General features: G+C 60.6%; 60 protein-coding genes (1 of these 60 running past the window's edge). 37 read left to right on the forward strand and 23 right to left on the reverse strand.

Annotated elements, in window-relative coordinates; all coding sequences use genetic code 11:
• A partial coding sequence (locus ACSHXH_RS11005; RefSeq protein ID WP_435671847.1) for a conjugal transfer protein TraD occupies positions 1-377 on the forward strand: 377 nt, incomplete at its 5' end.
• Positions 378-416: 39 nt separating this feature from the next.
• Here ACSHXH_RS11005 and ACSHXH_RS11010 read toward each other — a convergent pair.
• Positions 417-1,565 carry a tyrosine-type recombinase/integrase gene (locus ACSHXH_RS11010; RefSeq protein ID WP_435671848.1) on the reverse strand — a complete coding sequence of 383 codons (1,149 nt, stop codon included), beginning with the start codon at positions 1,563-1,565 and terminating at the stop codon, positions 417-419.
• A gap of 486 nt (positions 1,566-2,051) precedes the next feature.
• Between ACSHXH_RS11010 and ACSHXH_RS11015 the strand changes: the two genes are divergently transcribed.
• Positions 2,052-3,011, forward strand: a complete 960-nt coding sequence (locus ACSHXH_RS11015) for a methyltransferase domain-containing protein (protein ID WP_435671849.1) — start codon at positions 2,052-2,054, stop codon at positions 3,009-3,011.
• Between the two features lie 109 nt (positions 3,012-3,120).
• A complete protein-coding gene (gene tig, locus ACSHXH_RS11020; protein ID WP_435672022.1) occupies positions 3,121-4,452 on the forward strand; it encodes a trigger factor in 1,332 nt (443 codons plus the stop codon).
• A 144-nt stretch (positions 4,453-4,596) separates the two neighbouring features.
• On the opposite strand, the gene ACSHXH_RS11025 is transcribed toward tig, so the two are convergent.
• The 4 genes from ACSHXH_RS11025 to rpsF all read right to left on the reverse strand — a co-directional run bounded on the left by ACSHXH_RS11025 (position 4,597) and on the right by rpsF (position 7,499).
• Positions 4,597-5,739, reverse strand: a complete 1,143-nt coding sequence (locus ACSHXH_RS11025; protein WP_435671850.1) for a mandelate racemase/muconate lactonizing enzyme family protein — start codon at positions 5,737-5,739, stop codon at positions 4,597-4,599.
• A 475-nt stretch (positions 5,740-6,214) separates the two neighbouring features.
• A complete protein-coding gene (gene rplI / locus ACSHXH_RS11030; protein WP_435671851.1) occupies positions 6,215-6,841 on the reverse strand; it encodes a 50S ribosomal protein L9 in 627 nt (208 codons plus the stop codon).
• 12 nt (positions 6,842-6,853) lie between these two features.
• A complete protein-coding gene (gene rpsR / locus ACSHXH_RS11035; protein WP_026756163.1) occupies positions 6,854-7,081 on the reverse strand; it encodes a 30S ribosomal protein S18 in 228 nt (75 codons plus the stop codon).
• 25 nt (positions 7,082-7,106) lie between these two features.
• Positions 7,107-7,499, reverse strand: coding sequence for a 30S ribosomal protein S6 (rpsF, locus tag ACSHXH_RS11040; RefSeq protein ID WP_435671852.1), 393 nt, complete (start codon positions 7,497-7,499; stop codon positions 7,107-7,109).
• Between the two features lie 295 nt (positions 7,500-7,794).
• On the opposite strand from rpsF, the gene ACSHXH_RS11045 reads away from it, so the two are divergent.
• Together ACSHXH_RS11045 and ACSHXH_RS11050 are read left to right on the forward strand one after the other, a co-directional pair.
• Positions 7,795-7,998, forward strand: a complete 204-nt coding sequence (locus ACSHXH_RS11045; protein ID WP_435671853.1) for a hypothetical protein — start codon at positions 7,795-7,797, stop codon at positions 7,996-7,998.
• Between the two features lie 101 nt (positions 7,999-8,099).
• Positions 8,100-8,672 carry a YceI family protein gene (locus ACSHXH_RS11050; RefSeq protein ID WP_435671854.1) on the forward strand — a complete coding sequence of 191 codons (573 nt, stop codon included), beginning with the start codon at positions 8,100-8,102 and terminating at the stop codon, positions 8,670-8,672.
• 71 nt (positions 8,673-8,743) lie between these two features.
• On the opposite strand, the gene ACSHXH_RS11055 is transcribed toward ACSHXH_RS11050, so the two are convergent.
• Positions 8,744-9,952 carry a cytochrome b/b6 domain-containing protein gene (locus ACSHXH_RS11055; protein WP_435671855.1) on the reverse strand — a complete coding sequence of 403 codons (1,209 nt, stop codon included), beginning with the start codon at positions 9,950-9,952 and terminating at the stop codon, positions 8,744-8,746.
• 152 nt (positions 9,953-10,104) lie between these two features.
• Here ACSHXH_RS11055 and fabD point away from each other — a divergent pair, with 152 nt between their 5' ends.
• From fabD to ACSHXH_RS11070, 3 genes are all read left to right on the forward strand, one after another.
• Positions 10,105-11,040, forward strand: coding sequence for an ACP S-malonyltransferase (fabD, locus tag ACSHXH_RS11060; protein WP_435671856.1), 936 nt, complete (start codon positions 10,105-10,107; stop codon positions 11,038-11,040).
• 89 nt (positions 11,041-11,129) lie between these two features.
• Entirely contained in the window at positions 11,130-11,867 is a 738-nt protein-coding gene (gene fabG, locus ACSHXH_RS11065; protein WP_435671857.1) for a 3-oxoacyl-ACP reductase FabG, read from the forward strand.
• Between the two features lie 267 nt (positions 11,868-12,134).
• Positions 12,135-12,368, forward strand: a complete 234-nt coding sequence (locus ACSHXH_RS11070; RefSeq protein ID WP_085631956.1) for an acyl carrier protein — start codon at positions 12,135-12,137, stop codon at positions 12,366-12,368.
• A gap of 39 nt (positions 12,369-12,407) precedes the next feature.
• Here ACSHXH_RS11070 and mazG read toward each other — a convergent pair whose 3' ends face one another.
• A complete protein-coding gene (gene mazG, locus ACSHXH_RS11075; protein WP_435671858.1) occupies positions 12,408-13,229 on the reverse strand; it encodes a nucleoside triphosphate pyrophosphohydrolase in 822 nt (273 codons plus the stop codon).
• A 63-nt stretch (positions 13,230-13,292) separates the two neighbouring features.
• Here mazG and ACSHXH_RS11080 point away from each other — a divergent pair, with 63 nt between their 5' ends.
• The 7 genes from ACSHXH_RS11080 (at position 13,293) to ACSHXH_RS11110 (ending at position 19,728) form a co-directional block, all read left to right on the forward strand.
• Positions 13,293-14,453: a M20 aminoacylase family protein gene (locus ACSHXH_RS11080; RefSeq protein WP_435671859.1), complete on the forward strand. Its 1,161-nt coding sequence runs from the start codon at positions 13,293-13,295 to the stop codon at positions 14,451-14,453.
• Between the two features lie 3 nt (positions 14,454-14,456).
• On the forward strand, positions 14,457-15,419 hold the full coding sequence (gene speB / locus ACSHXH_RS11085; RefSeq protein ID WP_435671860.1) for an agmatinase: 963 nt from the start codon (positions 14,457-14,459) through the stop codon (positions 15,417-15,419).
• A gap of 63 nt (positions 15,420-15,482) precedes the next feature.
• Complete coding sequence (locus ACSHXH_RS11090) at positions 15,483-15,881, forward strand: DUF1499 domain-containing protein (RefSeq protein WP_435672023.1); 399 nt, start codon at positions 15,483-15,485, stop codon at positions 15,879-15,881.
• 85 nt (positions 15,882-15,966) lie between these two features.
• Positions 15,967-16,866 carry an archaetidylserine decarboxylase gene (gene asd, locus ACSHXH_RS11095; RefSeq protein WP_435671861.1) on the forward strand — a complete coding sequence of 300 codons (900 nt, stop codon included), beginning with the start codon at positions 15,967-15,969 and terminating at the stop codon, positions 16,864-16,866.
• Between the two features lie 158 nt (positions 16,867-17,024).
• Positions 17,025-18,074, forward strand: coding sequence for a peptide chain release factor 1 (gene prfA, locus ACSHXH_RS11100; RefSeq protein WP_435671862.1), 1,050 nt, complete (start codon positions 17,025-17,027; stop codon positions 18,072-18,074).
• Complete coding sequence (gene prmC / locus ACSHXH_RS11105) at positions 18,071-18,919, forward strand: peptide chain release factor N(5)-glutamine methyltransferase (protein WP_435671863.1); 849 nt, start codon at positions 18,071-18,073, stop codon at positions 18,917-18,919. The genes prfA and prmC overlap by 4 nt, the downstream gene beginning before the upstream one ends.
• A gap of 206 nt (positions 18,920-19,125) precedes the next feature.
• Positions 19,126-19,728 carry a DUF4167 domain-containing protein gene (locus ACSHXH_RS11110; protein WP_435671864.1) on the forward strand — a complete coding sequence of 201 codons (603 nt, stop codon included), beginning with the start codon at positions 19,126-19,128 and terminating at the stop codon, positions 19,726-19,728.
• A gap of 58 nt (positions 19,729-19,786) precedes the next feature.
• Here ACSHXH_RS11110 and rsmA read toward each other — a convergent pair whose 3' ends face one another.
• The 6 genes from rsmA to lptF all read right to left on the reverse strand — a co-directional run bounded on the left by rsmA (position 19,787) and on the right by lptF (position 27,244).
• Positions 19,787-20,620: a 16S rRNA (adenine(1518)-N(6)/adenine(1519)-N(6))-dimethyltransferase RsmA gene (rsmA, locus tag ACSHXH_RS11115; protein ID WP_435671865.1), complete on the reverse strand. Its 834-nt coding sequence runs from the start codon at positions 20,618-20,620 to the stop codon at positions 19,787-19,789.
• 85 nt (positions 20,621-20,705) lie between these two features.
• On the reverse strand, positions 20,706-21,674 hold the full coding sequence (gene pdxA / locus ACSHXH_RS11120) for a 4-hydroxythreonine-4-phosphate dehydrogenase PdxA (RefSeq protein WP_435671866.1): 969 nt from the start codon (positions 21,672-21,674) through the stop codon (positions 20,706-20,708).
• On the reverse strand, positions 21,671-22,900 hold the full coding sequence (locus ACSHXH_RS11125; protein ID WP_435671867.1) for a peptidylprolyl isomerase: 1,230 nt from the start codon (positions 22,898-22,900) through the stop codon (positions 21,671-21,673). The genes pdxA and ACSHXH_RS11125 overlap by 4 nt, the downstream gene beginning before the upstream one ends.
• Positions 22,888-25,041 carry an LPS-assembly protein LptD gene (locus ACSHXH_RS11130; RefSeq protein ID WP_435671868.1) on the reverse strand — a complete coding sequence of 718 codons (2,154 nt, stop codon included), beginning with the start codon at positions 25,039-25,041 and terminating at the stop codon, positions 22,888-22,890. Before ACSHXH_RS11130 ends, ACSHXH_RS11125 begins: the two co-directional genes overlap by 13 nt.
• Positions 25,041-26,135 carry an LPS export ABC transporter permease LptG gene (gene lptG, locus ACSHXH_RS11135; protein ID WP_435671869.1) on the reverse strand — a complete coding sequence of 365 codons (1,095 nt, stop codon included), beginning with the start codon at positions 26,133-26,135 and terminating at the stop codon, positions 25,041-25,043. The genes ACSHXH_RS11130 and lptG overlap by 1 nt, the downstream gene beginning before the upstream one ends.
• On the reverse strand, positions 26,132-27,244 hold the full coding sequence (gene lptF, locus ACSHXH_RS11140; RefSeq protein WP_435671870.1) for an LPS export ABC transporter permease LptF: 1,113 nt from the start codon (positions 27,242-27,244) through the stop codon (positions 26,132-26,134). Before lptF ends, lptG begins: the two co-directional genes overlap by 4 nt.
• A gap of 152 nt (positions 27,245-27,396) precedes the next feature.
• On the opposite strand from lptF, the gene ACSHXH_RS11145 reads away from it, so the two are divergent.
• From ACSHXH_RS11145 to lpdA, 3 genes are all read left to right on the forward strand, one after another.
• Positions 27,397-28,872, forward strand: a complete 1,476-nt coding sequence (locus ACSHXH_RS11145; RefSeq protein ID WP_435671871.1) for a leucyl aminopeptidase — start codon at positions 27,397-27,399, stop codon at positions 28,870-28,872.
• Between the two features lie 3 nt (positions 28,873-28,875).
• Entirely contained in the window at positions 28,876-29,334 is a 459-nt protein-coding gene (locus tag ACSHXH_RS11150) for a DNA polymerase III subunit chi (protein WP_435671872.1), read from the forward strand.
• 167 nt (positions 29,335-29,501) lie between these two features.
• A complete protein-coding gene (lpdA, locus tag ACSHXH_RS11155; protein ID WP_435671873.1) occupies positions 29,502-30,893 on the forward strand; it encodes a dihydrolipoyl dehydrogenase in 1,392 nt (463 codons plus the stop codon).
• A 52-nt stretch (positions 30,894-30,945) separates the two neighbouring features.
• Here lpdA and ACSHXH_RS11160 read toward each other — a convergent pair whose 3' ends face one another.
• From ACSHXH_RS11160 to ACSHXH_RS11175, 4 genes are read right to left on the reverse strand one after another with little or no spacing between them, the layout of a single operon-like run.
• On the reverse strand, positions 30,946-31,689 hold the full coding sequence (locus ACSHXH_RS11160; RefSeq protein WP_435671874.1) for an SDR family NAD(P)-dependent oxidoreductase: 744 nt from the start codon (positions 31,687-31,689) through the stop codon (positions 30,946-30,948).
• A gap of 48 nt (positions 31,690-31,737) precedes the next feature.
• Complete coding sequence (locus ACSHXH_RS11165) at positions 31,738-32,316, reverse strand: HD domain-containing protein (protein ID WP_435671875.1); 579 nt, start codon at positions 32,314-32,316, stop codon at positions 31,738-31,740.
• Between the two features lie 31 nt (positions 32,317-32,347).
• Positions 32,348-32,584 (reverse strand): hypothetical protein, encoded by a 237-nt coding sequence (locus ACSHXH_RS11170; RefSeq protein WP_435671876.1) that lies wholly within the window; start codon positions 32,582-32,584, stop codon positions 32,348-32,350.
• Positions 32,585-32,596: 12 nt separating this feature from the next.
• Positions 32,597-33,250 carry an alpha/beta hydrolase gene (locus ACSHXH_RS11175; protein WP_435671877.1) on the reverse strand — a complete coding sequence of 218 codons (654 nt, stop codon included), beginning with the start codon at positions 33,248-33,250 and terminating at the stop codon, positions 32,597-32,599.
• Positions 33,251-33,423: 173 nt separating this feature from the next.
• On the opposite strand from ACSHXH_RS11175, the gene ACSHXH_RS11180 reads away from it, so the two are divergent.
• The 14 genes from ACSHXH_RS11180 (at position 33,424) to ACSHXH_RS11245 (ending at position 44,340) form a co-directional block, all read left to right on the forward strand.
• Entirely contained in the window at positions 33,424-33,882 is a 459-nt protein-coding gene (locus tag ACSHXH_RS11180; RefSeq protein WP_435671878.1) for an Rrf2 family transcriptional regulator, read from the forward strand.
• 110 nt (positions 33,883-33,992) lie between these two features.
• A complete protein-coding gene (locus ACSHXH_RS11185) occupies positions 33,993-35,036 on the forward strand; it encodes a cysteine desulfurase family protein (protein WP_435671879.1) in 1,044 nt (347 codons plus the stop codon).
• Between the two features lie 24 nt (positions 35,037-35,060).
• Positions 35,061-36,584: a Fe-S cluster assembly protein SufB gene (sufB, locus tag ACSHXH_RS11190; RefSeq protein WP_435671880.1), complete on the forward strand. Its 1,524-nt coding sequence runs from the start codon at positions 35,061-35,063 to the stop codon at positions 36,582-36,584.
• 164 nt (positions 36,585-36,748) lie between these two features.
• On the forward strand, positions 36,749-36,925 hold the full coding sequence (locus tag ACSHXH_RS11195) for a hypothetical protein (RefSeq protein ID WP_435671881.1): 177 nt from the start codon (positions 36,749-36,751) through the stop codon (positions 36,923-36,925).
• Positions 36,922-37,242 (forward strand): heavy metal-binding domain-containing protein, encoded by a 321-nt coding sequence (locus tag ACSHXH_RS11200; protein WP_435671882.1) that lies wholly within the window; start codon positions 36,922-36,924, stop codon positions 37,240-37,242. The genes ACSHXH_RS11195 and ACSHXH_RS11200 overlap by 4 nt, the downstream gene beginning before the upstream one ends.
• A gap of 11 nt (positions 37,243-37,253) precedes the next feature.
• Entirely contained in the window at positions 37,254-38,120 is an 867-nt protein-coding gene (locus ACSHXH_RS11205; protein WP_435671883.1) for an FkbM family methyltransferase, read from the forward strand.
• Positions 38,121-38,123: 3 nt separating this feature from the next.
• The gene (locus ACSHXH_RS11210; RefSeq protein WP_435671884.1) at positions 38,124-38,735 is read left to right on the forward strand and encodes a hypothetical protein; all 612 of its coding nucleotides are present in this window, start codon (positions 38,124-38,126) and stop codon (positions 38,733-38,735) included.
• Positions 38,736-38,776: 41 nt separating this feature from the next.
• Positions 38,777-39,532, forward strand: a complete 756-nt coding sequence (sufC, locus tag ACSHXH_RS11215) for a Fe-S cluster assembly ATPase SufC (protein WP_435671885.1) — start codon at positions 38,777-38,779, stop codon at positions 39,530-39,532.
• Positions 39,532-40,809 (forward strand): SufB/SufD family protein, encoded by a 1,278-nt coding sequence (locus ACSHXH_RS11220; RefSeq protein ID WP_435671886.1) that lies wholly within the window; start codon positions 39,532-39,534, stop codon positions 40,807-40,809. Before sufC ends, ACSHXH_RS11220 begins: the two co-directional genes overlap by 1 nt.
• A gap of 7 nt (positions 40,810-40,816) precedes the next feature.
• The gene (locus ACSHXH_RS11225) at positions 40,817-41,305 is read left to right on the forward strand and encodes a YIP1 family protein (protein WP_435672024.1); all 489 of its coding nucleotides are present in this window, start codon (positions 40,817-40,819) and stop codon (positions 41,303-41,305) included.
• Positions 41,302-41,892, forward strand: coding sequence for a YIP1 family protein (locus ACSHXH_RS11230; RefSeq protein ID WP_435671887.1), 591 nt, complete (start codon positions 41,302-41,304; stop codon positions 41,890-41,892). Before ACSHXH_RS11225 ends, ACSHXH_RS11230 begins: the two co-directional genes overlap by 4 nt.
• Entirely contained in the window at positions 41,885-43,105 is a 1,221-nt protein-coding gene (locus ACSHXH_RS11235; RefSeq protein ID WP_435671888.1) for a cysteine desulfurase, read from the forward strand. The genes ACSHXH_RS11230 and ACSHXH_RS11235 overlap by 8 nt, the downstream gene beginning before the upstream one ends.
• A gap of 13 nt (positions 43,106-43,118) precedes the next feature.
• On the forward strand, positions 43,119-43,547 hold the full coding sequence (locus tag ACSHXH_RS11240; protein WP_435671889.1) for a GlcG/HbpS family heme-binding protein: 429 nt from the start codon (positions 43,119-43,121) through the stop codon (positions 43,545-43,547).
• A 10-nt stretch (positions 43,548-43,557) separates the two neighbouring features.
• Positions 43,558-44,340 (forward strand): gamma-glutamyl-gamma-aminobutyrate hydrolase family protein, encoded by a 783-nt coding sequence (locus tag ACSHXH_RS11245; RefSeq protein ID WP_435671890.1) that lies wholly within the window; start codon positions 43,558-43,560, stop codon positions 44,338-44,340.
• Between the two features lie 26 nt (positions 44,341-44,366).
• On the opposite strand, the gene kynU is transcribed toward ACSHXH_RS11245, so the two are convergent.
• The 3 genes from kynU to ACSHXH_RS11260 are packed head-to-tail and all read right to left on the reverse strand — an operon-like array spanning position 44,367 to position 47,157.
• Positions 44,367-45,560, reverse strand: coding sequence for a kynureninase (gene kynU / locus ACSHXH_RS11250; RefSeq protein ID WP_435671891.1), 1,194 nt, complete (start codon positions 45,558-45,560; stop codon positions 44,367-44,369).
• An 11-nt stretch (positions 45,561-45,571) separates the two neighbouring features.
• On the reverse strand, positions 45,572-46,405 hold the full coding sequence (gene kynA / locus ACSHXH_RS11255; protein ID WP_435671892.1) for a tryptophan 2,3-dioxygenase: 834 nt from the start codon (positions 46,403-46,405) through the stop codon (positions 45,572-45,574).
• Positions 46,402-47,157, reverse strand: a complete 756-nt coding sequence (locus ACSHXH_RS11260) for an SDR family NAD(P)-dependent oxidoreductase (RefSeq protein WP_435671893.1) — start codon at positions 47,155-47,157, stop codon at positions 46,402-46,404. Before ACSHXH_RS11260 ends, kynA begins: the two co-directional genes overlap by 4 nt.
• A gap of 128 nt (positions 47,158-47,285) precedes the next feature.
• Between ACSHXH_RS11260 and ACSHXH_RS11265 the strand changes: the two genes are divergently transcribed.
• The 4 genes from ACSHXH_RS11265 to ACSHXH_RS11280 all read left to right on the forward strand — a co-directional run bounded on the left by ACSHXH_RS11265 (position 47,286) and on the right by ACSHXH_RS11280 (position 50,987).
• Positions 47,286-48,233: an MBL fold metallo-hydrolase gene (locus ACSHXH_RS11265; protein WP_435671894.1), complete on the forward strand. Its 948-nt coding sequence runs from the start codon at positions 47,286-47,288 to the stop codon at positions 48,231-48,233.
• Between the two features lie 170 nt (positions 48,234-48,403).
• Entirely contained in the window at positions 48,404-49,912 is a 1,509-nt protein-coding gene (betC, locus tag ACSHXH_RS11270) for a choline-sulfatase (protein ID WP_435672025.1), read from the forward strand.
• A gap of 59 nt (positions 49,913-49,971) precedes the next feature.
• Positions 49,972-50,667 carry a thermonuclease family protein gene (locus ACSHXH_RS11275; RefSeq protein WP_435671895.1) on the forward strand — a complete coding sequence of 232 codons (696 nt, stop codon included), beginning with the start codon at positions 49,972-49,974 and terminating at the stop codon, positions 50,665-50,667.
• An 83-nt stretch (positions 50,668-50,750) separates the two neighbouring features.
• Positions 50,751-50,987 (forward strand): YdcH family protein, encoded by a 237-nt coding sequence (locus ACSHXH_RS11280; RefSeq protein WP_435671896.1) that lies wholly within the window; start codon positions 50,751-50,753, stop codon positions 50,985-50,987.
• Here ACSHXH_RS11280 and ACSHXH_RS11285 read toward each other — a convergent pair whose 3' ends face one another.
• On the reverse strand, positions 50,988-51,506 hold the full coding sequence (locus ACSHXH_RS11285; protein WP_435671897.1) for a glutathione peroxidase: 519 nt from the start codon (positions 51,504-51,506) through the stop codon (positions 50,988-50,990).
• Positions 51,507-51,685: 179 nt separating this feature from the next.
• Between ACSHXH_RS11285 and ACSHXH_RS11290 the strand changes: the two genes are divergently transcribed.
• Positions 51,686-51,955 carry a DksA/TraR family C4-type zinc finger protein gene (locus ACSHXH_RS11290; protein WP_435671898.1) on the forward strand — a complete coding sequence of 90 codons (270 nt, stop codon included), beginning with the start codon at positions 51,686-51,688 and terminating at the stop codon, positions 51,953-51,955.
• A gap of 210 nt (positions 51,956-52,165) precedes the next feature.
• On the opposite strand, the gene ACSHXH_RS11295 is transcribed toward ACSHXH_RS11290, so the two are convergent.
• The gene (locus ACSHXH_RS11295) at positions 52,166-53,986 is read right to left on the reverse strand and encodes a M3 family oligoendopeptidase (protein ID WP_435671899.1); all 1,821 of its coding nucleotides are present in this window, start codon (positions 53,984-53,986) and stop codon (positions 52,166-52,168) included.
• A 54-nt stretch (positions 53,987-54,040) separates the two neighbouring features.
• Positions 54,041-54,596: the 3' portion of an amidohydrolase family protein gene (locus tag ACSHXH_RS11300; protein WP_435671900.1), read on the reverse strand. The gene runs 305 nt beyond the window's last position; 556 of the gene's 861 nt are visible here — the last part of the coding sequence; the start codon falls outside the window, past its right edge; it ends in the stop codon at positions 54,041-54,043.

Raw genomic sequence — 54,596 nt, forward strand, 5'->3', positions numbered from 1 at the left:
CCCGTGCCCATAGTTCGTCTCCTTTGCTGCACATTATGCTATCAAAGGAGCGGCACCAAACCGCGACAGGTCCAATCCGGCGCAATCGGGCCGCACGTCACCGCCATCAGGCAACAAAGGCGCGGCATGACATGCGCAACTGGCAGGCCGAGCGCCGCAAACGCACCCGGCATCTGATCGAACTCGGTGGCCTCGTCGTCAAAGCCGGGATCGTGGACCTCACCGGCGACGACCGGACCCTGATCTACGGCGCGCTTCTGTGGATCGCCGCGAAGCATGATAGCGACGAAGGGGACCGTGCGCGGGAAATCTGGAGGAGGATGGGGAAGGCGGGGTTTGAGGCGGACCGGGAAAGTGATGTGCCGTCCGATCAGTAGTGGTCCAGAGGTCAGCGGTTCGTTCCACTTTCGTGGGCCTCAACCGGTGCAGTGCTCTGCCCACCGCTCCATCAATGGCCGCCGCTGATCCATGAAGTCAGTCCGCCTGTAGGTTCTCACAATTTTGCTGTCTGCTGCGTGTGCGAGAACGGTTTCCGCGACTTCATGCGGCGCGGTCGTTTCCTCCGCAAGCCATGTCCGCAGGCTGGTTCTGAACCCATGCGGACGCGCCTCTAATCCTCTGCGCTCCATCATGCGAGACATGGTTGCATCGCTGATGACGCTATTGCGAACAGATGGAAACAGATACCCATCCCGCTCATAGGCGCGCGCAAATTCAATGACGCGCAAAGCCTCATCGCTAAGGGGCACGCGAAAATCCTCTCCAACGCCAACCCGAGCCTTCATGTTCTCTGCAGGGATTGTCCAGATATCGCCGTTGATCTCGTCCAGTCGCGCCAACCGCACAGGGGCAGAGCGCAATCCTGTTAGGATAAGCAAACGAAGCGCCAGATGTGTGACCGTCGGCTCCTCAAGGGACGCGTAAAAGTCCGGAACCTCGCCCCACGGCATACTCGGGATCGACGTCGTTTCATGCCGCTGCCGACCCAAAAGTTGCTTCGCTTTGGCAACTGCTTGCAGGTCGACATCAAGGCCCAAAGCAGCTGCATGATCGAGGACGATCTTCAGGCGGTCTGCAGCCTTCTTGGCCGTTGCGGCCTTCGCGTGCCAGATCGGCTCGAGTGCGTCCCGGACATCGACTTGGGAGACCTCGGTCACCGGCATGCGCCCAAGCTTGGGCAGCACGTGAAGCTGCAACGGGCTGAACCAGCGACCTGCGATCCCATCGCCCTTGAGGTAGGCCTTGCGGCTCTCAAACGCATCCCGCGCGATGTCGCGCAAAAGATGACGGCCCCGTATCGCCGCTTTACGCTCTTTGCGGCGATACTCGATTGGATCAACGCCTTTGGCCACCATCGTCCGGTAGTCACTGGCCATCTCGCGCGCATCCTTCAGGGGGAGGCTGATGAGACCACCCAACCCCATCTCCCGGCGGCGACCCAGGAAGGTATACCGAAACACCCATTGCCCGCCGCCGTCCGCGCGCTTGATCAGGCGCAGGCCGTGACCATCCTCGTACTTGCCGGGCGGAGCGGATTTGATGAACAGGGCTGTTAGGTTTCCCAAGAAAATATCCCCCAAATTATCCCCAAGAAGCTATAGGATCTGCTGAGATTACGCAAGACGCAGGAGGACGCGGGTATAGACTTCATCTAATTTTATCAGATAGTTGTGGGGCGATAGGAGATGCTCTGGGAAGACTGCCCGGTGTTCTTCACCCGCACCATTATTGTTTGGCCTACCGCCTTCGGCTACTTGAGGCCGGTGTGGTTCGAGGTTTGTCCTCTCACCCGCACCACTTCCAGCTCCTATATCGAAATACCGATGCAAACTGGGGTTTGGACGTGCAACCGCACCTTGCTGAGACCCATCCCGAGACGTGTCCCTGCGGTCTCGCCATCACACACCGTGCGCCGGACCCATCAAACCCGTTGACAGACCCGGCGGCAGACCGCTAACGCCCGCGCAGGCACCGGGGGACCGGTGTGGCGTGTTGCCCGTCGCGTGGTCTGGAGTTCCAGGCAAATGAGCGGGCCCTTTGGACAAACGAACATGGCGGCAAAGCTATTTGCGTCCGGCGATCTGCATGTCGACCGGCGTGCGGAATTTGCGGAAACCCTTGCTTATTTGGGCGATCTGGATGCAGCGGTGGAGGTCATGCGCGGCGCGCTTGAAATTGTGCCGGGCTGGGGCGCGGGATGGTTCCGGCTTGGCGAATATCTCGAACGCGCGGGCGATCTGACCGGCGCGGCGCAGGCTTGGGGGCAGGCAGTGGCCGTGGCACCCGACGATCCGTTTGGCGCAGGCTTGCGACGCGATCTGTTGCGCGACGAGCCGCTGAGTGACAGCATGCCCCCGGCCTTTGTCGAAATGTTATTTGACCAATACGCCCCGCGATTTGAGGCGTCCTTGTTGAACGGTCTCGATTATCAGGGGCCGGCCCTTATCGCTGATGGCTTGGCTATAAACGTTCCGGCCCCGGTGGCGCGGGCGCTAGATCTGGGCTGTGGCACCGGATTGATCGGGCCGGTCTTGCGTCCATATTGCGCGCATCTGACAGGCGTGGACCTGTCGCAGCCCATGCTGGACGAGGCGCAGGCCAAGGGGCTTTATGACCACCTTGCCAAAGACGACATACAAAACCTGCCGCTTGAACCCGCTCGCTACGATGTGATCGTGGCGGCCGATGTGTTCAATTACCTCGGGGCGCTTGAACGGATTGTGGGGTGGTGTGTGGCCAGCCTTGCTCCGGGTGGCGTTTTCATTTTCACCGTGGAATCCACGGACCGCTGCGATGTGACGCTGCGCGAGACCCGGCGCTTTGCCCATGGGCGCGGCTATGTGCAGGACTTGATGAACGCCGCCGGGTTTGGTGCGGTTGATCTGCGGGACGTGGCGTTGCGCACGGACCGGGGCGTAGAGGTGCGGGGATTTTGCGTGGTCGCACGCGCGCCCGGCGGGGCCGCGCCACAACAGCGCGACGGTGAGGCCCATCTTCCTGCTGACGCCTGAGGCGGGCCTGCATTTCGCGCTTGCACCGCTGCCACCGCCCCACTAAGACGCGGTGGATTTTGACCGCCGCGGACGCCTCTGCGGCCCCTATGCAATGGACAAGGACGACATGCAGGTCACCGAAACTCTCAATGAAGGCCTCAAGCGCAGCTATTCGATCACCGTTTCGGCGGCCGAACTGGACGCGAAGGTCAATGAAAAGCTTAAAGAAGCGCAGCCCGACATCGAGATGAAGGGTTTCCGCAAAGGCAAGGTGCCGATGCCGCTTTTGAAAAAGCAGTATGGCCAGCGCCTCTTGGGCGAAGCCATGCAGGAAACCATCGACGGCGCGATGGCCAAGCACTTCGAGGACAGCGGCGATCGTCCGGCGCTCCAGCCTGAGGTCAAGATGACCAATGACGACTGGAAAGAGGGTGACGACATTCAGGTCGACATGTCTTATGAAAAGCTGCCCGAGATGCCTGAAGTCGATCTGTCGACGCTGACCCTCGAAAAGATGGTGGTCAAGGCAGGCGACGCGGAAGTCGACGAAGCTTTGGCAAACCTTGCCGAGACGGCGCAGGATTTCAAAGATCGCAAAAAAGGCTCAAAATCCAAGGACGGCGATCAGGTTGTGATCGATTTCCTTGGTAAGGTTGATGGCGAAGCGTTCGAAGGCGGTGCCGCCGAAGATTACCCGCTGGTTCTGGGGTCGGGATCGTTCATCCCCGGTTTTGAAGAGCAGTTGGTCGGCGTGAAGGAAGGCGACGAAAAGAACGTCGAAGTGTCTTTCCCCGAAGAATACGGCGCGGAAAACCTGGCTGGCAAAGCGGCTGTGTTCGAATGCGTGATCAAGGCTGTGAAAGAACCTGTCGCGGCCGAGATCAATGACGAGCTTGCAACCAAGTTCGGTGCCGAGGATCTGGCCGCTCTGAAATCTCAGATCGCCGAGCGTCTGGAGGCCGAGTACACCGGCGCTGCGCGTCAGGTAATGAAGCGCGGGCTGCTGGACCAGTTGGACGTCAAGGTCTCTGTCGATCTGCCGCCATCGCTGGTTGAGGCCGAAGCCAAGCAGATCGCGCATCAGCTGTGGCACGAGGAAAACCCCGAGGTTGAGGGCCATGACCATCCCGAGGTGGAACCCACAGAAGAGCACACAAAGCTTGCCCTGCGCCGCGTGAAGCTGGGTCTGTTGCTGGCCGAGCTGGGTCAGAAAGCCGAGGTCGAAGTGACCGACGCCGAGATGACACAGGCGATCATGAACCAGGCGCGTCAGTATCCCGGTCAGGAACGTGCGTTCTTTGATTTTGTGCGTCAAAACCAGCAGATGCAGCAGCAATTGCGTGCACCTATCTTTGAAGACAAGGTTGTTGACCACGTCGCATCGCTGGCAACCGTGACCGAGACGGAGGTGTCAAAAGACGATCTCCAGAAGGCCGTTGAGGCGCTGGACGAAGAGTAAACTCTTCACACGTTCATCGAGATCAAGAGGCCGCCCTTCGGGGCGGTCTTTTTTGTTTGGGGCTCTGCCTCTTGTCCCGGACAGGGTGCAAGACTCGCCCAGGATATTTTGGAACTGAGACTTTGAGGACCGCGGCGCGATAGCTTAGTGGTGCAGGTCGTGGGTGGTTGTCGTGAAATCCGTGATCTCTGCGGGCAGATCGGTGATTCCAAGGCCGGGGGCGTTGGAGACGGACATATGACCGCGATTTGCAGCGCCCTGCCACGGATCAAACGCATCGCGCAGCGGATTGGGGTTCACGTCGACTTCCAGCACCCCGTCGCCGCCCGCAGCGGCCAGGAGATGCGCAGAGGCAATCAGGCCGATGCCTCCACCCAGGAAATGGGGACAAAAGCGCAAACCGGCTTTGCGGATGGCCTGCGCCACTGGCCAGCTCCCGCTGAACCCACCCCATTTGGCGATGTCGGGTTGCAACACGCCAAAAACGTCCGAGGCGATCGCGTCTCCGAACCCGTCGCTGCCGGTGATGTTTTCACCGCCCGCGAGCGGGATATGCGACATGGCAGCCAACGCGCGCCAATCGGCTTGCGGGGCATCGGCGGGCAGGGGTTCTTCGAGCCAGCCAAGGTGCATGTCGGGACAGGCCGCAAGAAACGCCTGTGCCTCGGCCAACGCCCACGCCTGGTTGGCATCGGCGCACAGGGTCTCGGAAGGGGGCAGGTCGCGGAGGATCTGGGTCAACAGTCCCGTGTCGCGGGTCATGTCAAAGCCGATCTTGACCTTGAAGGTCCGAAACCCGGCATCGCGGCTTTGGGCAATCTGGTCGGCGGCTTGGGCGATGGCGATACCGCTGGCATAGCACGGCACCGAGGTGGCCGCATCGGGCGACAGGAAGCGCGCGACGGAGAGATCAGCGCGGCGTGCCGCAAGATCGGTCATGGCGGTATCCAGCCCGGCAATCACCTGACGGAACGGGCCCCATTCGCCGCATTGCAGGGCGCGGATATGGGTGTTGCGGGTCAGCGTTGCAAAGAGGTCCGGTGCGCTGTCAAAGCTTTGGTCCAAGAGCAGATCGGCCATGTCTTCGACCACCAGCCGCGCGCGGTGCTCGGCCCCGGCGGCGGGCCAGTTGGCGAAAATCTCCCCCCAGCCAAACGTGCCGTCCTGGTCCTCAAGGCGGACAAACACCGCGGGACGGTTCGTCATGACTCCAAAGGACGTGGCCACCGGCGATGTGATGGGAACGCGGTAGGCGGACACGGTGATGCGTGTGAGGGTGATGGTCATGGAACCAGCACAGCAGGACGCGCCCGCTTTTGCAAGCGGGTCTGTGGGTAAGGTCGTGTGATCCTTTTGTCAGAGTCCTTGGGTTTGGCCCGAGGAGGATGGTTTGCGCTGTTTTTGGCCCTGAAAAAGAGGTGACGTCACCTGAGTTGGGTGGACATCCTCTCCCCCGTGCAGAGCGGTTGAACCGCTCCGAACCTGTGCCCCGAGGGGCCTGTGAGATGCATCTCTCATGGTCTGAACGCACACATAGCGTCCGCAGAGAGAGGGTAGTCGCCTGGGGTGTTGCGCCAAAAGGGGCAACGGGTATCGGATCCAATGCTGAGGGGTATCGGGCGGATGGGTTAACGCGCGGCAAACGGAGCGTGCGGTGTCTTGTCTGGCCCGCGTCATGGTGGCGGCAATGGGGGCGGGTATGCGCCAACAAAAAAGCCCCGCCAAACGGGCGGGGCTTTTCGCAGTCCTATTGAATAGGCGCTTAGTCTTCCGACTTGGTCTCGTCGTCGGCGCGCGCTTGTGCGCCACCGTCCTGATCGTCGTCTTCGGATGCGGCTGCACCGATGTCGTCGAACAGTTCCGCGATCTCGAAATCGGCCTGTGCTTCTTCCTCGGCGGCGAGTTCCTGAATGGACTTGCCGGAGGCCTGAAGTTCGGCTTCTTCGGGAGAGCGCGCGACGTTCAGTTCGATGGTGACCATAACCTCGGGGTGCAGGTGCACCTCAACGTCATGCAGGCCAAGAACCTTGATCGGCTTGCGGATGATGACCTGCTTGCGGTCGAGGGTGAAGCCCTCTTCGGTGGCCACGTCAGCCGCGTCACGGGTGGTGACAGAGCCGTAGAGGTTGCCGCCGTCAGACGCCTGACGAATCACGAGGAACTGCTGTCCACCCAGCTTGTCGGCCATCGCTTCGGCTTCTTTGCGGGTCTCAAGGTTCTGTGCTTCGAGCTGGGCTTTGCGGCCCTCGAAGGACGCGATGTTCTCTTTCGAGGCGGTCAGTGCCTTGCCCTGCAACAGCAGGTAGTTGCGCGCGAATCCGGGCTTTACGTCAACGACGTCGCCCATCTGGCCAAGCTTGGCCACGCGTTCCAGAAGGATAACTTGCATGTCAGTCTCTCCTTACTTCACTGCGTAGGGCAGCAGGGCGAGGAAGCGGGCGCGCTTGATCGCACGGGCCAGCTCACGCTGTTTCTTTGCGGACACGGCTGTGATGCGCGACGGCACGATCTTGCCACGCTCAGAGATGTAGCGTTGCAGCAGCTTGGTGTCTTTGTAGTCGATTTTGGGTGCGTTGTCGCCCGAGAAGGGGCACACCTTACGACGGCGGAAAAATGGTTTCGTAGCCATGGTTTAGCGTCCTTTCTTCAGGCGATCAATTGCGACGTTCGCGGCGTTCGCCACGATCACCACGGTCGCCGCGATCACCACGATCTCCGCGCTCGTCGCGTTTCTGCATTTGAACCGAGGGTCCGTCTTCGTGCGCGTCGACCTTGATGGTCAGCAGACGCATCACGTCATCATGCAGGCGCATCAGCCGTTCCATTTCCTGGATCGCCGTCGCCGGTGCATCGGTGCGCAGATAGGCGTAGTGGCCCTTGCGGTTCTTGTTGATCTTGTAGGCCATCGTTTTGACGCCCCAGTACTCATGCTCCAACAGCTTGCCGCCGTTGTCTGCAAGGACTGTGCCGAAATGTTCGATGAGGCCTTCAGCCTGCGCGTTGGACAAATCCTGACGCGAGATAAAAACATGCTCGTATAGCGGCATGTGAACTCCGTTTCTGTTCTGGCGCATTTCAAAGGACAGGGTCCGAGTCCTTTCGCACCTGCCCACGAGAGACTGCGCGGTAAAAATCGATCCGCGAAAGGAAGCGCCCGTATACACGGATTGGTCGGGGGATCAAGCATCGTGGTGCGGGTTTGCGGGCGGCGTCACAATCGTGCCCAGAACTTACCTTGGTGACGCGCGGCGTGTGCCCCGAATTCGGCGGATTGTCTGAACAGACTGTTTCGCAAAGGTAAACAGTCCAAGGCCGCAGCGATCGCGGCCGGAAAGAGGTGAAATGGTTCATTATGATGAGAGCTATACCAAGGACGCACACTCGCTTGGTCGTTTGGTGTGGCGCATTGTCGGCATTGCCTGTCTGATTGCGATACCGGGCATCTGGATCGCGGTGCATGGTGCGGTTGCCGAGGCGCGGATCATGGGGCTGGGCCTGTCTGTCGTGCTGATGGGTTTGGCGGGGTTGTGCTTTGCGCGGCGCTGACTGTTCATTCCGACACAGACTCTGTTGAGTTTCGTCCAATTGAGGTTGCGCGGATTCACGACGATTTAGGGATCATCGGAATTTTCACACAGGACAGACCCATGAAAAAGACACTTCTTGCCGCAGCACTTGTTGCCCTGCCATTCGCCGCACAGGCGGAACCCGAAGCCTATACGCTGGACGCCAGCCACAGCCAGATCCTCTTTTCCTACAACCACCTTGGATATTCGACCACTTGGGGCATGTTCTCGGGGTTTGAGGGCGAAATCGCCTTTGATCAGGCAGACCCCGCCAATTCATCCGTGACCGTGTCTTTCCCGGTGCGGTCGATGTTCACAGGCTGGGAAGGCCGGTTTGAGCACTTTATGTCGGCGGATTTCTTTGGCGCGGCTGAGGATGAAATGGTCACGTTTGCGTCTACCGCGATTGAGGTGACGGGCGAGACAACTGCAAACATCACAGGCGATCTGACATTGAACGGCATCACCAAGCCGGTCATCTTGGCCGCCACCCTGAACCAGGCGAACGATCACCCGATGGAAGCCAAGCCATGGGCTGGATTCGACGCGACGACGACCCTGCTGCGCAGTGATTTCGACGTTGGCAACTTTGCCCCATTCGTCAGTGACGAGGTCGAGGTGCAGATCTCGATCGAGGCGATGAAGGCCAACTGATCTTTCTGATCTGGTCGATGAAAAACCCCGGGCCATGCGCCCGGGGTTTTTTTGTGTCTTGCACGGTGCTGTTACTGCCCGCTGCGGTCTGCTGTCAGGTCAACGTTGATCCCTACCTCAAAAGCCAGCTGGCTTTCGTCGGTCATGCCTGTGCCAATTCCAAAGCGACGGCGGTCCAGAACCGTGCTGCCCTGCATCTGTGCCACATCGCCGTCCAGCATCAGGTCAAAGGGCAGGGTGACCGGCACTGCAACCCCGCGCAGTGTCAGCATGCCGTCTGCCACATGGCCGGTATCTGTGGTGCGGATCTCGGCGCTGAAACGGGCGGTCGGGAAGTCAGCGCTGGCAAAGTAATCTGCGCCCATCGCCTGTTGCGTCACCGATCCAAGCGTCAGGGACGTGATTGCGATCTCGACATCCACAGTCCCGGCGATGCCGTCCGCAATTGTGTCATCAAAGCTGATCGACGCGGTCCAGTCCTCAAAAGACCCCGACACATCCGCGCCCATCTGGCCCACCGTGATGCCCAGCGTACCGCTTTGGACGACCCAATCGCTTTGCACCTGCTCCAAGGCAGGCGCTTGGGCGGCCAGAGCGTTGGATTTGCTGTAGACGCCAAACAGGCTGCCCACGCCAAGCGCTGCGGCCCAGACGACGGTGGCAAATACCGGCGGCAGAAGGCTGTGCGCAGGGCGGGTAGGGGCGGCTGTTGTCACGCGGCCTCGTGGCAGCATGCGGGCGAGCGTGTCGTCCTTGTCGATCACCGCATGTTTGACGGCCCCCGCAATGTGAAGGACCAGCGACACGATCAGCACGCGTTCAAACACGATGTGCATCCCGGCAGCGAATTCTGACAGGATCAGGCTTTCGGGCACCAGCGGCAGGTTTTGCCCGAACGGCCACCAGATCGGTGCAAACCCTTCGGTGGCGGCATGATGCACCCAGCCCGACAGAGGCACCAGCACCAAAGACCCGTAGAGCAGCCAATGCACGATCTCGGCCAGCAGGGTTTCGGCTTTGCGGTCCGGATGTAAGGGTGCGGGTTTGGGTTGACTGATGGCCCATGTGATGCGCGCAAGCGCCACGAAAAACAGGCTGACGCCAATCGTCTTGTGCAGCGAAAACAGCCGCGCCTTGTCGGCAAGCTGTTCTGCGGTGTCGTATGGCATGTCATTTGCAATGATGCCCAATGGGATCACGGCCACGATGCCGAGGGCGGTCAGCCAGTGAAATGTCTTGGTGATGGCACCGTATTGTGTGGGTGCAAGGGTGGCGGGCATGGGAAGGCTCCGAATTCAGATATGTCTGATCCACAGCTATCCCAGCGATGCGCAGGCGCAATCTTCACCAGCGCACAGAAATCGTGCAGCAACATTGCGTCATCTGTGCGCCAGTTGTAATGGCTTGTCCCGACCAAAGGTGGAGACATGTCATGAGCCGAGCTTTTCTATTTCCCGGACAAGGGGCGCAAACCATCGGGATGGGACGCGATCTGGCCGAGACCTATCCCACCGCGCGCGCCGTGTTCGAGGAAGTCGATGACGCTTTGGGCGAAAAGCTCAGCGCGTTGATTTGGGACGGTGACATTGACACGTTGACCCTGACGGCAAACGCGCAGCCTGCGCTGATGGCCACGTCTCTTGCCGCGATGCGCGCATTGGAGGCGGAAGGCGTTGCCGTGACCTCGGCGTCCTATGTGGCTGGCCATTCGCTGGGGGAATATTCCGCGCTGACCGCAGCCGGGGCGCTGTCGGTGTCCGACGCGGCGCGGCTGTTGCGGGCGCGCGGCACGGCCATGCAAGACGCGGTGCCGGTGGGGGTTGGCGCGATGGCGGCGATCCTTGGGCTGGGGCTTGAGGACGTGCGCAAGGTGGCAGATGCGGCGGCGCAGGGGGATGTCTGCGCAGCGGCCAATGACAATGATCCGGGACAAGTCGTTGTTTCGGGGCACAAGGCGGCGGTGGAACGCGCCGTCGATCTGGCCAAAGAGGCCGGTGCGAAACGCGCCGTTCTTTTGCCGGTAAGCGCGCCGTTCCATTGCGCGCTGATGGCCCCGGCTGCCGAGGCGATGCAAGCCGCGCTCGCCGATGTGCAGATCACCGCACCCGTTGTGCCGGTTGTGGCAAATGTGCTGGCCGAGGCGGTGTCGTCGCCTGACCTGATCCGTCGCCTGTTGGCCGAGCAGATCACCGGGGCTGTGCGCTGGCGCGAATCCGTGAACTGGATGGTGGATCAGGGTGTCGGTGAATTCTGGGAAATCGGGGCAGGAAAAGCGCTGATCGGGATGGTGCGCCGCATCGACAGGACCGCTGTCACGCGCGCTGTTGGAACGGCAGAGGATGTGCAGGCGGCGACCCAAGCCGCCTGAGGCACCCAGAATTTTATGACCAGCCCCAAGAATCTTCGTACGAAGATTCTGAGCACCGCTGGTTAAAACGGAATGAAGAGGACCAAGACATGTTCGATCTGACAGGCAAAACCGCGCTGGTAACCGGCGCATCGGGTGGCATTGGCGGCGAGATCGCCCGTGCCCTTCACGCAGCAGGGGCCACGGTTGGTCTGTCTGGTACTCGGACCGAACCGCTCGCCGCTTTGGCGGCCAGCCTCGGCGACCGCGCCCATGTCCTGCCCTGTAACCTGAGCGATCCCGAGGCCGTGACGGCCCTCCCAAAACAGGCCGCAGAGGCGATGGGCGGCTTGGATATCCTCGTGAACAACGCTGGCATCACGCGTGACAACCTGTTCATGCGTATGTCCGACGATGAATGGCAGTCGGTGATTGACGTGAACCTGACCGCCACCTTCAAGCTGTGCAAAGGCGTGCTGCGCGGGATGATGAAAGCGCGTTGGGGGCGGATCGTGAATATTTCGTCCGTCGTCGGGGCCACCGGCAATCCCGGTCAGGGCAACTATGCCGCGGCCAAGGCGGGCATGGTGGGCATGTCCAAATCCTTGGCCTACGAAGTGGCGTCGCGCGGCATCACCGTGAACGCTGTGGCCCCCGGTTTCATCGAAACCGCCATGACCGACAAGCTGACAGAGGATCAGAAATCGGCGATCCTGACACAGATTCCCACTGGTCGCATGGGCACCCCCGAAGAGATCGCGGCCGCCGTGCTTTATCTGTCGAGCGTTGAGGCGGCCTATGTCACCGGCACCACGCTGCACGTCAATGGGGGTATGGCAATGCTCTGATTTCATAGGGGAAAGACATGCTTTGCAGGTGCAGAAACTGCTGAAAACGCGTGTAAATTCCCCGCATGGTCTTTGCATTGAAAGCGTTTGCCATCCCGGTCCCATGTGCTATAGCGGCGCAGGTTTTGGGCCAACCCTTTTCAAGGGAACCTTTGGTCTTCCGCGGCTTTAGCAGGACGCAAACCGCCGCCCGCAAGGGCACGATCCATTCCGCCCGGGCGAGGGCTAACCCGGCCACCGCGCCGACGAAACTGTGAGGAAGAAAACATGAGCGACGTCGCAGATCGCGTTAAGAAGATTGTTGTCGAGCACCTTGGTGTGGAAGAGGACAAAGTTGTTGAGAATGCGTCCTTTATCGACGATCTCGGCGCTGACAGCCTCGACACCGTTGAGCTGGTCATGGCATTCGAAGAAGAGTTCGGCATCGAGATCCCGGATGACGCCGCCGAAACCATCCAGACGTTTGGCGACGCGGTGAAGTTCATCAACGAAGCGCAGTAAGCGCCTCGAACGTCACGTTTTACGAAAACGCGCTCTGGTTCAGGGCGCGTTTTTTGTTTGGGCTTTCTCCACCGCCTTCGCCGCATCCCAAAGCGCGTCCATTTCGGCAAGATCACTGTCGGCGGGCGTTTTGTCCTGTGCCGCAAGCGCCGCCTCGATGCTTTCAAACCGTCGGGTGAACTTCGCATTCGCTGCGCGCAGGGCTGCCTCGGGGTCGATCCCCATGTGACGGGCCAGATTTGTCACCACGAACAGCAGATCCCCGAATTCCTCGAACTGGTGTTCGGGGGTCTTGGCGTCTCGCACCTCTTGTGCTTCTTCGACAATCTTGTCCAGAACCTCGTCCGTGGTTGGCCAGTCAAACCCGACCCGTGCCGCGCGGTTCTGAAGTTTGATCGCGCGGGTCAGGGCGGGCAGGCCCTTGGCAACCCCGTCCAGCACCCCGGTCTCTTGCTTCCCCGCGCGCTCCGACGCCTTGATCTGTTCCCAGTCCAGCACCTGTTGTTCGGCGGATTTGTCCCGGCTTTCGTCGCCAAACACATGCGGGTGCCGCGCCACCATCTTGTCGGAAATGGCGTTGGCCACGTCATCAAAGCTGAACATGCCGGCCTCTTCGGCCATCTGGGTGTGGTAGACCGATTGAAGCAGCAGATCACCCAATTCGCCCTTCAACTCGCCCCAGGCTTCGCGTTCAATTGCGTCGGCGACCTCATAGGCCTCTTCAATCGTGTAGGGCGCGATGGATGCGAAATCCTGTGCAATGTCCCATGGACAGCCCGTGTCCGGGTCGCGCAGGCGGCGCATGATCTCAAGCAGGCGGGGCATGCCGCCTTTGGGGGTGTGGATCAGGTCATCGGACATTGCGGGCCTCTGTGCTTCGGGATTACATGCAGGGATGCGGTATCAGCGCGAGGGAGTCCAGACATGGCCATCATCAACCGGATCGGGGATTACGCAGAGGACATGACCGCGTGGCGGCGGCATTTGCACATGCATCCCGAACTAAGCCTTGATTGTCATGAAACCGCGGCGTTTGTGGTGGCGCGCCTGAGAGAGTTCGGCGTCGACGAGATCCACGAAGGGATCGCGCAATCTGGTGTTGTTGCCCTGATTCACGGGCAGGGCGACGGGCCGGTCACCGGCCTGCGCGCCGATATGGATGCGCTGCCCATCGAAGAGACCACGGGGGTCGACTATGCGTCGACCGTTCCCGGAAAGATGCATGCCTGCGGCCATGACGGCCACACGACGATGCTGCTTGGGGCTGCGCGCTATCTGGCCGAGACGCGGAATTTCAAAGGCATCGTGGCGTTGATCTTTCAACCGGCCGAGGAAACCGTGGGCGGCGCGCGCATCATGGTCGAAGAGGGCATCATGGAACGGTTTGGCATCCAGGAGGTCTATGCCCTGCACACCGATCCGTTCACCGACGCAGGCACGTTCAATACCTGTCCGGGACCGATCATGGCGGCGGTGGATGACTTCGAGATCACCATCACCGGCAAAGGGGGGCATGGCGCGTTCCCGCATACCACACTTGATCCGGTGCCTTGCGGGCTGGCCATCGGGCAGGCGTTGCACACGATCCCGTCGCGCAATGCTGATCCGCGCCTGCCGCTGGTGGTGTCTTTGACCATCGTTCAGACCGGCAGCGCCACCAACGTGATCCCCGAAACCATGCGGCTGGCCGGCACGGTGCGCAGCTTTGACCCCGATCTGCGCGATCTGGTGGAACGCCGCTTTCACGAGATCGTCGCAGGGCAGGCGACCAGCTACGGCGTTGTGGCCAAGCTCGACTATGTGCGCAACTATCCCGCCACCATCAACCACGCCGACCAAACCCGGTTCGCGGTCAAGATCGCCCAAGAGATTGTGGGCACATCCAATGTTGTCGATGACCGCAGCCCTGAAATGGGAGCCGAGGATTTCTCGTATATGCTTGAGGCGCGCCCCGGCAGTTACCTGATGCTGGGCCAGGGGATTGGGCCGTCCTGCCACCATCCGGCGTTCAATTTCAACGATGACGTGGCCACCATTGGCGCGTCATTCTTTGCCCGCCTGATTGAGACCCGACACGGAGTGTAAGCCATGGCCCTTGAAGACGCGAAAACCCAGATCGACCACGCGTTCACCCGCACCGACCTGCGCGGCGGCAGTTTCGAGAATGCCTTTGCCGGGGCGACGTCGTTTTTGCGGCGCAAATATACCAAGGACCTGACAGGGGTGGATGTTGCCATCACCGGCGTGCCTTTCGATCAGGCGGTGACGCACCGCCCCGGCACCCGCTTTGGTCCGCGCGCGATCCGCGAAGCCTCCAGCCTTCAGCCCTATGACATGCCCTATGGCTGGGGGTATAACGTGCTCGAAGAATTTGCGATTGCCGACTACGGCGATCTGGCCTTCGACTATGCCAAGGTGTCTGAATTTCCCGAAACGCTGAAAAACCACATCGCAGCCATTCTGGCGACCGACACCGCGACGGTGACGCTGGGGGGCGATCACTTCATCACCCTGCCGATCCTGGAAGCCTATGCCGAGAAATACGGCCCGCTGTCCTTGTTGCAATTCGACGCCCATACCGACACCTGGGCAGACGATGATATGGAACGGATCGACCACGGGACGTTTTTGTATAAGGCGGTCAAGCTGGGGCTGGTAGACCCGAGCCGGTCGGTGCAGGTGGGTATTCGCACCGACAACCCCGACACGTTGGGGTTCAACATCATCGATGCGCGCGAGATGCACCGCATCGGACCCGAGGCCGTGGCAGACCAAATCTGTGAAATCCTAAAGGATTACCCGACCTACCTGACCTTTGACATTGATTGTCTGGACCCGGCCTTTGCACCCGGCACCGGCACCCCTGTCTGGGGTGGGCCGTCCAGCGCCGACATGGCGGTGATCTTGCGAAATATCGCCGGGATCGAATTGATGGGCGGCGACGTGGTTGAAGTCAGCCCGCCATTCGATACTACGGGGGCAACAGCGATTGCAGGCGCGCATGTGGCGACAGAGATTCTGTCGCTTTGGGGTTGGACCCGCCGCGCCTGATGTTCAGTACGCGTGACCGATGGGCAAGGTGCTCCTTGAAACAAGGATAAGGGCGTCGTGAAAATGATTTTCTGGGCTTTGGTGTTGATCGTGGTCGGGGGATTGGCGTGGGTGCGTCTGGCCCCGTCAGATCCGACCGTGTGGCATGTCGATCCCAAAGTGACCGCAGAACAAGACCTTGCCGGCGGCGTGCGGCGGCGCATCCCGGCCCAGGACGGCACCTTTGCCGCGCTGGAACGCATCATTCTTGCGACCCCGCGCACCGAGGTGCTTGCGGGAAGCGTCGAAGAGGGCAAGGTCACCTACATCACCCGGTCGCAGTGGATGGGCTTTCCCGATTACACCACTGTCATGCGCAACGACAGCGTGCTGGAATTGCACGCGCGTCTGCGCTTTGGCCAATCCGACATGGGCGTGAACAAGGCACGTGTGGATGGCTGGCTGGCGCGGTTGGGCGGCTGAGGCGGCGTGCTGGACCGGGCCCCAAGCCGTGATCAGATCGAGGCGGCAAAGGGCTAGGTCAGTAAGGTTGGGTATAGGGGACAGAATGGCTGATACCGCGCCGATCCGTGTCGTCGACAGGGACACGGGAACCGAATTCGAAGAAGTTATCCTGGGTGAGAAATACATCCGATGGGCGTATCAGGATTCGACCTCCAACGTCCTCGAACGCCTCTTGTTCAGATCGACCATCGTCAGCAAAATCATGGGGCTTTGGTACGATTCCGCGCTGTCGAGGGGCAAGATTGCGCCCGCGATCAAAGACCTCGGGATCGACGAAACCGAATTTCTTGAGACCACAGACTCCTTCAAGTCTTTCAATGACTTCTTTATCCGCCACCTAAAGCCCGAATCCCGCCCCTTTAGCACCGACGATAATGATATCGTCTCGCCTGCTGATGGCCGCGTGCTTGTTTTTCCAAGCTTGCAACAGGATATTTTTGTCCCGGTCAAAGGGTCTCGGTTTTCCATACACAAGATGCTTCCCGATGTATCGGACAGGTACGTCAACGGCGCGCTTGCGATTGTCCGGCTATGTCCAGCGGATTACCATCGCTACCACTTTCCCTGCGCGGGCAGGATCACGGACAGCAAAGACATCAGCGGTGCACTTCATTCCGTGAATCCAATCGCTCTGGGCAGCGGACCCGATGTTTTTGGCGAAAACAAACGCAGCTACACCCTGATGGACACCGAAAACGCAGGCACGGTCTGCTTTGTCGAAGTTGGGGCTTTTGGCGTGGGCAGTATCGTTAACACCCAGTCGTCCGGCGAGGTCGGGAAGATGGACGAGAAAGGATACTTCAAATTTGGGGGGTCCACCATCGTTCTGGTCTTCGAAGCGGGCAAGGTGAATTTCAGTCAGGATCTGATCGACAACAGTGCCGCGGGCAAGGAAACGCTTGTGAAGGTCGGGCAAACCATTGCCAGAATATCGGGCGCCTGATGTCTGTTTTGACACAGCGGCTGTAAAGATGGGGATGGCGCATACACTGCCGAGACACGCGCAGGACATCTGCGTCCATCCGCCCGTGCCGCGCGCCAAATCCGCTGTAAACTGTAACATCCTATTGACGGTCCGCTTGTGATGTCCGACAGAACCGCATGATCCCCGAAGACCGCCTGCATCAGATCACATCGCGTTTTGAATATCTTGAGGCCCAGATGGCCGCAGGGTCCGGCGATATTGCGACTTTGCGCAAGGAATATTCCGACCTGCGGCCCGTGGTGGAACAGATCGCCGAATGGAAACAGGTCCGCGCCGACATCCGTGATGCCGAAGCGATGCTGGATGATCCCGAAATGCGCGAACTGGCGCAGGACGAATTGCCCGGTCTCAAGTCGCGCCTGCCCGAGGTGGAACGCATGCTGCAACTCGCACTTCTGCCGCGCGACAAGGCGGATGCCCGGCCTGCGATGCTGGAAATCCGTCCCGGCACCGGCGGCGAAGAGGCAGCGCTGTTTGCGGGTGACCTCTTACGCATGTACCAGCGCTACTCCGAGGCGCGGGGCTGGCGGTTCGAGATCATCGAAGAACAATCCACCGAGATCGGTGGCATCAAGGAAGTTGTGGCCCATATCACCGGATCAGGCGTGTTTGCCCGGCTCAAATACGAATCCGGTGTGCACCGCGTGCAGCGTGTCCCCGAAACGGAATCCGGTGGGCGCATCCACACCTCTGCCGCCACCGTGGCCGTTCTGCCCGAGGCCGAGGATGTGGACATCCAGATCAACGCCAACGACCTGCGCATCGACACCATGCGCAGTTCCGGCGCGGGCGGACAGCACGTCAACACCACCGATTCGGCGGTGCGGATCACCCATATTCCCAGCGGCATCGTCGTCACCAGTTCCGAGAAATCCCAACACCGCAACCGCGAGATCGCGATGCAGGTGTTGCGCACGCGTCTGTTCGATATGGAGCGGCAAAAGGCCGATGACGAACGCTCGGCCAACCGCAAGTCACAGGTTGGGACGGGCGACCGATCCGAACGCATCCGCACCTATAACTTCCCGCAAGGCCGCCTGACCGACCACCGCATTGGCTTTACGCTCTACAAGCTGGATGCCGTGATGGCGGGCGATCTGGACGATATCATCGACGCGCTCACCGCCGATGCGCAGGCCACCATGCTGGCCGAGATGGGGGCATGACGGGCACTCAGGCGTTGACCCAAGCGGTGGCCCGTCTGCGTGCCGCAGGGATCGACGATCCGGCCCGCGATGCAAGACGGCTTTTGGCGCATGCATTGGCCCTGCCTGCCGGTCGGCTGACGCTGGTGCTGCCTGATCCGATCACCGACGATCAAGCAACCGCCTTTGCCGCGCTGATCAGCCGTCGCGCCGCACGTGTGCCGGTGTCGCACCTGATTGGCACACGGGCGTTCTATGGCCGTGATTTTACCGTGACCGGCGATGTGCTCGATCCCCGACCCGAGACCGAGATCCTGATCCAAGAGGCGCTCAAACCTCCGTTTTCGCGGGTGCTTGACCTTGGCACCGGGTCAGGATGCATCGCACTGACACTTCTGGCTGAACGCCCCGAAACCACTGCGCTGGCCACTGACCTGAGCGCGGATGCGGTGCGCGTGGCCCGTCAGAACGCGGCGCTGCTGGGGCTTGAGAGCCGGGTGCAGTTTGCCCAGGGCGCGTGGTTCAACGCAGTGCCGCAGGGCGCAACATTTGATCTGATCGTGTCCAACCCGCCCTATATCGCGCTGCCCGAAATGGCTGGGCTGTCACCCGAATTGACGCACGAGCCGCGCATGGCGCTGACCGACGAAGGCGACGGGCTGGGCGCCTACCGGGCCATCACCCGCGATGTGACGGAGCACCTTGCACCGCAGGGGCATTTGATGGTGGAAATCGGCCCGACACAAGCACAGGCGGTCGCAGCGCTGTTTGTCGCCGCAGGTCTGTCGGATGTGACCACGCAACCCGACCTTGACGGGCGCGATCGGGTTGTCATCGGCGTGTTGACGCAACACACCAAACGCTGAACTGTAAAATCCGAAACATATTGGGCAATTTAGACTTGTCAGCAGCGGGTGGACATGGTTACTCAGACATATTGCAGCGGTCGAGGCAGGTTCACACCCCTCTCGCGCGATCGTAAGCCCACACATGGATGCCATTGCACAAGTCCCGCGCACAAAGCGCACACAGCAATCGCAGTAACAGCTGAAAGAAGGCTGGAAAGTTACAAATGCGTTCTTCAAACAAACGTTCGCGGAATAAGAACAACCGCAGCCGCCCGAATACTGTCGGAAATGTCGTCAACCGTGTGTTCGACAGCTCTGGCCCCGAAGGCAAGGTGCGCGGAACTCCGCAACAGATCATCGACAAATACAACCAGCTTGCGCGCGATGCTCAGCTGAGCAATGACCGCGTGAATGCGGAAAACTTCCAGCAGCACGCAGAACATTACATGCGCCTGCTCAGTGAAGCGCAGCGCGAACAAGATGCCCGCCGCGAACAGCAGGAGCGGGAAAACCGTGATCGCCAGCAGCAGCGGGATTCGGATCGGGGCAACCGGCCTGATCAGGATCAGCAGCCGTCACAGGCATCGCACAATCACAATCAGAACAACAATCAGAACCAGCCCCAGTCCGACCCGGCCCATGCGCCGCAGCCGGATATTCTGGAAACGGCAGGCGATGATGGTGGTGATAGCGGCCTTGTTGAAACACCCGAGGCCAAGGCCGAAGAAAAGCCTAAGAAACCGCGCGCGCCGCGCAAACCTCGGAAAAAGCCGGAACCTCAGGCCGAGACCCAGCCCGAGCAGAAAACACCGGACGCTGCCGAGTAGGCATGCGTCACCGCGTAGGGTGGGCAATGTCATGCCCACCACCCATGCCCCAAAATCGCTAGGCCAATTGCCGCGCCAAGGCGCAGAACCCTTCGACCGATACCCGCTCTGCGCGTTCGGTGGGCGCGATACCGACGGCGTTGAGGTGATCTTCGATTTCGGGCGACAGCCCCTTGAGCGACGCTCGCAACATCTTGCGGCGCTGGTTGAAGGCGGCGGCGACCACCCGTTCCAGCACTTTCGGATCGGCCTCGAACCGGGGCGCGGGCAGGGCGCGCAGATGCACCACAGCAGAGCTGACCTTTGGCGGCGGTGTGAAGGCTTCGGGCGGCAAATGCATGGCGATATGCGCATCACAGCGCCATTGCGCCAGCACCGCCAATCGCCCGTACGGTTTGTCCCCCGGTTTCGCCACGATCCGCTCTGCAACTTCTTTTTGGAACATCAGGGTCAGTGTGTCCCAGACCGGCGGCCATGTCGGCGGCGTCAGCCAGCGCACCAGCAACTCGGTTCCGACATTGTAGGGCAGGTTGGCACAGATCGCGATGGGCGGCGTTAATCGCGCCAGCGCATCGACCGACAGCGCGTCGCCCTCGACGACCTCCAACCGGCCCGGATAGGCGTCGGCAATCTCGGCCAAGGCAGGCAGGCAGCGGGGGTCTTTCTCAACCGCAAGCACCCTGCGCGCGCCTTCGGCCAACAGACCGCGCGTCAGACCGCCGGGGCCGGGGCCGACCTCAAGCACATCCGTGCCTGTCAAATCGCCCGCCTGCCGCGCGATCTTGGACGTCAGATTCAGGTCCAGAAGAAAATTCTGGCCCAACGCTTTGCGCGCGCTGAGCCCGTGTGTCGCGATCACATCGCGCAGGGGGGGAAGGGTATCAATTGCCAAGGTCACACCTTTCGGAAACCGCGCGCGGTTCCTGCTTCTTCTGGTTCCAAATACTCAAAATCTGCCTGAGCCGCTGATACTAGTGTCACCGCCCGCGCTGCGCCAGCCGCCACGCCATGCGCAACGCCTCGATGGTGGATGTCGGATGCGCCTGACCCGTGCCTGCGATGTCAAACGCAGTGCCATGATCGGGCGAGGTGCGGATGATCGGCAGGCCCAGCGTGACATTCACCCCCCGGTCGAAATCCAGCGTCTTGATCGGGATCAGGGCTTGGTCGTGATACATGCAAATCGCAGAATCATAGCCCTTGCGCGCAGCGGCGTGGAACATCGTGTCCGCCGACAACGGCCCACTGATCTGCATCCCTTCGGCGCGCAACCGGTCCAGCACCGGCGCGATCACGTCGATCTCTTCACGGCCCATCCGCCCGCCTTCGCCCGCATGCGGGTTCAGACCGGCCACGGCAAGCCGGGGCGCGGCAATGCCGAACTGGTCGATCAGTGCTGCATGGGTAATGCGGATGCGGGTTTCCAGCAGGTCAGGCGTCAGCGCCAGCTTCACCTCGTCCAACGGAATGTGAATCGTCACGGGAACGACACGCAGGTCGGGGCCTGCCAGCATCATCACCACATCGGGTGTGTCGCACAGATGGGCCAGAAACTCGGTATGGCCGGGAAAGGCGAACCCAGCGCCCTCTTGCAGGGCTTGCTTGTGGATGGGCAGGGTGCAGATGCCGCCCGCCTTGCCACTGGCGGCCAAGGCCACGGCGCGTTCGATCACCGCGATCACCCCTTTGGCCTGCGCGGGCTGTGCCTGACCGGGGGTGCGGGCGCCGTCAAAACGGTGTGGCAGAACGGGAAGGGCGGTGCCACCCACCGACACCTCATCGGGCGCGGCAATCTCAACCCAATTGGTGCCAGCGGGCAAATGCGCCGGGTCTCCGATCAGAAAGAACGGCACCTCATCGCGCAGCGCGTCCCATGCCAGCCCGGCCAGTTCGGGGCCAATTCCGGCGGGATCCCCGATGGTCAGGGCAATCGGCGCTGCGGTCATTGCGAAACGATACGGGCGTCAGCACGCAGTTGCGAAAGATAGCTTTCGGCCAGTGATTGCAGGCGTTGATTGCGCAGACCGATCGCAAATTGGTTGCGGTCCACGTCCTCGTTGATCTCGGCGGTGCGACCACACAGCATGAGAACCATCAACGTCTGACCGTTTGACCGGGTCAGAGCGGTAGACACTTCGCCGGGGTCCAGCTTGGACAGTTCCAGGGCAATATCCGTAGGGATGTCTGCGGGCGGCAGGGTCTGGCGGTCCAGCACTTCGGCGGGTTGGCCTTGGGCAATACCGTAAAGGTCATCGCAGCGGTCCACCTTGCTGGCCAATACACGAGCCTGCGCCAGCGTCGCGTCAGACCGGCCTCCGGGCAGGTAATAGGCGGCGTATTCAATCGCGGAATAGGTCGGTGCGCTGTAGCTTGTCTCTTCAATACCGCGCAGCTGGAACAGGGCGACCGCGTTCGGAATGGGCAGCGGGGCGGTCACTTCGCCGGGCGCAAGCGCAAGCACGAGCGGACGCAGGACCGGCGGCAGATCGTCAAGGTTCTGCCATGGAAGGCGTCCACCGGCCTGCCGTGTGGCCGTGGCGGAATAGCGGCGCGCCTCCTGCGAGAACGCGGCCTCAGAGGTGATCTGGCTGATCCGTTCGGCGCGTGCGCGCACGGCCTCGGCCTGTGGTGGCGGGGCAGGCATGATGATTTCCGACAAGAGCACCCGCACCGACGATCCCCCAGAGGCCCCCAGCGCGCGGTCCACTTCGGCCTCGGACAGGTTCACCCGCCCGGTAAAGCGTGCCTGCACCAGCAGCCGCCAGCTAAGTCCGGCGCGCACAAAATCGCGGAATGTCTCGGCGGACACGCCATCGGCTTCGAGCGCTTGAATGAACTCTTCGCGGCTCAGGTTCGCACGGCTGGCGAATTCCGCCATCCCGTCCAGCACCTCTTCGGGCGAGGGCACGATGCCTGCTGCCTCGGCGGCCTGAATGCGCAGTCGGTCGTCGATCATCTGCTGGCGGGCCAGTTCCTGCGGATTGCCGGGGGCGCGGAGCACCGTCAGCATGCGCGCGCGCTGGTCCAGCTCATAGGCGGTGACCACGCTGTCATTGACGCGGATCACGGGGGCAAACAGGTTCTGCGCCTGTGTCGGCACTGGGCCAAAGGCCAATGATGCCACAAGCGCAAGCGCGCCAAGTTTGCGAATGGACGTGTTCAATAGCTGCATGAACGTCGGTACTCCTTGCCGCTGCCGCCTGTGCTGAACCCGGTCAGCGCGACGGTCAGGCCGAAATCGGTAGATGGTTCAAGATTAGTGGAAGAGGCAAAGCTGCGCGAGACCGAAAAGTCGACCGCGACACATTCATTGCGGTATTCCGCCCCCACACCCGCAGTCAGGAACTGCCCCTCGGCAATATCGTAGCGCGAACTGCCCGTGGCAGTCCAGTTGCGGTCGACATTATAGCGCCCGTTGACGCGCCATTGCGATTGGGCATCGTCGCGGTCTTCCAGCGGATCGGTGGTGAGCAGGATATAGGATGCGCCAAGCGCATAGCGGTCGCGGGTGACATTGGCGCGCATCTCTGCCTTGGTGAACCGGGTCTGGTCGCTGTCATAAAGTCCGCGTGCGAGGATCTGCATCCCGGTCTTGTGTTCGAACTGCCCCGCGATCAGCCAGTCTGACGCAGCGCTGTCCTGCCCGGACGAGCGCGAGAAATCGCTGTCCTGCTCTGCGCGCCAAACCCGGCCAAGGGTGAGCGCGGCGCGCCAGCCTTCGGGGTCTTGCCGCATCCAACGCAGGCCAGCCGCCCCGACGAGCCCGCGTTCGCGGCGGTCGGCGGCAGGAAAGCGCGACAACGTCAACAGGTTGCCTTCGTCGAATTCGACCCGTGTGCTTTCGTCATTGGGCACGCCGGACCTGTCGCCGCCAACCCAGCCCACCTGGGCAATCGGTTCAAACAAAATGCGCGCGCCTGTGGCTGTTCGTTTGACCAGGGGCAGGCGCAGCTCCACCGAGGCCGCCGGCGTCACTTCGGTGTAAGACCCTTCGGCAGCGGCGTCCTGACCCACCTCGAAATGGTCGACCCAGACCTGCGTCACTGCACCTGCGCGCACACCGGCGGGCAAGGTCCAGCGGTCGCGCCAGCTCAGATCAAGATTGGCGCGTGCCACGTCACGCCCGTCAACCACAAGATCGTCGTCCGAACCGTCTGTGTCGTCGTCCGAGTAGCGGAAATGCGAATGGGTCTGAAACCCAAGCCGCAACTCTCCGCCAAGGCGGGTTGGGAAAAACCGGCGATTGTAGCGCAGATCACCGATGATGGTCGGCTGGGTGGCGTTGTTTTCGCCGTCTGTGAGGCTTTCGTAATGGATCAGGCTCGTAGAGAAGAAACTGTCGCGCGTGGTGCGGGACAGGGTCAGCGCGCTGTCCAGACGGTCTTTCTTAAACGTGCTGTTATAGTCATTGAGATAGGCATCATCCGACACCGCTTCGATGTCGAACGACAGCCGGTAGGCGCGGGGCAGGCGGAACGCGCCTTCGGCAAAGAACAGGCCGCGCAGGTCTCCGCTTTCCAGCGTGTCGCGGCTTATGGCCCCGTTTACCGTGATGTCGCCGGTGCGAAACGCCTGCCGGTAGCGCATGTCCAGGGTGCGGGTGATGGGGGACAGATAGGGCGTCAGCGTCAGGTCGGCATGATCGCCAATCGGAATGAAATAGGGCAGGCGGATGCCGAACCCCAAAAGCGATGAGGTCTTGAGTTCCGGGATCATAAAGCCGCGCGCCCGCGTGAGCGTCGGGTCCGGCAGGCGCATGCGTGGGATGTAGAACACCGGCACGCCAAGAATGCGCAACTGCGCGTCGTCGAAATAGATTTGCCGTTCCTCGGCATCATGCACGACGCGGCTGGCACGAATGGCCCAAAGCGGAGGGCCATCGGTGCCGCAAACCTGACACGAGGTGGCGGCAACCTGGCTCATCGCGGTGTAGCGTCCCTGCACCCGTGCGGCCCGCGCCGACGCGATCTGCAACTGTTCGTCCAGCACAAAGCGCGCGCTTTCCAGCAGACCGTTTTCAAAGCCCTGATCCAGTTCCGCCTGCGTTGCGGTCAGAACATCGCCATTGGGTTGGGTGATGCGGATGGGGCCCTGAATGTCCAGCGTGTTGTTGGCGCGGTCATAGATGATGCGTGTCGCGGTCAGCCGGGTGCCATTGTGCAACGCCTCGACATTTCCGGTCGCCACCAGCGTGTCGCCGCCTTCCTGAACCAGCACCTGATCGGCCAGCAGCATGATATCGCCGGATTGCGCCCGCAGATCGCCGGTGGTGACGATCAGCGCCAGAAGTCCCGCAAGAATGGACCGCAACATCACCCGTCCTCCCGGTGCAGGATCAATCCCAAGGCCAGAAACACCGACGCAAGCGGCGGCACCCAAGCCGCGGCCATCGCGTTCAACTGACCGTTTTCGCCCAGAATTTGCGCGAAGTTGCGCACATAATACAAGGAAAACCCAAGCAGAACCGCCGAAAGTACGGCAATGCCTGTTCCGCCCATCCGGCTGTGGCGCATGGTAAAGGCTGCACCAATCAACACCATCGAGATCAGGAACACCGGCCGCGCCAGTTCCATCTGCAACCAGACCGCATGACGGCGGGCAGAAAAGCCTGCCTCTTCAAGATCGGTGATGAAGCCCTGCAATTCCCAGACCGAGATCGCCGAAGGCCGCCCAAACCGGTCCTTGATGCTGTCTTCAGTCAGGGTGGAGGGTACAGAAAGTTCATCATGCAACACTGCGTTGGTTTCGGGGTTCACCCCCGCCAAAAGCGGCCAGACCTTGGCCTCGCGCAACAGCCACGCACCATTGGCCAGTTCGGCCTCTGCCGCCTCGATCCGGCGCACCGGGCCACCGTTTTCGGCATAGGCCACGAACATCACATCATAAAGCACCGTGCCGTTCGGATTGGCCCGCGCCGCACGGATCACGGTTTGCCCGCGCGGATCGGATTGGCGCAGCCACAGCCCTTCGGCTCCGATGGACAAGGCGGATGTACCGCCATTGCGGTAGGTCTCGCGCAGGTCGGAATAGGCCTTTGAGGTTGCCGCCACGATCGGATTGCCCATCGCCACGGTCAGCCCGCCAATGATCGCCGCCACAACCAGCGGCCCGACCAAGGCTGCCAGTCCTGACCGTCCGGCAGCGCGGGCCACCACCAGTTCCGACGACCGCGCCAGCGCCACAAACAGCGCGATGGACGACAGGATCATCACCAGCGGCAGGATTTGGTACATGCCTTCGGGGGTGTTGAGCAGCGTCAGGCGCATGACCTCGCCAAAGCTGACCGAACTGTCAAAGCGGCGGATCTGTTCCACCAGATCCAACAGCACCTGGAACAGAAAGAACACGGCGAAAATACCCAGAAAGGTCCACAGGAACCGGCGTGCAAAGTACACATGCAAGGTCATGCCGTCACCTCGGTCCGGGGCGCACGCGGGCGTCGTCGAAACGGCCGCGCGGCAAGGTGCAGCACAGCCGTCGCAATCGCCAACCCAACCGCAGAGGGCAGATAGATCAGCGGCCAAAGCTGCGCATTGTTGCGGGTGGGATCGGCGACCGCGCTTTCCACCAGCTTGATCAGCACCAGCAAAAAGATCGCCACCACGATCTGACGCCCCACGCCAAAGCGGCTGAAACTTCCGGTGAGCAGGGTGGCAAACCCGATCAAGGGCGCGACCAAGGCCAGCAACGCTTGCTGAAACCGGCCATGCAATTCTTCGTTGATCCGCGACAACGGCACATCTGTAAGCACCGCCATCGCTTCGGGCTGGGTCAGCATCGCCCAGGTCGACAAGTGCCTGGGCCGCAGGCTTAGGTTCTGATTCTGTACGATGAGGGTGCTGATATCATAGGTGAAATCCCGAAAGATCGTGGTCGAGAGTGTGCGCGTTTCGGGGCGCAGCGTTTGGGCAAGCCCGCTGACCATCACAAGGCGCGGCCCGTTTTCGGCCTGCACCACATAGGCACGTTCGGCGGTATAGGTCACCTCGCGGTCATCCTGACGGCGGTCCGACAGATAGACATCGCGCAACTCACCCTCGGGGGTGATGTCGCGGATGAAGAATGTCACACCCGGTCCGGGATGCAGAAACGCCCCTTCCCGCAGCAGCCGCGCGCTGATCGACCCCGAAATCTCGACCTCGCGTTCCTTGAGCTGCGCCATGGACGTGGGCACCAGAACATGCGTCAACGCCGACATCATCAGCGCCACGATCACCCCGAACAACAACACAGGCCGGGCCAGCCGCCACGGGCTGTAGCCGGTTGCCTGCACCACGGTCAGCTCGGAATCGCTCATCAGCCGGTTGGTCACGTACACGGCCGCCGCAAAAGAGGCCATCGGCAGCACCAGCGCAATCACGCCGGGCAGGCTCAGCGCAGTGAATTCAAAGAACACGCCGGCGGAGTGGCCATCTGCGATCAGACGGTCAAACAGCACAACTGCGCGGTTCACCCAGTAGACCGCGACCAGAACCAATGCGAAGAACCCAAAAAGGACCATGAGTTGCGACAGCATGTATCTGTCGAATCTTGGCACAACGACCCCTTAATACGACATAGAGTGGGCCACCTTGGACCCGTCCCCTAGGGTTTGCGGGAAAACCCGCCTCTGGTCAACAGCGTGCGCGGGCGCTACCCCTATAGCCAACACAGCAAATGGAGCAGAAAATGGCGGAACTTCGCGCACTATCCTTCCTGCCGGTCGATACCGACGCATTGACCACCGTGCCGGGACGGATTGCCGTCTTCATCACCCCCGATCTGAAACTCAGCGCCGGGGCACGACGGTTGAACCGTTTGACCAAGGGCGCATTGGCCCGCGCCACCGCATCCGAGGCATGGGACAAGCTGGCCGAAGGCAAGGTGATGTCGCTCAATTGGCCCGCGGGGCTTGAGGCCGACGCGGTCGATCTGGTCAAGTTGTCCCGCCGCCCGTCGCACAGTTTGGCGCGCAAGGTGGGGGCGGCATTGGCGGTGGCGGCAGGCGCGTCGGCGATGACCGTGCTGGTCGAAGGCACCAACCGCGCCGAAGAGATCGCGCTCGGCGTGGCCCTGCGCGGCTACGGCTTTGACGATCACAAGACCACCAAGGCCGATGCCTTTGGGCCTGCAACGTTTATGTGTGCCAAGCCCGAAGAGGCCGCCGCCGCTGCGGCACCACGCATCGCGGTGGCCGAAGGCGTGCATTTCACCCGTGATCTGGTCAACGAACCTGCCAATGTGCTGACCACCACGGAATTCGTCACACGTCTTGAGGCGCTGCGCGATCTGGGCGTCGAGGTTGACGTGCTCGAAGAAGCCGCGCTGGCCAAGCTGGGCATGGGGGCGCTGTTGTGTGTCGGACAGGGGTCTGACAGCCCGTCCAAAGTGGTCATCATGCGCTGGACCGGGGGGGCCAAAGGCGATGCGCCGCTGGCGCTTATTGGCAAGGGTGTGGTGTTCGATACCGGTGGAATTTCCCTCAAACCTGCCGCTGGCATGGAAGACATGACCATGGATATGGGCGGTGCGGGTGTGGTTGCCGGTGTGATGCACGCCCTGGCCAAACGCAACGCCAAGGCCAATGTGGTCGGCATGGTGGGGCTTGTCGAAAACATGCCCTCGGGCAACGCGGTGCGTCCCGGTGATGTGGTCACCTCGATGAAGGGGGACACCATCGAAGTGGTGAACACCGACGCCGAGGGCCGTTTGGTTCTGTGTGACGTGATGTGGCACGCCCAAGAGGCCGAGAAACCCGCCGCGATGATTGATCTGGCCACCCTGACCGGGGCCTGCATCATCGCCTTGGGCCATGAAAACGCCGCTGTCTTTTCCAACAATGATCCCCTGGTCGGCGCGTTCCTCAAGGCAGCCGAGGCCGAAGACGAAGGCGCGTGGCGCATGCCCTTGGGACAGGCCTATGACGACATGCTCAAATCCCCCGTGGCCGATATGAAAAACGTCGGCGGGCGCCCCGCCGGGTCGATCACCGCGGCACAGTTCCTCAAGCGGTTCGTCAAGGACGACATGCCGTGGATTCACCTCGACATTGCCGGGGTGGCCCATGTCAAAAGCGATCTGGACCTGTCGCCCAAAGGGGCCACAGGCTGGGGCGTGCGGGCGCTGGACCGTCTGGTCGCGGATATGTTCGAAAAGTCCGAGTGACCCATGGGGGCTGCGTATTTCTACCACCTGACCCAAAAGCCGCTCGAGGCGACCTTGCCCATGTTGTTGGGCAAGGCGCGTGGCGCGGGCTGGCGGGTTGCGGTGCGCGGGACAGATGCGGCCCGGCTGGACTGGCTCGATCAAAAGCTGTGGCTGGGGGCCGAGGACGGTTTCCTGCCACACGGGTTGGCTGGCGGTCCGCATGACGCGGCGCAGCCGGTGCTTCTGACACTGACGAAAGAGGCGGCAAACGCGCCGCAATGCCTGATGACCGTGGACGGCGCAGAGGTGGCACCCGACGAGGTGCACGCGCTTGAGCGGGTTTGCGTGCTGTTTGACGGCAACGATCCGGCAGCGGTGGATGTGGCACGCGGCCAATGGCGCACCCTGACAAGTGCTGGGTGTTCGGCGCAATATTGGTCCGAGGAATCGGGGCGCTGGGAAAAGAAGGCTGAGGCCTGATTTCGGACGTATTAACAATTGGTTAAATGGTCAGTGCCCATGACCCATTGTTTCGCACGCGAAACACTGGGTCCGCTTCGGACCTATCGTGCCAGACCCCATTGTGAGCCCTTTCCCTTTGCCCTAGGCTTTGTTCCAAACCTGACCTTGAGGGAGGAAAGCAGGCCATGAGCAAGAGCTTCGACATGATCGTGATCGGTGCGGGCCCCGGTGGCTATGTCGCCGCCATCCGTGGCGCGCAGCTTGGGTTGAATGTTGCGATTGTCGAACGCGAACATCTGGGCGGTATTTGCCTCAACTGGGGCTGTATCCCGACCAAAGCCATGCTGCGCACCTCTGAAGTCTTCCACCTCATGCACCGCGCCGCCGAATTCGGGCTCAAGGCCGAAGGCATCGGCTATGATCTGGAAGCGGTCGTCAAACGCTCTCGCGGGATAGCCAAACAGCTTAATTCCGGCGTTGGCCATTTGCTCAAGAAAAACAAAGTCACCGTCGTGATGGGCGAGGCCACGATCCCCTCCAAGGGCAGTGTGAAGGTCAAAACCGACACCGGCACCGAAGACCTGACGTCCAAGAACATCATTCTCGCCACCGGCGCGCGTGCCCGCGAATTGCCGGGGCTTGAGGCCGACGGCGATCTGGTGTGGACCTACAAACACGCGCTGGTGCCAAAGCGGATGCCGAAGAAGCTTCTGGTCATCGGATCGGGCGCGATTGGCATTGAATTTGCCAGTTTCTACAACGCCTTGGGCGCCGAAACGACAGTGGTCGAGGTGATGGACCGCATCCTGCCTGTCGAGGATTCCGAAATCAGCGGTTTCGCAAAGAAACAGTTCGAAAAGCAGGGCATGATGATCCGCGAAAAGGCGCTGGTCAAACAACTGGATCGCGGTAAGGGCATGGTGACCGCCCATATCGAACAGGGTGGCAAAACCACCAAGGAAGACTTCGACACGGTGATCTCTGCCGTTGGTATTGTTGGCAACACCGAAGGGCTGGGGCTTGAGGCTTTGGGCGTCAAGGTGGACCGCACCCATGTTGTGACCGACCCGATGTGCCGCACCGGGGTCGAGGGTGTCTATGCCATCGGCGATATCGCAGGCGCGCCGTGGTTGGCGCATAAAGCCAGCCACGAAGGTGTGATGGTGGCCGAACTGATCGCTGGCGGGCATCCCCACCCGGTGTCACCGGACAGCATCGCGGGCTGCACCTATTGTCAGCCACAGGTCGCAAGCGTGGGTCTGACCGAGGCGCAGGCCAAGGAGCAAGGCTTCGATGTGAAGGTCGGTCGCTTCCCGTTTATTGGCAATGGCAAGGCGATCGCCTTGGGAGAGCCTGAAGGGCTGGTCAAAACCGTCTTTGATGCGCAAACAGGTGCGCTGTTGGGGGCGCATATGGTGGGGGCCGAGGTGACAGAGCTCATTCAGGGCTATGTCATTGGGCGGCAGTTGGAGACCACGGAGGCAGACCTGATGCAAACAGTCTTCCCGCATCCGACCTTGTCCGAGATGATGCACGAGAGCGTGTTAGATGCCTGGGGGCGGGCGATTCACTACTGATTTGCCGTTTCCGGTGACTGAAACGGACCCTGCGGTGACGCAGGGTGGCTGATCACACGTGCTGACCGCCATTCACCTCGATTTCGGTGCCCGTGACGTAGCTGCTTTGATCCGAGCATAGGAAATAGATCACATCCGCCACTTCCTGAGGCTGGCCCAGGCGTCGCATCGGGAGCTTCTCGACGATCTTGTCGGTGCCTTCGCTCAGGATGCTGGTTTCAACCTCGCCCGGTGCAATGGCATTCACGCGCACGCCTAAGGGCCCGAAATCATGCGCCATTTCGCGGGTCAGGGCGGCCAGTGCCGCCTTGGACGTGGCATAGGCCGCGCCGGCAAACGGATGCACCCGCGCGCCTGCAATGGAGGTGACGTTCACAATCGCGCCTTGCGCACGCGCCAGTTCATCTTTCAGGCCGCGCCCGAGCACCACGGAGGCAAAGAAGTTGACGTGAAACACCTTGCCCCAGTCGCGCAGATCGGTGTCCAGCGTGCTCAGCCGTTCGCCGTTTGGCCCTTTGGGGGAAATCCCCGCATTATTGACCAGCGCATCGAGCCGTCCGCCGTCTAGCCGTTCCTTGACCGTGCGGACCGCCTCCATCGTTTGCTGCGGATCGGCAAGATCGACCTGAATGTGGTTGCGCTCTCCGCCGGGCCAGGGGCAATTCGGCGAAAACGCCTGCCGCGAACAGCTGATCACGCGCCAGCCTTCGGCGGCGAACTTCTTGACGGTGGCATGGCCGATCCCCCGGCTTGCGCCGGTAAGCAGCAGGGTACGTTGGTGCGGTGTGTCTGACATGCGGTCACCCTAGGGGATGTTGGACTGCGGCGCGAGGACCAAAGCGTGTCAGTCGCGGTTGGCAAAGAAGGTGGCGATTTTTGGCTGAAGCCACGCCCAGATTTTCGGCGCACCATGGTTGATCTTGGGGCCGATCTGGGTGGCAAACCGGTCATAGCTGACGTTGTAGTCGATCCATGATCCACCGCCCGAGGCAAGGTTCTGCATCGGTGGTTGCATCCGGTCGATGGATTTGGCGAACTGGGCTTCGGGTGTCAGGTTGGCCTCGAACTCATCCCAGATCGCGCGGAACGCCTGCGCCTGATCATCGGGGAGCAGACCAAAGATGCGGTCAGCCGCGGCCTGTTCCCGCTTGGCCAAGTCATCGGCATCATGAGTGCCAAAGACCGGCGCGTCGCCCGCGTCGATCTCGACCAGGTCATGCAAGAGCAGCATTTTGAGGATCTTGGCTGTGTCGAGCGGCGCTTCGGCGTGTTCGGTCAGGACCAGCGCATAGAGCGCGATGTGCCACGAATGTTCGGCGCTGTTTTCCATCCGCGAGCCGTCACACAGGGTGGTGGCGCGCAGGATGGATTTCAGGCGATCCGCTTCGTTCAGGAACGCCATCTGTTGGTCGAGACGGGACATGCGACCTCTGGTGTTTCGGGAAAGCTGCGGGTCAGCGCCCGAAGTTTTCATCTTTCTTCTGGCCTTCGATCCGCGCCCGGATAAAGGCGCGGGCCTTGCGTTCGGCAAGCCGCACACGGATCGCGGTCAGGAAGGCTTCTTCCAAGGTGGTGGAGGCGGCGCCAAGTTCGGCCGCGACCTCCATGAAGAAGCGGTCATCGTCGAGATGCTTCATCGCCTTGAGCGTATCGTCGGCGAGCTTTTCAGCAAGGTCTTGAACCATCGACATGCGGAGATTTCCTTAGCGGGTGTTTTCGGTGAGGCGGCGCTTTACATAGGTGCTGACCGTGTCGATCATCGTGTCCATATGCGGCTCCTTGAAGAAGTGGTCCGCGCCTTCGACTTGGGTATGGGTGACGGTGATGCCCTTTTGTTCAGACAGTTTGCCCACCAGCGATGTGGTGTCAGCAGGCGGGGCCACGCGGTCTGATGTGCCGTTGATGATCAAACCCGAGGACGGGCAGGGTGCGAGGAACGAAAAGTCGTACATGTTCGCAGGCGGGCTGACCGAGATGAAGCCGGTGATTTCCGGACGGCGCATCAAAAGCTGCATGCCGATCCACGCGCCAAAGCTGAAACCGGCGACCCAGCAATGCTTGGAATTGTTGTTCATGGATTGCAGGTAATCCAGCGCGGAGGCCGCGTCTGACAATTCGCCAATGCCCTGATCATATTCGCCCTGGCTGCGCCCGACACCGCGGAAATTGAACCGCAACACTGTGAAGCCCATGTTGTAGAAGGCGTAGTGCAGATTATAGACCACCTTGTTGTTCATCGTGCCGCCAAACTGCGGATGCGGGTGCAGAATGATGGCGATGGGTGCGTCGCTTTCTTTCTGGGGATGGTAGCGGCCTTCGAGGCGGCCTTCTGGTCCTGGAAAAATCACCTCGGGCATGGGTGCTGGTGGCTCCTGATTGGGTACCGGTGTTGTGATGCGTTAATCTTGACAGCTTCACTCGGGCTTCTTAGAATGGTTCTAAATCGGGATATTCCCCGAAACAGTTATCCGCACATAGGCAATTGCCCCTGCAAGGTCAATTGTGTCGCACGGACGTTTGGGAGACGGCCATGAAACTGAGCACCAAGGGGCGGTATGCGATGGTTGCGTTGGCGGATATCGCAATGCAGCCCGATGGCACGCTTGTCACGCTTGGCGATATCGCCACGCGGCAGGATGTGTCCTTGCCGTATCTTGAGCAGTTGTTCGTCAAGCTGCGCCGCAGTGGGCTGGTCACATCGGTGCGCGGTCCGGGGGGCGGATACCGATTGGCGCGTCCCGCCAGCGAGATTCGCGTCGTGGAGGTGTTTGCGGCTGTGGACGAGACCGTGGACGCCATGCACAAAGGGGCAGGCGCGTCCGGGGGGCTTTCGGGCAGCCGGGCGCAATCCATGACCAACCGGCTGTGGGAAGGCCTGTCGGCGCATGTCTATGTGTTTTTGCACCAGACGCGGTTGTCGGATGTGGTGGACAATTCACTGGCCCCTTGTCCTGCGGTGCCAAACCTGTTCGCCGTGGTGGACGAGTGATGGTGTCGCATTGGCTGCGCCAATCCGACAGAATGGGGGCTCTGCCCCCTGCGCGCTGTGCGCGCCTCCCCCGAGGTATTTGGGGCCCAAAGAAACCGGGAGCGGTTTGAGTGGCCCGGGTGTTTCTGGATTATAACGCCACGGCCCCTTTGCGGTCAGAGGCGCGCGCGGCGATGATTGCGGCGATGGATGTCGTGGGCAATCCGTCGTCGGTCCATTCCGAGGGACGTACGGCCAAGGCGTTGGTCGAACGGGCGCGGGCACAGGTTGCTGCGGCCTTTGGAGCGGATGGTGCGGATATTGTGTTTGTGTCCGGCGCGACCGAGGCTGCCGCTTTGGCCTGTGCCGGGCGCGGGTTGCTGGGGGCCGAGGTCGAGCATGACGCGGTGCGGGCGTGGATTGACCCGGTTTTGCCTGTGGATGCGACGGGGCAGGTGCATCTGAGCGCACCTGCGCGGTCAGCGGTGCAATTGGCGAATTCGGAAACCGGCGTGGTGCAGGAGCTGCCGCAGGGATTGGCCGTGGTGGATGCGACGCAGGCCTTTGGCAAGATCCCCTTGGCGTTCAATTGGCTTGGGTGCCAGATGGCGTTGATCTCGGCGCACAAGCTGGGCGGGCCCAAGGGCATTGGCGCGCTTGTGATGACGCGGGGCACAGAGCTGGCTGCGCAGATCCGCGGGGGCGGGCAGGAGATGGGCCGCCGGTCAGGGACTGAAAACCTGGTTGGGATCGCCGGGTTTGGCGCCGCGGCAGAGGCGGCGGCGCGGGATTTGGATGCCGGCGTCTGGGATCGGGTGGAAAAACTTAGAAACATTCTAGATTCTTCTCTTGAGGCTGGCGCAAAAGAGACTATTTTTGTCGGGAAAGGCGTTCGGCGGTTGCCGAACACCACCTGCCTTGTGACGCCGGGCTGGAAGGGCGAGACCCAAGTGATGCAGATGGACCTTGCGGGCTTTGCGATCAGCGCGGGGTCGGCCTGTTCCAGCGGCAAGGTCAAGGCCAGCGCGGTTCTGACTGCGATGGGGTTTGATACGGTCTCGGCCAGCTGCGCCATTCGGGTGTCGCTTGGCCCTGGGACAACAGAAGACGATGTTATGCGGTTTGCCGAAACATGGCTGACCAAATGGAAGAAACACCGCGCGCGCGCCGCGTGAGACAACCGGAAAGAGGTACGAAGCATGGCTGCTCTGGACAATACGACCGTCAAGGAAGGCGTCGATCAGGAAACCGTCGATGCCGTACGCGAAGTGGGTGGGGCCTATAAGCATGGCTGGAACACCGATATCGAGATGGAGTATGCGCCCAAGGGGCTGAACACCGATATCGTTCGCCTGATCTCGGAAAAGAACGGCGAGCCGGAATGGATGCTCGACTGGCGTCTGGCGGCCTATGATCGCTGGCTTCAGAAGGACGAGCCCAAATGGGCGATGGTCGATTACCCCGAGATCGACTTTCAGGACCAGTACTATTATGCGCGCCCCAAAAGCATGGAGGTGAAGCCGAAATCCTTGGATGAGGTCGATCCGAAACTGCTGGCGACGTATGAAAAGCTTGGTATCCCGCTTAAGGAGCAGTTGATCCTTGCCGGGGTTGAGGGGGCTGAAGACATGCCTGCCGAGGGCCGCAAGGTGGCTGTGGATGCGGTGTTTGATTCCGTGTCCGTGGGCACGACCTTCCAAAAAGAACTGCGCGAGGCGGGCGTAATTTTCTGCTCGATCTCGGAGGCGATCCAAGAACATCCCGAGCTGGTGAAGAAATACCTCGGGTCCGTGGTGCCGGTGTCTGACAACTACTATGCGACGCTCAATTCTGCGGTGTTCTCGGACGGGTCATTTGTTTACGTGCCGCCGGGTGTGCGCTGCCCAATGGAGCTGAGCACCTATTTCCGGATCAATGCCGAAAACACGGGCCAGTTTGAACGGACATTGATCATTGCCGACAAGGGCTCTTACGTGTCCTACCTCGAAGGCTGTACAGCGCCGCAGCGCGATATCTCGCAGCTGCATGCGGCGGTTGTCGAAATCATCATCGAAGAAGATGCAGAGGTGAAGTATTCCACCGTTCAGAACTGGTATCCCGGCGATGAGAACGGCAAGGGCGGCATCTATAACTTTGTGACCAAACGTGCCGACTGCCGGGGCGACCGGGCCAAGGTGATGTGGACGCAGGTGGAAACCGGGTCTGCGGTGACGTGGAAATACCCGTCCTGCATCCTGCGCGGCGATGACAGCCAGGGCGAGTTCTATTCCATCGCCATCGCCAACAATTACCAGCAGGCCGATACCGGGACCAAGATGATCCATCTGGGCAAGAATACAAAGAGCCGGATCGTGTCCAAGGGCATCAGCGCGGGTCATGCGCAGAACACCTATCGGGGCCTTGTGTCGATGCACCCGAAGGCCAAGAACAGCCGCAATTATACCCAGTGTGACAGCCTGCTGATTGGCAGCCTGTGTGGCGCGCATACGGTGCCGTATATCGAGGTGAAGAACAATTCCAGCCGGGTCGAGCACGAGGCAACCACGTCGAAGGTGGATGATGACCAGCTGTTCTATTGCCGCCAGCGCGGTATGGACGAGGAAGAGGCCGTGGCGCTGGTCGTCAACGGGTTCTGCCGCGACGTCTTGCAGGCCCTGCCGATGGAATTTGCCATGGAAGCGCAGCAGCTTGTGGCGATCTCGCTTGAAGGGTCGGTGGGGTGAAAAAGCTGGCGATCGGCCTGCTTTTGACCGCTGCCGTTTTGCCAATGGCGGGTGGATTGGTGTCACTGCCTGGGGCCAGCCAGAAATTGCCTGCGGGGGTGAATATGTGGGGGATTGCGCCAAACGGCGCGGCGCCCCTGGATATGATGAGATAAGGCTGATCCATGTTGCGCGCTGTTCTTATGACCTCGGTGATCACGGGTGTGTTTTGCGCGGTGTTTGCCGCGTTCGTTGATGTGATTACCGACGCCTTGGATATGTGGGTGGTGATTGCACTGGCGTTTTTATCAGGCTTCACCGGGTCGCTGTTTGCGCAAGTTGTTTTAAAGAGGACGACATGATTATTACGACAACAAACTCTATCGAGGGCCAGAAAATCCTTGAATACAAGGGCATTGTGGTGGGAGAGGCGATCATGGGGGCCAATGTGGTCCGGGATATGTTTGCGTCGATCACGGACATCGTCGGTGGCCGCTCTGGGGCGTATGAGGCCAAGTTGCAGGATGCGCGTGACGTCGCCATGCGTGAGTTGGAGCAGCGCGCGGTGGCGCTTGGGGCCAACTCGGTGGTCGGCGTCGATCTGGATTACGAAGTTGTTGGCAATTCGATGCTTATGGTGTCGGCCAGCGGCACAGCCGTGTTGACGGATCGCGGATAAGGACGGCTGAGGTGGAACGCCCGAACATTATACGCTTGCGCACGCTGCACGATCTGCTGTCGCCCGAACGGCTGACCGAGATCGTGGACGTGGGTGCCAATCCGGTCAATGCGCCGGATTATGAGGACATGTTTGCCTCTGGTCTGGTGCGTGTGACGGGGTTCGAGCCACAGGAGGAGGCGTATCTTGAGCTTGCTGCACAGGAAAATGACCGCGCGCGGTTCTTTCCTTACGCGGTGGGCGATGGCGGCACGCATGATTTGCGGGTCTGCAAAAGTTCAGGCTTCACGTCGCTTCTGGAGCCACGGGTCAAAACCTATGATTTCCTTGGACGGTTCCACAAGCAGGGCCGTGTGTTGGAGCGGGTGCCGGTCCCCACGCGCCGCTTGGACGATATTTCCGAGATCGCAGAGGTCGATTTCCTGAAGATCGACATTCAGGGCGGTGAGGTTGACGTGTTCGAGAACGCGCGCGAGACGTTGAAATCCTGCGTTGCGATCATGACCGAAGTGGCGTTTGTGCCGCTTTATGAAGACCAGCCTTTGCTGGATGCGCAGATGGCGGTTTTGCGCGGGCAGGGGTTCCATCTGCACAAGTTCATGTTTGCGAAATCCATGCCGATGCCGTCCTCGCTCAAGGTTAAGTTGCGGCGGCAGACCAGCCGGAATCAGTTGATTGACGGCGATGCGGTGTTCATCCGCGATCTGCTGGATCTTGAGACCGTTTCGGACGAGCGGCTCAAGCATTTGGCGCTGTTGGCGGACGGGTGTTTCGGCAGTTTCGATCTGGTTGTCCGGTGCCTGTCACACCTGGTGGATCGTGGGACCGTGACCGAGGCGGATTGCCAAGCCTATTTCGCGCATTTGGATACGGCCTAGATTATGGAAAAGCCTGTCCCTGATACGCCGGTCATTGACCGCCCCGTCCTGACCTTTCCCGAAGAGGTGAGCGATTGGGTGCGCGAGTTGTATGCGCGGGCGGATGTGATTCTTGAATATGGCAGCGGTGGGTCCACCGTTCTGGCCTCTGAGATGGCTGGCAAGACGGTCTATTCGGTGGAATCCGATCCCGATTGGTGCCAGATGATGCAGGTTTATTTCGATCACGCGGGGACCACATCGGATGTGACCTTGCATTACGCCAATGTCGGGCCAGTCGGAAAATGGGGACGTCCCAAGACCGATGCGAAATGGGCGCGCTATCATCGCTATCCCAATTCGGTTTGGGATTTGGACGGGTTCAAAGCTCCGGATTTGGTGCTGGTGGACGGGCGGTTTCGCACTGCCTGTGTGCTGACCGCGATGCTGCGGACGGAAAAGCCGGTGACGGTGCTGTTCGACGATTATATCGGCCGCAGCCAGTATCAGCGGATCGAACGTTTTGTGAAGCCGGTTGAGATGCGTGGGCGGATGGCGCGGTTCGAGATTGAACCGACCGACCTGCCCAAGCGCGATCTGACGGAAATTCTGACACTTTACACGAAATCATTCTGACGCAGGCGCGTTGGGCACGGAAACACGAGAGAGGGAAAGAAATGCTGGAAATCAAAAACTTGCACGTTCAACTTGAGGAAGAAGACAAGCAGATCCTCAAGGGTGTGAACCTGACGGTCGAGGCGGGCAAGGTCCATGCGATCATGGGTCCGAACGGGTCGGGCAAATCGACCCTGTCCTATGTGTTGTCCGGCAAAGGTGGCTACGAGGTGACCGAAGGGTCTGCAACGCTGGACGGCGAAGACATTCTGGACATGGAGCCGGAAGAGCGCGCCGCCGCTGGCGTTTTCCTTGCATTCCAGTATCCCGTCGAGATTCCCGGTGTGGGCAACATGACCTTTTTGCGCACCGCGGTGAATTCCCAGCGCAAGGCGCGCGGACAAGACGAAATGTCTGCGACAGAGTTTCTCAAGGTGATCCGCGCCAAGGCCAAAGATTTGCAGATCGACGCAGACATGCTCAAGCGTCCGGTCAATGTGGGCTTTTCGGGTGGCGAGAAAAAGCGCAACGAAATCCTTCAGATGGCGATGCTTGAGCCAAAGATGTGCATTCTTGACGAGACCGATTCCGGTCTTGATGTGGACGCGATGAAGCTGGTTGCGGATGGCGTGAATGCGCTGCGCGACGAGGGCCGTGGGTTCCTTGTCATCACGCATTACCAGCGTCTTTTGGACCATATCAAACCGGATGTGGTGCACATCATGGCGGATGGCCGGATCATCAAGACCGGTGGACCCGAGCTGGCGCTTGAGGTCGAAAACAACGGCTATGCGGATATTTTGGCGGAGGTGGCGTAATGGCCTTGCCGCAGATCAAACAGGATGCCACCGACGCGCGGTTGGCGGCGCTTGACCTGCCCGCGGGCGGGTGGTCCGACGCGGCGCGCGCCGATGCGCTGAGCCGGGTCAAAGCAATGGGCCTGCCCAGCGGGCGGGACGAGTATTGGAAATACACCAAGCCCGACACTTTGGTGCAGGCCGAAGCGCCCAAGGCGGCAGTGCTCAAGACTGATGAAGGCCCGGTCTTTGGTGAGGTGGAGCGCCTCAAGATCGTGTTCGTGGACGGGGTGTTCGACCCGGACGCCTCTGATGATCTGGCGATGGCGCATGTGAGCATCGACCGTCTGGCCGACGCGCCGGATATTCATTGGGCCAAAGACCTGTACGGTGTTTTGGAAACACGGGGTCAGACCCCGGTGCACCGCCCCTTGGCGGCGCTGAACACGGCGTTTGCAGCGGATGGTGTGCTGATCCATGTGACGGGCAAGGCACCCAAGCCGATCAGCCTGATTTATCGCCATGTGTCAGAGGCTTCTGATGCGATCCTCCACCATGTTGTGAAGATTGACTCAGGTGCGGAACTGACCTTGCTTGAGAACGGCCCAGCAGCGGCGCGGTTCAACAAATGCATGGAAGTCGAGATCGCCGACGGCGGCGTCTTTCACCATGTGCGGGCTCAAGGCAGGGACCACGAACGCCGTGCGGCCACCGCGATTTTCACCCGTTTGGGCGAGGAATCAGTGTTCAAGTCGTTCACGCTGACGGCAAACGGGGTGCTGACGCGCAATGAATGTGTGATCGAACTGACCGGCGACAATGCCACCGCGCATATTGCCGGGTGCTGCGTTGGAGATGGCGATTTCCACCACGACGACACGGTGTTCATCACCCATGACGCGGTGAATTGCGAAAGCCGTCAGGTGTTCAAGAAGGTCTTGCGCAATGGGGCGACGGGCGTGTTCCAGGGCAAGATCCTGGTGAAGGCAGGCGCGCAGAAGACCGATGGCTACCAGATCAGCCAGTCGCTTTTGCTTGACGAGGACAGCCAGTTTCTTGCCAAGCCGGAACTTGAGATCTACGCCGATGACGTGGCCTGTTCGCATGGGTCTACGTCCGGTGCGATCGATGAAGAGGGTCTGTTCTACCTGCGGTCTCGGGGGATCGAAGAGGGACCGGCGACCAACCTGTTGACCATCGCGTTCCTTGCCGAAGCGGTCATGGAGATCGAGGACCAAGCGCTTCAGGATGAAATCAACAGCCGCATTGACGCGTGGCTGTCGCGGCGCAACGGCTGATCGTCCGGTGCCGTTTACACAGGATATCGCGGCCACGTATCGGGGGCCGGGCAAGGTTGTGCGCCGTCTGCTAGACGCCGGACAGCGCGAAGACCGCGCCCTGGCCATCCTGATGGGGGCCTGCGTGATCCTGTTCGTGGCGCGCTGGCCTGCGCTGGCGCGTCAGGCACATCTTGAGGGACAAGAGCTGAATATGCTCTTGGGTGGCACGTTGATGGCGACGGTGTTCTTTGCACCGCTCATCTTTTACGCGCTTGCCTTGCTGGCGCATCTGATAGCGCGCGCAGTGGGAGGCACAGGCCCGGCTTACAACGCACGGCTGGCGTTGTTCTGGAGCTTGCTGGCATCTTCGCCGCTGATCCTGTTGAACGGGCTGGTGGCGGGCTATATCGGAGCTGGTATCCAGTTGACGATCGTTGGTCTGATCTGGTTTTGCGTGTTCATGTGGTTCTGGATTGCGAGCATGTTGGCAGTTTATCGCGGGGTCCAAGCGTGACAATTGACGGCTTTCTGAGACTTGCTCTCAACACGGTGACTGCACCGCGCGATGTTGCGCGGTTGTTGATGGCGATGAACCTGCCGTCGCAGGCCGTGTGGTTGGCCTTTGCGCTGGTGATCGTGCTGAACACGATGATGTTTTCGGTATCGCTCATGGTCACACCAGCGGATGAGCTGTTTGGCCCGATCCTTGGCAGTCCGGTGGTCTTTGCGTTGATGCTGGCGCTGTCCGTGGGCGCATTGATTGTGGCTGTGACTTTGTGTGGGCGGCCTTTGGGGGGTGTGGCAACGCTTGATCAGGTTGCGGTTCTCGTGATCTGGTTGCAGGCGTTGCGGGTGTTGATGCAGGCGGTTGTTGTGGTTCTTGGCCCGATCAGCCTGTTTTTATCGGGGGTCGTGATCAGCGCCGCATCGGTGCTGGGCATTTGGATCTTCTTGAATTTCATTGATGTGGCCCACGAGATCGGAAGCCTGCTGCGTGCAGGACTGATTTTGCTGTTGGCCGTGGTGGGCATGATGCTGGGCCTGAGCCTGATCTTCAGCCTGCTTGGCATCTCGACCGGAGGGATTCCTGGATATGTATGACGTCACCGAAATCCGTCGTGATTTCCCGATCCTGTCGCGCGAGGTGAACGGCAAGCCGCTGGTGTATCTCGACAACGGGGCAAGTGCGCAAAAGCCGAAGGTGGTGATTGACGCGATCACGCGGGCCTATTCCGAGGAATATGCCAACGTGCATCGAGGGCTTCATTACCTGTCGAACCTCGCAACCGAAAAATACGAAAGCACGCGCGGCGTGATTGCGAAATTCCTTGGTGTGAAGGACGAAGACGAGATCGTCATGAACACCGGCACCACTATGGGCATCAACACGGTTGCCTATGGCTGGGCGATGCCGAACCTGACGGCAGGCGACGAGATCATCCTGTCGGTGATGGAGCATCACGCCAACATCGTGCCCTGGCATTTCCTGCGCGAACGGCAGGGGGTGGTCATCAAATGGGTGGATGTGGATAGCACCGGTTATCTTGATCCGCAGGCGGTGATTGACGCGATGGGCCCCAAGACCAAGCTGGTCGCGGTCACGCATCTGTCCAACGTGCTGGGCACGGTTGTGGATGTCAAAACCATCTGCGACGCGGCACGCGAACGGGGCATTGCGACGCTGATCGACGGATCTCAGGCGGCGGTGCATATGCCGGTCAACGTGGATGACATCGGCTGCGATTTTTATGCCATCACTGGGCACAAGCTTTACGGTCCATCCGGGTCCGGTGCGACCTTCATGAAAAAGGCCCGCATGGCCGAGATGCAGCCCTTTCTGGGGGGCGGTGACATGATCCGCGAGGTCCACAAGGACGAGGTGACTTGGAACGACGCGCCCATGACGTTCGAGGCAGGCACCCCCGGTATCGTGCAGCAGATCGGGCTGGGCGTGGCGCTGGATTACATGATGGGTTTGGGGATGGACAATATCGCCGCCCATGAAGCCCGTTTGCGTGACTATGCCCGCACAAGGCTGGACGGCCTCAATTGGCTGCAAGTGCAGGGGACAACGCCGAATAAAGCAGCCATCTTTAGCTTTACGCTGGACGGGGCCGCGCATGCGCATGACATTTCGACCATCCTTGACAAAAAGGGTGTCGCGGTGCGGGCGGGACAGCATTGCACAGGCCCGCTGATGGACCATCTTGGTCTGACGGCCACCTGTCGGGCGTCGTTCGGATTGTACAACACAGAAGAAGAAGTGGACAAACTGGTCGATGCGCTTGAATTGGCGCATGATCTGTTTGCTTGAATTGGGAAAGAAAATGGCAACCATATCCTTGCGCCGTGCGCGCACCATCATCCGCAAAACGCTTGAGGCGGGCCGCGCAGCCGAAATGAAGCCGCTTTCGGTGATTGTTCTTGATGCCGGTGGCAATGTGCAGGCGTTCGAGCGCGAAGACGGGGCCAGCCCGGGCCGGTTCCAGATCGCCCATGGCAAAGCGTACGGCGCGGTTATGCTGGGCATGGCGGGCACGGCACAGATGCAGCGCGCCGAGGCGCAGGCGTATTTCATCGCCGCTGCGAACGGGGCGCTTGGTGGTCAGTTGATCCCGGTGCCCGGTGGCGTGTTGGTGCGCGACGCAAAGGGTGCGGTGCTGGGCTCTGTCGGGGTGACAGGTGATACGTCGGACAATGATGCCATTGCCGCGACGGCTGGGATCGAAGCGGTTGGATTGACAGCCGAGATATAGGGAACATCACATGGCGCGGCCTGTCGTCGGAATCATCGGTAACCAGTACCTCATTAACGATCAGTACCCGGCCCATGCGGGCGGTTCGATTAATTCCGAGGCGGTTGCGCAAGTGGCGGGCTGCATCCCGCTGGTTGTTCCGGCTGATCCGCGCTTTGTGACGGTTGAGGAACTGCTGTCGGTTTGTGACGGGTTCCTGCTGACGGGCGGTCGTCCGAATGTTCATCCCGAAGAGTACGGAGAGGCCGAAACCGAGGCGCACGGTGCGTTTGACCGTGCGCGTGATGCGATCACCTTGCCGTTGGTGCGGGCCTGCGTTGAGCGCGGCCAGCCTTTTCTGGGCATCTGCCGGGGTTTCCAAGAGGTGAACGTGGCCATGGGCGGCACGCTCTACCCCGAGATCCGCGATCTGCCCGGGCGGATGAACCACCGCATGCCGCCCGATGGCACGCTTGAGGAAAAGTTCGCCCTGCGCCACGTTGTGACGGTGCAGGAGGGCGGCGTGTTCCACCGGCTGTTTGGCGCAACCGAGGTGATGACCAACACGCTGCACGGTCAGGGGATCAAGACCCCCGGCGCGCGTATCGTGATCGAGGGCCACGCGACGGATGGCACCCCAGAGGCGACGTATGTGAAGGACGCGCCGGGCTTCACCCTGTCGGTGCAATGGCACCCGGAATGGGACGCGGCCAACGATCCGGTTTCGCGGCCGTTATTTCAGGCGTTCGGCGACGCGGTCCGGGCCTGGAGGCAAGGTGAAATCGTCGGCGGAGACCGCGTCACTGCGGTATAATCCTCCTTGGATCGAGATTGTCCTGCTCAGGTCACAGCTTTGCGCTGTTTGAACTCAGGTGTGTCCCAAAGCCGGTCACGCATGATCCGGGCGAGAATTTCAACGGCCACATCCACATCGCCTTCGCTGATGTAAAGCGGCGTGAACCCGAACCGCATGATATCCGGCGCGCGGAAATCCCCGATGACCTTATGTGCGATCAGCGCCTGCATGGCGGCGTAGCCATCGGCAAAGTGAAAGCTGACCTGCGATCCGCGCTGCACGGGATCTCGCGGGCTGGCCAGTTCCAGATCGGGACAGGTGGCCTCAACCCCGGCGATAAAGCGTTCGGACAGCGCGATGGAGCGTGCGCGCAGGTCTTGCAGGTCGACTTCGTCCCAAACGTCCAGTGCCGCCTCGAGCGCGGCCATCTGCACAATCGGCGGCGTGCCGACGCGCATCCGGGCTATCCCTGCACCTGCCTTGTAGCCAAGATCAAAGGCAAACGGGCTGTCATGACCCAGCCAGCCTGACAAGGCGGGCAGGGCCGTGTCAGCATGGCGCGGCGCGACATAGATGAAAGCGGGCGCGCCGGGGCCACCGTTGAGGTATTTGTAGGTACAACCGATGGCGAAATCCGCCCCGGACCCGGCGAGATCTACTGGGAATGCGCCTGCGGAATGGGCCAGATCCCAAACCGTGACCACGCCATGCGCGTGCGCCTTTGCGGTGAGGGCCGCCATGTCGTGCTTGCGCCCGGTGCGGTAATCCACCTCGGTGATGAGCGTCACGGCAATCTCGTCGGTGATCGCCGCCTCGACCTCTTCGGGGGCGACAAGGCGCAGTTCGTATTCCGGACCCAGCAGGGAAATCAGCCCCTCGGCCATGTAGAGGTCAGACGGGAAATTGCCGGTGTCCGACAGGATCACCCGGCGCTCCGGGGTGAGCTTGATCGCGGCGGCAAGCGCCTGGAACACCTTGATCGACAACGTGTCACCAACCACCACATGCCCCGGCTCTGTGCCGATCAGACGGCCAATCCTGTCTCCCATGCGTGCGGGCATCTCCATCCAGCCACAGCCGTTCCAGCCGGTGATGAGGTGTTCGCCCCATTCCGCCGTGACGGTCTGCGCCACGCGGGCGGCAGCGGCCTTTGGCAAGGGGCCAAGGGAATTGCCGTCGAGATAGATCATCCCCTCGGGCAGGTGAAACGCGTCACGGGTGGCGGTGAAATCGGTCATGCTCAGAACTTTCAAAGACTGGTGCGCAGGTGCCAGAGATCGGGGAAAAGCTCAACCTCCAGCATGCGTTTGAGATAAGATACGCCGCCCGTGCCCCCGGTGCCGCGTTTCAGGCCGATGACCCGTTCGACGGTGGTGACGTGGTTGAACCGCCAGCGGCGGAAATAATCTTCTAGATCGACCAGCTTTTCTGCCAATTCATACAGATCCCAATAGCGCGCTGGGTCGCGGTAGACCTCGGCCCAGGCCGCTTGCAGGGTGTCGTCGGGTTGGTGCGGTTTGGTTCGATCTCGATGCAACGCAGCCTCGGGTAGGGGCATTGCCTGCGCCAGCCGCTTAAGCGCGCAATCATAGAGCGATGGCTTGCCCAACTCGGCATGCAGGCGGGCTTCGAGGTCTGGCCGGTGGGCATGTGGTTTGATCATTGCGGGGTTGCGGTTGCCCAACAGGAATTCGATCTCGCGGTACTGCGACGATTGAAACCCCGAGCTTTGGCCCAAGGTTTCGCGGAACGTGGTGTAATCGCTGGGTGTCATGGTGCGCAGCACATCCCACGCTGAATTGAGCTGTTCAAAGATGCGCGTCACCCGCGCCAGCAGCTTGAATGCGGGGCGGATGTCATCGGCGGACAAGGTCTCGCGCGCGGCGTGCAGTTCGTGCAGGGCCAGCCGCATCCAAAGTTCGGAGGTCTGGTGCTGGATGATGAACAGCATTTCGTCATGCGCGGTGCTGAGCGGGTGCTGCGCGTCAAGCACGGCATCCAGACCAAGGTAATCGGTGTAGGACATGCGCCGGTCAAACGACATCTGCGCGCCGTCACGGGCCGGATCGTAGGGATCGGTCAAAACTCGCCCCCCGCGATCTGGATCGCCTGGCCGTTCACACTCCCTGAATGGGCACCGCAAAGCCAAAGTGCTGTATCGGCCACTTCTTCGGGTGTGATCAGGCGGCCATGTGGGTTCGCCCCAACCATGACGTTCCTCGCATCAGCCTCGCTCATGCCCGTGCGGGCCATGATGCGGTCGATGTTCTGCGGGACGATTTCGGTGTCCACATACGCAGGACAGATGGCGTTGAAGGTGTAGGGCTTGCCTAGGTAATCCGCAGCCAGCCCCCGGATGAGGCCAATCATCGCATGTTTCGACGCGGTATAGCAGGGCGCGCCCTTCAGGCCCCTGAGCCCGGCGATAGAGCTGATGGCGATCACGCGGCCCCACTCGGTCTCGTGCATCGACTTCAGGCTTTCGCGGATCGTCAGGAATGTGCCGTCAATATTGGTCGCCATCATGTTGCGCCAGAACGCCATATCCATCTTGTGCAGAGCACGTCCCTCGGCGATCCCGGCATTGGGCACACAGATCTGAATTGCACCACGGGATGCGACCGCATGGGCGATCCCGTCCACCACAGACGCTTCGTCCTGCACATCCATCACTAGGGGGTGCAGATCATGCGCTTTGGCCGCCGTATCCAACACCTCGGTCCGGCGTCCGGTGATCGTGACAACCGCGCCTGCGCCGCGCAAAGCCACCGCAATGGCCAGACCAATGCCCGTACCGCCCCCGGTGACCAGCGCATGTTTGCCGCCCAATGTCATGGTGTTCTCCCCGTTCCCGTTTCTGCGACCGTACCGGTCTGGGGCGCGGTGGCAAGGCACACCAGAGGAAAGGGATTGCATTTCTCATTCGATTTCGTGAATGTGTCCGAATTAGGAGGAGACCATTCATGCGCCTGACACTTATCATTGCCGCCAGCGTCTTGGCTGCCGCAGCCCAAGCCAGCGAAGACATTGCCGACAAATATCCGCAATCCGAGCTGTATAACAAACCGGTGGAGGTGATCCCGCATGTGTTCTCGGCCATCGGGGCCACTGCGCCGCCCACCTATGAAAACGCGGGCCATAACAACAACCTGAGCTTTGTTGTGACGGGTGACGGCGTTGTGGTGATCAATGGCGGCGCATCAGCGCGGCTGGCCGCGGCGCTGCACGACGAGATCAAGGCCGTGACCGACCAGCCGGTCAAGTTGGTGATCAATGAAAACGCGCAAGGCCATGCAATGCTGGGCAATTCCTATTGGGCCGCACAGGGCGTGGATATCCTTGCCCATGCCGATGCCATTGCCGTGGTCGAAGCGGATGGCGATTTCATTCTGCAAGGCATGCAAGGCTACAACCGCGACAGGGCCGAAGGCACCGAAGTTGTCGCCGCCAATATCAGCTTTGACGATGAATATGTGATAGAGATGGGCGATGTGACGCTGCATGCATTGCATCTGGGCCCGGCGCATGATCCGGGTGATGTGCAGGTGTGGATTCCGCAATGGGACATCGTCATCGCGGGCGATATCGCCTTTCACGAACGCATGCCGCCGATCTTTGCAGAAACCGACACGGATGCCTGGATCGAGACCTTTGATGGCCCTTTCACCGCGCTCGGGGCGACATATGTAATCCCCGGACACGGCCACCCGACCAACATGGCGCAAGTAACGCGCTATACCTCCGACTACATCAAAGATCTGCGCGCCAAGATCGCTGTGCATATCGAAGAGGGGGGCGATCTGGCGGGTGCCTATTACGTGGACCAGTCGCAATGGGTACATCTGGACACGTTCGAGGAACTGGCGACACGCAACGCGGGCCGGGTGTTTGAAGAGATGGAATGGGAATAGACGCATTGCCCTGATCTTCTTCTTTTTGCCAAATGAGCATTGGAGGCCTTGCCCCCCAAGCGTTCTCGTCAACGGAAACGCGGAGATGCGTCAACGCATCTTCGTTCGCCCCGGATTGACGTTGCATCCTGATCTGACCAGTGTCGCGCAGCACAACGCACAAGGGGCAAATCATGCAGCCGAACATCCTGATTCTGATGGTGGATCAACTCAACGGGACTCTGTTTCCCGATGGTCCGGCCGATTGGCTGCATGCGCCCAACCTCAAGAAACTCGCGGCCCGGTCCACCCGGTTCCAGAACGCCTATACCGCAAGCCCGCTTTGCGCGCCGGGGCGGGCGGCGTTCATGTCGGGGCAGCTTCCGTCGGCCACGGGAGTCTATGACAATGCCGCCGAATTTCCATCCTCCATTCCCACCTACGCACATCACCTGCGCCGCGCGGGCTATTACACTGCGCTGTCGGGCAAGATGCATTTCGTGGGGCCGGATCAGCTTCACGGGTTCGAGGCACGGCTGACCACTGACATCTATCCGGCGGACTTCGGCTGGACCCCTGACTACCGCAAGCCGGGCGAACGGATTGACTGGTGGTATCACAATATGGGCTCGGTCACCGGCGCGGGTGTGGCCGAGATCACCAACCAGCTCGAATATGATGACGAGGTCGCCTATCAGACCAAGCTGGCGCTGTATGAGCGCGCGCGCGGCAAGGACGACCGCCCGTGGTGTATCACGACAAGCTTCACCCATCCGCATGACCCCTATGTGGCGCGGCGCAAATACTGGGATTTATACGAAGACTGTGATCATCTGCTGCCCGAGATCCCGGCAATGTCGTATGACGACCATGACCCGCACGCCAAACGCATCTTTGATGCAAATGACTGGCGCAATTTCGACATTTCAGAAGAAGACATCCGCCGGTCCCGCCGCGCGTATTTTGCCAATATCTCGTATCTTGACGACAAGATTGGCGAGATACTGCAAGTGCTTGAAGACACGCGGCAAGAGGCGATCATTCTCTTTGTCTCGGATCACGGGGATATGCTGGGCGAACGTGGCCTGTGGTTCAAGATGTGCTTCTACGAAGGCTCTGCGCGGGTGCCGCTGATGATCTCAGCGCCGGACATGGCGGTTGGGCTTGTGCGCGACCCGGTCTCAACCATTGATGTCTGCCCGACGCTGTGTGCGCTGGCCGGGGTGAGCATGGACGAGGTCATGCCCTGGACCACGGGAGAATCCTTGGTATCGCTGGGTCAGGGGGCTGAGCGGACCAGCCCGGTGGCGATGGAATATGCCGCCGAGGCGTCGAACGCGCCGCTGGTGTCGCTGCGCTATGGCAAGTGGAAGTACAACCGCTGCTCGCTCGATCCCGATCAACTGTTTGATCTGGAGGTCGATCCCCATGAGCTGACCAATCTGGCAGATCACCCGGACCATCAGGGCACTGTGCAGACTTTGCGCGCCAAGTCCGAGGCCCGCTGGGATTTGGCGCGGTTCGATGCGGATGTGCGGGGCAGTCAGGCGAAACGCTGGGTGGTCTACGAGGCGTTGCGGCAGGGGGGATATTACCCTTGGGATTACCAGCCCTTGCGCGATGCCTCCGAGCGGTTCATGCGCAACCATATGGACCTGAACGTGCTTGAGGGAAACCAACGCTTCCCGCGCGGGGAATAAATTAACTTTTCTTAACGGTTGCCATTTCGTGGCCAGATTTTTTGGCCCATATAAACGGAATGTTAAGAATTGCTTTGGTCACAGCGGCTTTGGTTTTGGGCACGATGGCCCATGCCGGACCAAACGGCACCATCCGCGTCGTGGACGGGGATACCATCAAGGTGGGTGACACAACCGTGCGCCTGCATGCCATTGACGCGCCAGAGGTGGATCAAATGTGTGGCGATGCGCAAAGCCCGGCTTGGCTCTGCGGTGCATGGGTGCGCGACAAAACCCGCGAGATGTTCGAGGGCCGCACTGCCCGTTGCACCTCCACGGATACCGACAGATATGGTCGCGTCGTTGCCAAATGCAGCGCCAATGGGCGCGATATCGGCGAAACGCTGGTCAGCGAGGGTTTGGCCTTTGCCTACCGCGATTACGGGATGGATTACGACTTGGCGGAAAAAGGCGCCGCGGTGACTGCGCGCGGATTGCATGGCACTGGTGTCATGTCTCCGGCAGCGTTCCGGTCGGCGCAACGCGATGCTGCGCAAACCGATCAGAGGCAGGCTGCGCGCAACACTGTGCCTGAGGCGATCAACCCGGCCTGTGTGATCAAGGGAAATATCAGCCGGAATGGCGAAAGCCGCATCTACCATCTGCCGGGGCAGAGACATTACGACGACACGCGTATCTCTGAACACAACGGCGAACGGTGGTTTTGCTCTGAGGCCGAGGCACGCGCTGCGGGATGGAGAAAAGCGCGAAAGTGATGCCGGTTTGATCCGGGTCAATGTGGCGCGGCATCCTGTCTGTCAGGCTCGTCTCAAGATCACATCAGGAGAGGAGTGAACCCATGTCGCACACCCCGCATGAATTGGCCGAGGAATTCCCCGAGCACGTTGAAAAGATGAGCGCGCTCAAACAGTCGGACGCGCATTTTGCCAAGCTGTTTGCCAGCTATCATGACATCAACCGCAGTGTTCACCGCGCTGAAACCAATGTTGAACCCATGGACACATTGGCCGAAACCGACCTGCGCAAACAGCGCGGTGCGTTGAAGGACGAAATCTGGAGCTATCTACAGAAGTGATCAGTCCAGCAGGGCGGTGATCGCATCGGTCACCGTTCGGGACAGGGGTCGCACATTCGATCCGAATGTCGCGGCCACGCTGCCATCCGGGGCAATCAGCACCTTGTTAAAGTTCCACTTTGGCGTGAACCCTACCTCTGCCTCAAGCCATGCGTAGAACGGATGCGCCCCGTCCCCCAAGATCGGGGTGATGGTTGTCATGGGAAAGTCGAGGCCAAAATTCACCTCGCAGAATTCCTGCACGTCTTCGTTTGATGCAAGCTCTTGTCGGAAGTCATTGGACGGGATGGCCAACACCACAAGGCCTTGATCGCGGTAGGTGTCATAAAGTGTCTGTAGCCCGTCATATTGCCGTGTATATCCACAGCGCGAGGCGGTGTTCACCACCAGAACCGGCTGCCCGCGCCATTCGGCCAGATCAATCTCGCCGCCATCCATTGACGCGAAGGTAAAGCCCGACATGGCGGCATTGGCCAACGGCGCCAAGCACACGATCAGAGCAGCAAGTAACACACGCATTTCGGGTCTCCTTGCGAAAGTATCTAGGCGGCACCGCCCAAAGGGAAAGCCTCAGGGTCTGCGAAACACCATGACAAGCCCGCGATCCTGCGCGGCGTTTTCGTAGACATTGCGACAAGTGCCTTGCGCGGATGCAGGCATCGGCCGATATTTCCTGGATCAGAGGCAGGGGGCGTGACATGGTCGGCGGATGGGCCCGAGGCGGTGCGGTGCAAGATCAGATCGACGCGTCGATCAATGACGAGCTTGCACGGCTCAAAGCGCGCAAGACCCCTGTGGGCGTCAGCCTGAGCCATTGCGCAGAATGTGAAGAGCCGATCCCAGAAAAGCGTCGCAATGCGTTGCCCGGTGTAAAGCTGTGCATTGCGTGTCAACAAGAGCGCGACAGCGTGTTTCAGGCGCGCGCAGGGATCAATCGACGCGGGTCCAAGGAGTCGCAGCTGAAATAAAGTGGCTGGTTGCCACCAGCGCAGGGTATCTCGCCTGCGGCTTGGGGCCTTTTTGCAAGGTGTCGCGGGTTTCTGCCGCTCCGATTAACGGCCACCTGGGCACTGGCATATTTTTCAAAAAGAAGAAGCAGGGGGATGGCGCGCACCCTCCTGCTTCTTCTTTTTCCAAATATGCACCCATGACATTGCAGGTTGCGCGACGTTGTTGGATCAGCCCTCCATCGCCTCCAGTTCGTCAATGAAGCCCGAGATCATGCTGAGACCCTTGTCCCAGAACTTGGGATCGCTGGCGTCCAGCCCAAACGGGGCAAGCAGGTCTTTGTGGTGTTTCGATCCACCCGCCTTGAGCATGTCGAAATACTTGTCCTGAAAGCCGTCGGGGTTTTCCTGGTACACCGCATACAGCGCATTCACCAAGCCATCCCCGAAGGCATAGGCATAGACATAGAAGGGCGAATGCACGAAATGCGGGATATAGGCCCAGAAGGTTTCGTACCCGTCCATGAATTCAAACTCTGGCCCAAGCGATTCCGCCTGAACAGACATCCACAATGCGTTGATATCATCGGGGGTGAGTTCACCGCCCCGTCGTGCTTCGTGCAGCTTGCATTCGAAATCGTAAAACGCGATCTGGCGCACGACCGTGTTGATCATGTCTTCGACCTTGCCAGCCAGAAGCACTTTCTTTTCGGCATCGTCCTTGGCGTTGTCCAGCATCCTGCGGAAGGTGAGCATTTCGCCGAAGACGGATGCGGTTTCCGCAAGTGTGAGGGGGGTAGAGGACAGCATCTCGCCCTGTTCGGCGGCAAGCACCTGATGCACGCCGTGGCCCAGTTCGTGTGCCAGGGTCATCACGTCGCGCGGTTTGCCCAGGTAATTGAGCATGACGTAAGGATGCACATCCGTCACCGTGGGGTGGGCGAACGCGCCCGGTGCCTTGCCGGGTTTGACGGCGGCATCGATCCAGCCTTTGGTGAAGAACGGCTTGGCGATCTCGCCCATGCGGGGGTCGAAATCGGTATAGGCGGTCATTACGGTCTGTTCGGCTTCGTCCCAGCCGACAATACGGGTTGCCTCCATGGGCAGGGGGGCGTTGCGATCCCAGACCTGCATGACGTCCAGCCCAAGCCATTTGCGCTTGAGCGCATAGTAGCGGTGGCTCAGCTTGGGGTAGGCGGCGACCACGGCGTTGCGCAGCGCCTCGACCACTTCGGGTTCAACATCATTGCTCAGATGGCGTCCGGTCTGGGCGGTGGGCATGCCACGCCAGCGGTCCATGACCTCTTTTTCCTTGGCTTGGGTGTTGTGCACGCGGGCGAAAATCTTGATGTTTTCGGCAAACACAGCGGCCAGTTCCTTGGCGGCGGCTTCGCGGACAGACCGCTCCTGTTCGGTCAAAAGGTTCAGCACGCCCTCGATGGTGAGCGGGTCGCGATCAACCTCGAATTCCAGCCCGGCAATGGTTTCATCGAACAGCCGTTCCCACGCGTCGCCAACCACCCCCATGTCGTGCAGGAATTTCTCCATCTCGTCCGACAGTTGGTAGGGCTTCATCGCGCGGATGCGGCGGATGGCGGGTTTGTAGCGGGCAAGATCGGCATTCGCATCGAACAGCGCGTCCACAACCGCGTCGTCAATGCGGTTCAGTTCCAGTGTGAAGAAGACCAGCGGCGTAGTGTAATTGGTGATCTTTTCCTGATGGTCGGACAGGAATTTCGCGCGCTTTGCGTCTGTGGTAAGCTGGTAGTAGCGCAAACCCGCATAGGACATGATACGGCCCGCGATGTTTTCGATCTTCTCGTGCCGGTGAATTGCCGTTAGGAAGTCTTGTGCGCTTAGGTCTGCCAGTTTGCCTTCGAAATCCGTGGCAAAGCTGCGGCAGGCGTCTTCCAGCCAATCCAGATCGCGCTTGAGCTCTGCCGCGTCATCGGACGGATAGAGGTCGGTCAGGTCCCATTCCGGCAGGTCGCCATAGCTTTTGCCACCGCTCAGGGCATTGGCGTCATAGGTCGGGGAAGGCGTGCGCAGCATCGGGTGTCTCCTGTTCCGTGTTGCCTTGGAACCTGTGCCGTGTCGGCGAAAGGTTCAAGGGGCAAAGCCGTAGAGGCGTGCGGGATTGTCGGTAAAGAGCTTCTGACGGGTCTGTGTGTCCGGGATTGCGTCAAGCAGGTTATTGAGCTGTTGGCCGGCATCGGGCATCCCTACGCCGTTCAGCATGAGATGGGGCCAGTCGCTGCCCCAGAGAATGCGGTCAGGATTGGCTTTGGCGAGGCGCTGGATAAGCGCGTGTGGCTCTGGACTGTGGCGGTATGTGGCGCTCAGCTTGGTCCATGCGTGGCCCTCGGAAAGCAGGCGTTCCAGCGCCTTTTGACCGTCGGTTACACCCAGAGCAGGGTCCGGCCAGGCGCAATGGTCAAAGACGATGTCCACCGGCAACTCGCGTACCTGAGGGGCGAGGGTCTCAAGGTGCAGGTGAGAATGGGCCAGCATTTCGACATGCATCCCGTGATCTGCCAAGATCGGCGCAAGGCGCTTCATGCCGTCCCAGCTTAGCAAACCGCCATGGACATAGTTCAGGCGCACCGCTTTGCAGTTCTGTTCGGCCAGCGCGCGGATCCCGGCCCTGGTTGCGTCGTCCGAG

This window comes from Marivita sp. (assembly GCF_051251565.1).
Classification (GTDB): domain Bacteria; phylum Pseudomonadota; class Alphaproteobacteria; order Rhodobacterales; family Rhodobacteraceae; genus Marivita.

What these genes read in the sequence shown, in the direction of transcription:
- ACSHXH_RS11015 (WP_435671849.1), top strand. Translation starts at nt 2,052, where the DNA reads ATGGCGGCAAAGCTATTTGCGTCCGGCGATCTGCATGTCGACCGGCGT.
- tig (WP_435672022.1), top strand. Translation starts at nt 3,121, where the DNA reads ATGCAGGTCACCGAAACTCTCAATGAAGGCCTCAAGCGCAGCTATTCG.
- ACSHXH_RS11025 (WP_435671850.1), bottom strand. Translation starts at nt 5,739, where the DNA reads ATGACCATCACCCTCACACGCATCACCGTGTCCGCCTACCGCGTTCCC.
- rplI (WP_435671851.1), bottom strand. Translation starts at nt 6,841, where the DNA reads ATGCAAGTTATCCTTCTGGAACGCGTGGCCAAGCTTGGCCAGATGGGC.
- rpsR (WP_026756163.1), bottom strand. Translation starts at nt 7,081, where the DNA reads ATGGCTACGAAACCATTTTTCCGCCGTCGTAAGGTGTGCCCCTTCTCG.
- rpsF (WP_435671852.1), bottom strand. Translation starts at nt 7,499, where the DNA reads ATGCCGCTATACGAGCATGTTTTTATCTCGCGTCAGGATTTGTCCAAC.
- ACSHXH_RS11045 (WP_435671853.1), top strand. Translation starts at nt 7,795, where the DNA reads ATGGTTCATTATGATGAGAGCTATACCAAGGACGCACACTCGCTTGGT.
- ACSHXH_RS11050 (WP_435671854.1), top strand. Translation starts at nt 8,100, where the DNA reads ATGAAAAAGACACTTCTTGCCGCAGCACTTGTTGCCCTGCCATTCGCC.
- ACSHXH_RS11055 (WP_435671855.1), bottom strand. Translation starts at nt 9,952, where the DNA reads ATGCCCGCCACCCTTGCACCCACACAATACGGTGCCATCACCAAGACA.
- fabD (WP_435671856.1), top strand. Translation starts at nt 10,105, where the DNA reads ATGAGCCGAGCTTTTCTATTTCCCGGACAAGGGGCGCAAACCATCGGG.
- fabG (WP_435671857.1), top strand. Translation starts at nt 11,130, where the DNA reads ATGTTCGATCTGACAGGCAAAACCGCGCTGGTAACCGGCGCATCGGGT.
- ACSHXH_RS11070 (WP_085631956.1), top strand. Translation starts at nt 12,135, where the DNA reads ATGAGCGACGTCGCAGATCGCGTTAAGAAGATTGTTGTCGAGCACCTT.
- mazG (WP_435671858.1), bottom strand. Translation starts at nt 13,229, where the DNA reads ATGTCCGATGACCTGATCCACACCCCCAAAGGCGGCATGCCCCGCCTG.
- ACSHXH_RS11080 (WP_435671859.1), top strand. Translation starts at nt 13,293, where the DNA reads ATGGCCATCATCAACCGGATCGGGGATTACGCAGAGGACATGACCGCG.
- speB (WP_435671860.1), top strand. Translation starts at nt 14,457, where the DNA reads ATGGCCCTTGAAGACGCGAAAACCCAGATCGACCACGCGTTCACCCGC.
- ACSHXH_RS11090 (WP_435672023.1), top strand. Translation starts at nt 15,483, where the DNA reads ATGATTTTCTGGGCTTTGGTGTTGATCGTGGTCGGGGGATTGGCGTGG.
- asd (WP_435671861.1), top strand. Translation starts at nt 15,967, where the DNA reads ATGGCTGATACCGCGCCGATCCGTGTCGTCGACAGGGACACGGGAACC.
- prfA (WP_435671862.1), top strand. Translation starts at nt 17,025, where the DNA reads ATGATCCCCGAAGACCGCCTGCATCAGATCACATCGCGTTTTGAATAT.
- prmC (WP_435671863.1), top strand. Translation starts at nt 18,071, where the DNA reads ATGACGGGCACTCAGGCGTTGACCCAAGCGGTGGCCCGTCTGCGTGCC.
- ACSHXH_RS11110 (WP_435671864.1), top strand. Translation starts at nt 19,126, where the DNA reads ATGCGTTCTTCAAACAAACGTTCGCGGAATAAGAACAACCGCAGCCGC.
- pdxA (WP_435671866.1), bottom strand. Translation starts at nt 21,674, where the DNA reads ATGACCGCAGCGCCGATTGCCCTGACCATCGGGGATCCCGCCGGAATT.
- ACSHXH_RS11125 (WP_435671867.1), bottom strand. Translation starts at nt 22,900, where the DNA reads ATGCAGCTATTGAACACGTCCATTCGCAAACTTGGCGCGCTTGCGCTT.
- ACSHXH_RS11130 (WP_435671868.1), bottom strand. Translation starts at nt 25,041, where the DNA reads ATGTTGCGGTCCATTCTTGCGGGACTTCTGGCGCTGATCGTCACCACC.
- lptG (WP_435671869.1), bottom strand. Translation starts at nt 26,135, where the DNA reads ATGACCTTGCATGTGTACTTTGCACGCCGGTTCCTGTGGACCTTTCTG.
- lptF (WP_435671870.1), bottom strand. Translation starts at nt 27,244, where the DNA reads ATGCTGTCGCAACTCATGGTCCTTTTTGGGTTCTTCGCATTGGTTCTG.
- ACSHXH_RS11145 (WP_435671871.1), top strand. Translation starts at nt 27,397, where the DNA reads ATGGCGGAACTTCGCGCACTATCCTTCCTGCCGGTCGATACCGACGCA.
- ACSHXH_RS11150 (WP_435671872.1), top strand. Translation starts at nt 28,876, where the DNA reads ATGGGGGCTGCGTATTTCTACCACCTGACCCAAAAGCCGCTCGAGGCG.
- lpdA (WP_435671873.1), top strand. Translation starts at nt 29,502, where the DNA reads ATGAGCAAGAGCTTCGACATGATCGTGATCGGTGCGGGCCCCGGTGGC.
- ACSHXH_RS11160 (WP_435671874.1), bottom strand. Translation starts at nt 31,689, where the DNA reads ATGTCAGACACACCGCACCAACGTACCCTGCTGCTTACCGGCGCAAGC.
- ACSHXH_RS11165 (WP_435671875.1), bottom strand. Translation starts at nt 32,316, where the DNA reads ATGTCCCGTCTCGACCAACAGATGGCGTTCCTGAACGAAGCGGATCGC.
- ACSHXH_RS11170 (WP_435671876.1), bottom strand. Translation starts at nt 32,584, where the DNA reads ATGTCGATGGTTCAAGACCTTGCTGAAAAGCTCGCCGACGATACGCTC.
- ACSHXH_RS11175 (WP_435671877.1), bottom strand. Translation starts at nt 33,250, where the DNA reads ATGCCCGAGGTGATTTTTCCAGGACCAGAAGGCCGCCTCGAAGGCCGC.
- ACSHXH_RS11180 (WP_435671878.1), top strand. Translation starts at nt 33,424, where the DNA reads ATGAAACTGAGCACCAAGGGGCGGTATGCGATGGTTGCGTTGGCGGAT.
- sufB (WP_435671880.1), top strand. Translation starts at nt 35,061, where the DNA reads ATGGCTGCTCTGGACAATACGACCGTCAAGGAAGGCGTCGATCAGGAA.
- ACSHXH_RS11195 (WP_435671881.1), top strand. Translation starts at nt 36,749, where the DNA reads ATGTTGCGCGCTGTTCTTATGACCTCGGTGATCACGGGTGTGTTTTGC.
- ACSHXH_RS11200 (WP_435671882.1), top strand. Translation starts at nt 36,922, where the DNA reads ATGATTATTACGACAACAAACTCTATCGAGGGCCAGAAAATCCTTGAA.
- ACSHXH_RS11210 (WP_435671884.1), top strand. Translation starts at nt 38,124, where the DNA reads ATGGAAAAGCCTGTCCCTGATACGCCGGTCATTGACCGCCCCGTCCTG.
- sufC (WP_435671885.1), top strand. Translation starts at nt 38,777, where the DNA reads ATGCTGGAAATCAAAAACTTGCACGTTCAACTTGAGGAAGAAGACAAG.
- ACSHXH_RS11220 (WP_435671886.1), top strand. Translation starts at nt 39,532, where the DNA reads ATGGCCTTGCCGCAGATCAAACAGGATGCCACCGACGCGCGGTTGGCG.
- ACSHXH_RS11235 (WP_435671888.1), top strand. Translation starts at nt 41,885, where the DNA reads ATGTATGACGTCACCGAAATCCGTCGTGATTTCCCGATCCTGTCGCGC.
- ACSHXH_RS11240 (WP_435671889.1), top strand. Translation starts at nt 43,119, where the DNA reads ATGGCAACCATATCCTTGCGCCGTGCGCGCACCATCATCCGCAAAACG.
- ACSHXH_RS11245 (WP_435671890.1), top strand. Translation starts at nt 43,558, where the DNA reads ATGGCGCGGCCTGTCGTCGGAATCATCGGTAACCAGTACCTCATTAAC.
- kynU (WP_435671891.1), bottom strand. Translation starts at nt 45,560, where the DNA reads ATGACCGATTTCACCGCCACCCGTGACGCGTTTCACCTGCCCGAGGGG.
- ACSHXH_RS11260 (WP_435671893.1), bottom strand. Translation starts at nt 47,157, where the DNA reads ATGACATTGGGCGGCAAACATGCGCTGGTCACCGGGGGCGGTACGGGC.
- ACSHXH_RS11265 (WP_435671894.1), top strand. Translation starts at nt 47,286, where the DNA reads ATGCGCCTGACACTTATCATTGCCGCCAGCGTCTTGGCTGCCGCAGCC.
- ACSHXH_RS11275 (WP_435671895.1), top strand. Translation starts at nt 49,972, where the DNA reads ATGTTAAGAATTGCTTTGGTCACAGCGGCTTTGGTTTTGGGCACGATG.
- ACSHXH_RS11280 (WP_435671896.1), top strand. Translation starts at nt 50,751, where the DNA reads ATGTCGCACACCCCGCATGAATTGGCCGAGGAATTCCCCGAGCACGTT.
- ACSHXH_RS11285 (WP_435671897.1), bottom strand. Translation starts at nt 51,506, where the DNA reads ATGCGTGTGTTACTTGCTGCTCTGATCGTGTGCTTGGCGCCGTTGGCC.
- ACSHXH_RS11290 (WP_435671898.1), top strand. Translation starts at nt 51,686, where the DNA reads ATGGTCGGCGGATGGGCCCGAGGCGGTGCGGTGCAAGATCAGATCGAC.
- ACSHXH_RS11295 (WP_435671899.1), bottom strand. Translation starts at nt 53,986, where the DNA reads ATGCTGCGCACGCCTTCCCCGACCTATGACGCCAATGCCCTGAGCGGT.